We start from the raw sequence: 57671 nt of genomic DNA, 5'->3' as shown, positions 1-57671 counted from the left end.
CCCCACCACCAATCCAGACATTGTGACCAACTTTAATAGGCAGGCCAAACTCAATTCCCTGCTCTACTCTGCTCTTCACATCCAAAGGGTGACCCGCAGTTAATAGCTGAACATTAGGAGCAAGCAGAACGTTATCGCCAATTTCAATGGTATTCACATCCAAAAGAGTGCAGTTGAAGTTAGCATAAAAATTATCGCCTAACTTAATGTTTGTACCATAGTCACAACGAAACGGTGGCTCTAGGTAGACTTCACCTTTAGCGTGTGGAAACAACGACTGTATTGCTGATAACCACTCTTCACTATCGGGAATCGTCCCATTCAGTTTTTGAATTTTCTTACGGCACGCTATACGTTCAGCATAAAGTGTTTCATCCCAAGCAAGATAAGGTTCGCCTGCTAACATTTTCTGTTTTTCTGTTTTCATTTTTTTGCCTTTAGCCAAACAACATCATAACTATCAAGGGTAATTGGCTGTGATAGATCCACCCGCTGGTCAGATAATATATCCACCACATGACAGCTAGATAAAATATCGCATATTGAACTTGGTACTGTTTGTGGCTGCTCACTAAAATTGGTAATTGCTAATAGCTTATCGCCACTGATATGTTTGCGGACATAGGAGAATAGACTGCTCTGGTAAGTTTCTAAAATCTCCGTCTCTGCTTCACCAAAAATCTCTTCTTGCTGCCTCAGCTTAATCATTTTCGTCAGCTCAGCATGGACAATACCTTGTGGAGCGCTTTGATCATAAGCAGCATCTACCGCCTGCTGAGTGATCGCTGGTCGATTTACCCAGCGAGCATCCGCCTGTTTATGCGGATCCATTTCATAACTGTAATCATTAAGAATGGCCAACTCATCGCCTTGGTAAATTAGTGGAATGCCGCCAATGCTTAAGTTGATACTGTTTAACAAGCTTATACGTTTAATCGCTAAGTTTTGCTGGTGAACATTGTTGCTCTGTATCGCTTTCTCTAAGCCCGTCAGAGAAGCTAATGAACCACACACTCGGCAGTCGCCTGTTTGTGGGTTTTCTTGAAACGGAACTCCCTGCGCGAATGAGCCGGGGAATCGTCCGGTATAGAACTGATTAAGAAACTGGCGGTGATCATGCCCGTTTATACCGAGATTATCCGCAATATCATCATCAAAGGTCCAGCCAATATCGTCATGACAACGAATGTAATTGACCCAACTGCAACTTGGCTTAATGGTAAAACTCTTTTTTAACGATGCCGTTAAAAGCTTGGTTTCTCGAGTGGCTAAGCTCTCCCACATTAATGCCATCATCAATGGGTTATAAGAAAGCTGGCACTCATCCTTATCAATGTACTGTGCCACTTCATCAGGGTGTACAATCGCTTCTGATTTAAACTGCACAGAAGGAGCCACAATTTTAAGAGATAAATTGAATGCCTGAATAAGAGTATGAGCTTTCGGTAAACTCTCGCACTGCGTCCATTTCTCTTTCCAGATAAAGGCTAATGCATCCAGCCTCAACCCTTCGCAACCTATGTTAGCTAAAAACAGCATTTCTCTATTGATGGCATTAAAAACCGCAGGGTTAGAGAAATTTAGGTCCCACTGAAAGCTATTAAAGGTGGTCCATATCCATCGATTCACTTGGGCGTTATAGGTAAAACTGCCACGCCGTACTGAAGGAAAGATCTCTCGGCATGTTTGGTTGTACTGTTCAACTTCACGGATGTCATCGAGAAAGTAATAATAGTTTTGGTACTCAACATCCCCTGCTAATGCTTTTTGAGCCCAAATATGTTCATTTGATGTGTGGTTAAAGACGAAATCTAAGACAAGACTGATGCCTTCCTTTCTAAACGCTGCGGCTAAAGCAAGCAGGTCCGCTTCGGTTCCTAAGCGTTTATCGACTTTTCTATAATCTGAGACCGCATAGCCGCCATCACTTTCTCCTTCCGGCGACTTATACAACGGCATTAAGTGAACATAATTAATGCCGAGTGACTTAAGGTAGGGAATTTTCTTTGTCACTCCAGACAAATCACCAGCAAACAGATCCACATACAGAGCCATACCGAGCATCTTTTCATTTCGATACCACGTTGGTTGCTTTAGTCGTTGCTCATCTTGCTGTTTTAAATCGTTATCTCTTGCAGCAAAAGAGTCAGACAACTCCACAAGTAATTGTTGCAAATGCCAAAAGAAATCATATTGATCACCGTACAGGTGGTGCAATTTAATCACTAACTGGGGAAAATAGTGATCAAGACGCTGTAAAAAAATCTTCTCGTCTTTTTTACTTAACTTTGTTAACTGAACAGACTCTAGAGCTTGTCTTAATGCTCTTTTTCCTTGATCTTGCGACAACATAACCCACTCCGATAACCTATATGCTGCATGGAATATAGTAAACTTAAACGATTAAGTATTGTTTAAGATAAGCTTAAGAAGCAAACATGTGAAGTCGTACCATTTTATTCTCAAGTGACCTCAAGGTGTAGGATTCAGAGCCGCATCAACAGGTTCAGTTCAAGCAAGATAATCGAAGCAATAACATTCCCCTTTCAAAGTTATCTGACGCAGAAATGAGCATGTTGAGGTTACTTGAATGTACAAAATGGGATGGTCATGTAAGGCCTGTTGACCACCAATAATCAACAGACCCTACATTTAATCAAAAGAATTGAATTGATTTTCTTCCCTTAGAGGGCTTGTTCTCTTGTTCAGGATTATCTTGCTCTGACTGCTGTTCTTCAACAGAGTCACTCTGTATGTCTTCTGAAGTGTCGTATTGCTGGTTGATCGCTTCTGCTTCTTCTGCGGATACTTGAAACTCTTCTGCCGTTAAGTCATTTTCATCTATTTCAGGCAGTTCATCCATATCATATTGTTGTTCCATGCCTTCTACACAGATGACGACATAGTATTCCTGATTAAACTCTATCAAATCGCCATCGTACATTTTACGGCGTTTACGTGTCTCTATCTCACCATTTACTGCGACATAACCTTCTGCAATGATGTGTTTTGCTTCTCCACCACCATTCACTAAGTTGGCGATCTTAAACACCTTATACAGTTCAACAGGTTCATTAGAAATCTCTACTGCTATCGCTTCAATTTCAATCTCTTCTTGATCGCTGGAGTTAGATTGTTCGAAATTCATTTTCTTTCACTTATGTTCAGTATAGGCCGCAAGTTTATCACATAGATAGAACGACTTTCATACTAGTTGTTAATGCCAATTCTTGTTTCAAACTGCAAAAATCAACACCACCACCATGATTTGCACCCTTTAATCATTAAAAATTAGATTAATTACTCTACAATCAATCACTACGAATTTGATCCAAGTTTGTTTTTTATCAATAAACCGAAAGCAACGTCATTAAGAATTAATTGCTATCTTTCGCTTCCCTTATAGAAATGCTGACTTACATTACGGCATTTTTATGGCTAAATTTGTCGCAAAAGCCCACTATTAAAGCATTTATACGCAGTTCACCCTCTGTAATCCATAATTTTAGAATATGCTAAACTCTAAAGTAACTCTTATAATTACCGATAAACCATTATGAAAGCTCTATTTAAATAACATTTAACTTTCATAAAAGTAAAAACTGACATACAAAAATTACAAGTTAGTTTTACATTAAATCATCATACAAAAGTTGGCGCTTTTTAATCCTTATGTTCCATGGAAGTACTTGAAGGAATCAGATATGAAATTTAGCCATAAAATCGTTATCGCTTCAGCAGTTTTAATGCTAGTAACGGTAAGTCTACTATCAGTAAAACAAGTCATGACTATCCAGTCTGAGCTCGAAGCCACTATCGAAGTTAGCGTTAAAGACATTATGCAAAGTGTCAAAAATAACGTAGTCTCAGAGATGGAAGGGCGTAAAGACGTTGCTCGTTACACCACCAACATCGTTGAGCGTAACTTAGCTCCCGACGCAATCATGGCCGTTATCGATCAACCTGCCCTTAAAAAACCTTTTGTACTCGTAGGTGGGGGATTAGAAACGAACGGTCAAGCCATTAGTGGCGATCCAGGTTGGGATCCAGGTTCTTCATGGGATGCTCGCGCTCGTCCTTGGTACAAAGATGCAAAAGCTCAAAATCAGTTGATTGTTACCGACCCTTATGCCGATTCTGTAACCAAAGAGATTCTTATCTCCATTGCGACCCCATTAAGAGAAAACGGCCAGTTTAAAGGCGCACTCTTTTTTGATGTAAGCTTGGTCGGTCTGGCAGAAATCGTAAACAACGTGCAACTGTTTGATGCCGGTTACGTATTTATTGTCGATAGCAAAGGCTCAACCATTGCTCACCCTGATGCAGAGAAAAATGGCCAACCATTCTCTTCCTATCAAACTGGTGTGCAAATTAAGCAACAGATGCAACATATTGATGTTGATGGGCAAGAGTTTGTCTTTAACTTTGTAAAAGTACCGAATCAAGATTGGTTTATTGGTGTTGCCTTAGATCAGGATATTGCATTTGCTTCGGTTTATGAGATGCGCACATCATCCATCATTTTCACCGTTGTAGCTCTAATTATTAGTATCACACTCCTATTGCTACTTATTGCGAAATTGATGCGCCCTCTTGACTCTCTGAATGACGCTATTCAAGACGTAGCAACTGGCGATGGTGACTTAACACAACGTCTGTCTACCAAAACCGACAAAGAATTTGCCGAACTTGCTGGTGGGTTTAATACCTTTACAGAAAAACTACAAGGTCAAATTAAACAGCTTAAAGGCATTGGTGAAGAGATTATTCGCGGGGCAGAAAGTACCGCAGAAGGTTCATCACACGCTGCAAGTGCCATGCAAGAACAGTTGCAAGAGCTTGAGCAACTGGCTACCGCAATGAACGAAATGGCCACTACCTCTACTGATATGGCAGGCAATGCACAAGGTGCCGCGGGTGCCGCTCAAGAAGCCGATGATGCCACTCAGCAAGGTTCACTGGTTGTTAGCCATACCACAGAGTCCATCAATGAGTTGTCCAACCGTATTGATCAAGCCGTTAGCGAAGTGAAAGCGCTTGAGGATGCAACGGACAGCATTGAGACGGTACTGCAAGTTATCAATGATATCGCCGACCAAACTAACCTGTTAGCACTGAACGCCGCGATTGAGGCTGCACGTGCCGGTGAGCAAGGTCGAGGTTTTGCGGTGGTTGCCGATGAAGTACGAACCCTTGCACAGAGAACGCAAGAGTCAACGACTGAAATCCGCAACATGATTGAGCAACTTCAAGCGGGTGCAGGTTCTGTTGCCAAAGCGATGGGACTAAGTAAAGAAACCGCGAGTAATACAGTTGAACAAGCACAAGAAGCAAACATCGCTCTAGAACGTATTCGTGATGCAATTCAACGCATTTCTGACATGAACATGCAGATTGCTTCTGCAGCCGAAGAGCAAAGCTTGGTGGCTGAAGAGATCAACTCTAATACAGTGAAAATTAAGGACCTATCTGTTCAGGTATCTGAAGGGGCAAACGAAGCGAACATGGCAATGCAAGTACAAACAGAGAACGTTCGCGAACAGAGCAATATCTTGAATAAGTTTATTGTTTAAACCAAACAATAATTAAAGATAAAACGCCAGTGCAGTCATGCCTCTGGCGTTTTTTTTGGGCTCTTAGCTCTTAGCTCTTAGCTCTTAGCTCTTAGCTCTTAGCTCTTAGCATCATCAAACACGATTGTGCAGGCAGTGTGAATTCAAATTCTCCGTGCTGAGATAAAAACAGGCTGTCGCTAAGCAGATCGTACATATTCCATGGCCAATCGATGGATATCTGAATCGTTTTTTCCGATTTATTAATGGCGACTATGCCTTCTTCACCTCGGGAAAAGACTAAATAGTCTTCATCTCCAACGACTCTTGCCATCGTTTGACCATGCACTTTATTGTGGAAGCGAATCATAGATGCCATACGGTGCTCTTTCCATGCATCTTGCCAACGAGGTTTACCTGATTCGTCACGAATATTGCTGGTGTTTAAATCACTATATATCAGCGGAACACCACCATCCCGACCAAGTATATAGCAGTAAGCTAACCACTCGTATCGCTCCTCCATCACCAAATCGGAAAACACATCGTTATTGGGGATGTCATGAGTAATAGCAAAAGTGATCGCTCTGGATTTAGACAACGCTTGTCCAAAACAGTAAGGGTTTATCAGAGACTTCATGTCTCCCGTTTCACTGAATGCCTTAAAAATGCTATTAAAAAGGGGAAAGTCATAGGCAGCTAAAGTGGTAGATTGCAGATAAGGTTGCAAAAACAACTGGTACTCTTCCTTAGTTGCTCCTCCATCGGTAATTATCTCGCCAAAAATATGCACATCTTGGGTAATATCGCGGGTCCACACTTTATTTAAATGTTGTAGTGTCATGTGCTTTGCGGCATCAATACGGAACCCTTTTACACCTAACTTTTTCAGTGCTCTCAAATAGTGTTGCTGCTGCTCAACCACATGCTCGTTGTCAATCAACGTCGGTAACCCCGGGTCTTCTGGTCCTCCTGAAATTCGACCATTTTGAACCTGCCATTTATTCTTCCAATCTTCAATGCCAAACGCTTCAACAAAATCCTTCTCGGTAAATAGTGGCTGAGTAAGATCGCCAAACAGACGCCATTTTTGATATTGGTTATTGTCTCGTTGGTAACTTTCCATATCCCCGTGACTAGGGTATTGCAGATCCAACCTTTCACTGGATTCGTTAGCCATGTGATTGAACACCACATCCACATAAACCTGCACATCAACTTTTGTTAAGGCCGTAATCATTTCAATAAACTGTTCCGTATTACCGAGTTGATTATCTATAACCCGATAGTCTTGCGGTTGATAGCGCTGCCACCACTTAGTTGCTGGGTCGCTTTTTAATGACTTCATTGGAGGTGAAACAAGTACAGAGCGATAGCCGAGCTGGCTAATTTGCCCAGCTTTTTCTGCTACATCCTGATAAGACCAATCGAACGCATGCAAAATCACATCCGTTGTAAAAATTTCGTTTTGCTTAATGTTCATTTAAACATCCTGTGTTTACTTGCGCGTTAAAGAAACCCCGTTACCTTAGGGTCTGTTGACCTTTCCCGTATATTTTTGCAACTTTTTGTTGGTGCTTTATACAAGACAGCGTCTGTGCCGTATAGTCAACGACACAATCAGGCGATAACGCATTAACTTAAACCATTACCAGAATTATAAAGGCACTGTAACGGAATAAATCAGCCTTTAATAGATTGATTTGGGGGGAGAATAAGGGCGTAGAGAGACGGAACATGGTCAACTAACTTCATTAAGCTAAGCTATACGGCCGATTGAGTTCTGTGCAACCAAATATATCATGAATATAAATACTATCTTTAAAAAGATTAGATTATCAATTAACCTTAAGTTAATAATCACCTGTTATGAAAAATTATGTTAATCAACCCTTGGCTCTACACATTTAAAACTCTGGTCGAAGTGGGACATTTTACCAAAACCGCTGAAAAGCTTTTTATGACGCAACCGGGAGTGAGCCAACATATTAAGAAACTGGAGAACGAACTGGGGGTACAACTTCTACTTAAGTTTGGTAAAAAATTCGAGCTTACCGACGCTGGCAACCAAGTTTATCAGTTCTCTTGCCAACAGCTAAAACAAGAAGCGGCACTAAAACAGAGCATAATACAAGACTCAGAGCACAGCGGAGACTGTCGCTTTGCTATGTCTGGTTCACTCTGTATGCAGTTTCAAGCCACATTTTTAAGCAGACAAAAACAGTACCCGCAATTACGGGTTTCGTTAGAAGCCGCACCAAATTCGCGCATTGCAAACGACTTAATAGACAATACTATTGATATTGGTTTGATGACCAAAGTACTTCCATCTGATCAGTTACACTACCAAAAAATAGGCGAAGAGAAGTTGTTCTTGATTCTGCCGGACACAGCCAAATCCATCGCAATCACTGAACAAAACCTAGCGGAACTTGGGGTTATAGACCACCCTGATGGGAAACACTATTTAAGTGAAATTTTACGCAGTTATGGATTAGACAAATCGCAAACGAATATACCGATCAACGGTTACATTAATCAGTTAAGTCAAATTCTTTACCCTGTAGCGCAAGGACTCGGATTTGCTGTATTACCGTTAAGTGCAGTATCTCTATTTCCCCAGCAGAAAGATATTCACATTACTCACCCGCCTCTACAGTGCAAAGAAAGTGTTTACTTAGTCACCAAGCAAAACAGACCTATCGCCAAGCGCTATCAATGGTTTATCGACACGCTTTCTCAATCGTTTTGAACATCTCCCTTTAGGAAGTACCTATTTGGTGCAAGTTAATATCAACCTGCGCCACTCTAGTGCAAGCATCAAGAACCGAATAACTCAACTATTTAAATATCAACAGGTTAACTGTTGGCTCGATACTTGATTAATAAATGTATCGTCACTTGATTAGCTTGGGGATTAGATTATGCACGACACGCTTACAGTAGTACTTGCCGGAGGTATGGGGTCACGCCTATCCCCTTTAACCGATAACAGAGCAAAACCCGCCGTTCCTTTTGGCGGCAAATATCGCATCATTGATTTTACCTTAACCAACTGTCTGCATTCTGGTTTGCGACGCATTTTAGTGCTGACTCAATACAAGTCTCACTCGCTACAAAAACATTTGCGAGATGGTTGGTCGGTCTTTAATCCTGAGCTAGGTGAATACATTACGGTTGTGCCTCCTCAAATGCGCCACGGTGACAAATGGTACAGCGGCACCGCAGACGCCATTTATCAAAACTTATGGTTGCTGTCTCGTAGTGAAGCTAAGTATGTTGTTGTCTTATCGGGGGATCATATTTACCGCATGGACTATGATGCCATGCTTAAAAAACACAAAAAGACCAATGCCGACTTAACCGTTGGTTGTATGGAAGTGCCCTTAAATGAAGCAAGTGCCTTTGGGGTAATGTCTATTAATGAGCAGCAACAAATCGTGGCGTTTTCAGAAAAACCCGCCCGTCCAACATCTATCCCCGATAAGCCAGACAAAGCGCTTGCCTCTATGGGGATCTACATCTTTTCTACTGATGCGCTAAATCAAGTGCTTCAACAAGATGCCGCTAACCCTAGATCCAGTCATGATTTCGGCAAAGATATCATTCCCAAACTCATCGATGGCGAGAAGGTCTATTCTCATCAATTTGGTGGCGAGTCAGGTCGAGTATCTGCAGATACCTATTGGCGCGACGTAGGAACCATAGACAGTTTTTATCAGGCCAATATGGATTTACTACAACCTGTACCACCGATGGATTTATACCAGAAGAATTGGCCTATTCGTACCTATGAACCACAACTGCCACCAGCCAGAACCGTCTCATCCGCAACCGGAAATGAAGGTATATTTATCAATTCAATTATCTCAAGTGGCGTGGTGATTAGCGGAGGCTCAGTACAAGACTCGATTTTGTCACCAGAGGTTAAGGTGGAGAATGGAGCCACTGTATCTAGCTGCATACTATTTGACAATGTGTCCGTTGGTGAGAACTGCCAACTAAAAAATTGCATCATAGATAAACATGTCCAGATCCCAGCAGGAACCAAAATTGGTATAAACCCAGCTAAAGACAGAGAGCGCTTTACCATCTCAGAACAGGGAGTGGTCGTGGTTCCGGAGTCTTATTGCTTTGATTCATGACTTTAAAGCGACCGCTAAATCTCGGAACCGAGCTGCTTTAAATATTCCAACATAAAAGCAGTTCGCCTCTCCGCTTCTGCTTTGGCAGAAGATGTGTTCATGCTCTTTTTAAGGTTAAGCAACTTCACATAGAAGTGATCGATACTATGCTGTTTATCATCTAGATCGCGAGACTGAGCAAATGGATCTGAAGGGTGGTAGAGATCGACACCTAAGCTGGTACTGACTTGTAAACACCTTGCAATACCAATGGCACCTAGAGCATCTAACCGGTCGGCATCTTGTACTATCTGCGCTTCCAATGTTTCTGGCTTGATGTTAGCGCTGAAACTGTGCGCTATGATCGCGTGGCTGATTTCAGGAAACAAGGCTGGGGGGTAACCGATATTATCAAGGTAAGCTAGCGCTTTTTCCGATGCTATCTTAGAGCTGCTAGCTCTTTCTGGATGATTCTTTGCAAATGAGAAACAGTCATGAAGATAGGCCGCTGGAAGTACGATTTCCAACTTTGCGCCTTCACTTTCGCATAAAGATTTTGCCGTTTTGACCACTCTTAAGACATGGTTTAAGTCGTGAGCAAGATCTTGCTGCATTTCCAACTCGATAAATTTACAAAACTGCTTCTCGAAAGAGTCTAACATTTGACGTTTCATAGCTATTTTATACACCCTACACCGCAAAACTCACTCAATAAGCAACAACAACGTGCCCTATCACGGCCATTAACCAGACACTTGTTCAAAGGTAGCGACTCACCCTTGCTACTTCTGCCAACGCAATATTATCAGCTTCTATAGCAAGCTGTACGGAAGCCAACTTAAACCATTGCACATCTTCAGCTTCTTGGGCTGTAATTTCCCCTTGCCACTGATTAACAATATAGTAATGAATCAACTGTAGTTCACTGGTGGGATGGTATAGCGAACATAAGTACTGGTACTGAGTTGGAATAACATTGAGCTCTTCCTTCACCTCGCGGCATAAGGTTTGCCGTTGAGTTTCACCTTCATCCATGTGCCCACCAGGAATATTAATCAAACCTGGATCTGTTCTCTTATACTCGCTGCGTTTTTCAAGCAAAACGTTGTCATCCTTAAGCAAAATAAAAGAGACGCACTCATGCACTTCCATCTGATTGTTCCTTACTCTATTTTATAACCAAGTGATGCCAAAGAGCTTGTTTAGCGATAGTACCGGTTTTTATCAAAACGCTGACTTGCGTTGGCACTTCAATACAGGCCCATTATTAAGGCCTTTCATTTCCATTCTTTCTGCGCTTTCAAATGAGAGTTCATACGCACTAACTAAAACCTCGGGCATATCACTATTAATTTTGTCCACAACACTTCTTGAAAACATATTGTTTGCAATCGCATCGCTCTCTGCTGCTGTTTCTATCAATACGTTGCCATCTAACTGCCATGTTCCTTTCGCCTCAATTTTAATGGACACTAAGTTACTAAAACTACCCATGCGTTCTTCCATCTTTCCTGTGGTATTAAAGGTTTTATTTTCCGCATAGTTGTTTTCTGTTTTAAACTCAGGTCCCCTACCGTTAGCAAATGCACTGGCATCGCATTTCCATACACCTATAATCTGATCAGAACTTACATTTTGAACACTAGAATTTTCTTCTACTGGTAACTCTTTACTGGCACAAGCACCAAGAAGGGTGCAAACAACTAACACTGCTATTTTTTTCATTTTATTCCTTTGTACCAACTGTTCATTTCGAGAGGTTTCTCCCTATTATGTAATCTGGTTTTACAAGCAACTAATTACAGCACTTACCTTGCTCTTGAATTGGAGGGCAAGGAACACTGCCATAAGAGCAAAATACACAGCAATCGCCAGTGTTAGGTTTGAGTAACTCTCCACACCCTTTGCATTCGTAAAAATAGAGACACGAATTTGTAGGCATGACTTCTCGGCTTTTATGTCCGCACGTCGGGCAAACCAACTCTGACTCCAATACCGTTTTCATGGCTACTCTCCTTTATTCTGAACTCATTCAAAGCATAGAGCCTCAGTGGCGACATAACACTAAAGGCAAATATAAAACATAAAGATACACACGAGTCTTAACTGGCGACACTGTTCAAGACTGCATTTTTGCGTGAGCTCGTAGCTTCTTTAACGCCCAATCATAATGACTTGGCATCGCGGATACACAATAACTTCCTAGCGTTGTTGTGCCTGTCCAGTCGAAGTACTGTTTAGTGTACAGCTCTTCATTGGTGAAGTTTTTAGCGACTTCGAGCGCGGCTTTATGGCTCTCTTGCAGCAGAGCCTTTGCAGTTAACAATTCGGTTTGTTGATGTTTTTGCCAAAACTCAATATTCATCTGGCCATACGTTTTCCAATTGTATGGTGGAGGAAGAAAAGCCGCTTTCTGACCCGACATGTTTGAATTGACCCAATTTAGTAACAACTGATGCCACTCATACAGATGTATCAAAACATCCCGTAGGTTTCTGTCTCGGCTCCAATGCGATTCTTTTTTGCTTTTGTCATCGGAAAAATCAAATTCGGTATTTAATGCTTGTTCGGACATAGAATCGATATACCGAAACAGCTTTATAAAATTATCATCCGCTTGAGAAATTAACTCTTCTTTTGTCTTAGCTCTCGCCATAACAGACTCCATTCTTCGTCGACAGGTAAACACCAACACTTAACCTAAACATTATACCGATAACACTCAAGCTGCTTAGAACAAAAATGCCAAGTGTTGTGAATCACGATTAGATGCGTAATATGTTCATAGTTTATTGATTAAATAGCCTATCTAACGTTTTCATAGGTAAAAACAGACGCATACGTCCGTTATATTCGCACAAAATTTCAAAGCCGAACTTTGTATAGAATGCTTGCGCTGAATCCGTAAGGCAGTCCACCACAATCGCATAAGCTCGCATATGATGATTCACTTCCCAAAGATATTTCAGAGCGCGGATTAAGCTAATTTTTCCAAGCCCTGAACCATGAAATTCTTTATGCACAGCTAGCTGAGCTAGGAGAAATACTGGTATTGGGTATCTAGGAAGTTTTTTTGCTAGTTGCGTTGGTAGGGTCTCTCGACGGATTGAGCTAGGAGCAACGCTATAAAATGCACATATAGCATATTTTTGATTAAACAATGGTTGAGCACTAGGCAAAATCATCGTTCGGCTAATGCCTGCTTGCATATGTTTTGCCGCTTGAGTGCGAATAAACGTATTCAGCTCTTTCTCACCACAATCGAATGAGTTGCGGTCGTGCTTTGATTTACTAAGTTCTACGAACTCTTTGCTCCAACTCACTTAATACCGCTCTCATTTGCAAGTTTGGCCGCTTCTAACAAAGCTTTATTTGGTGCTTTTGCTTTGTCACATGCCACCATAAATTCATCAAAGACACTGTCTTTAACCACTATGCCTTCGTGCTCTGCAATTACGTTTGTTGCATCTTCATCCATAAGCCTAACTACATACTCAGTAAGACTTTTTAGCCCAAGCAAAGCCGATGCTTTTTCAGCTTTTGCCTTGATCTCTTCATCAAGACGAATATCTAAACGTGCTGTTGCCATAACTCCCTCCATGTACGGAATATTTCCGTAACAGAACAGATTATAGAGCAAACATTGAGCACGTTCAATTTGTACTGAAGGTATGACATTTGTGTAGTAACCAGTATACATTGTTGTTAAGAATATTAAGGTGCCACTCCCAATTATAATTATTATTTGGGATGATGAATTATTGTAGGCTTGCTATGACATGAGCCCTTACTGAAGAAATCTACACCACCATCGTTAGGAAGCTGTTTCATTACAAGTGACAAATATGAACGTTTATCTTCGCGCTCGGATTTTGGATCGTTAAAACCCCATACCTCAACAAATAGAGGGGCATCAACAGATACTAGCCTAGTTTCCACTAGTTGATCTTCTGTGAAACTGCACAACTTTTGGAAATAGGAAAAAATATCTTTAGCCAGCACCTGGCTATTAAAAACGATACTTTGGGATACTTCTCCAGCAGCTTCAGCACTATAAGTCGCAAATTCGTCATTTTCAGAATTCAACTTGTAAATGAAAGGATTATAATCTTGCATCAGATTTTTATTAACTTTCGAGAAAACAGTTTGGTGAGAAACGCCTGAGCAACCGGTGGTGAGTATTATGAAAAGTGCAATGATCAAGTATCGGAATTTTATTATTGCATATGAAGTCATATAGTCGTTTCCTAATAAATTTCAAATATTAAGGCGCCTATCCCAATTAATTATATTAAATATTAAAGTGCCTATCCCAATTAAATATACACAAATTAAATTACAGTCTCGATGAGTGGCGTTTATTAGTTATACCAACCAATTTTTTACTGCTTAGTATCTTCAGCACGCCAAATAAAAGAATCTTCCGGGTCTAAATCAAACGGCTTGTCATAGAACATTAATCCTTCCTCTTCCATACGCTCTACGTCGAGGTTTTTTATTTTGATGCTCTCCGCAATCTGCTTCACAGCCTCTTTTAGGTAGCGTTCGTTTTCGATTTTTTGTTCATCAGCAGTACTCGCATAAAAGTTGATTGTATACCTGATAGATATCATTCGCATTCCATCATTCTCGCTAATAGTCCTATCATAATAACCACAGTCTATATGGGTCGTTTTACTTCCAGTAGGTGCATAGCTACCTCCGATACCTTGTAAATAAGAGTTCGCCATGCAATGTATCCCGTTAATATGAGTGGTCCATTTTTCAAAGAACGTAATACCCTGAATTTTGCTCCTCTTCAAAAAATCAGGCTTAGTAAAACGACGCCCATAATTTTCATCAAAATCACTATTTAAATAGTAATTATCTTCTGAAGAGATATAGTTATCAGTACTAATTCTCAGGGTCATAATGCTTGGGTTAGCATTTGATAACCCTATCCATTGTACTGCTCTGTTTTCGCTGCTCGTCCCACCATACAAAACTCTCCAGTCTCTAGTTTTATATAAGTACCAGTCTTGTTTTGGCGGATTAAAGACGATATAAGGGTTTTCGATAACATCAGCATCGGTTAAATAAAAATACTTCCCTCCGGAGCAACCTGAAGCAAAGATAACTGTCAAAAGAAAAGCCGTTACATTTATTAGTTTTTTCATGGTTGTTTTGGTCCGCATACCGCTGTGGATAAATCTCCGCAATTATAATTGCTATGTGGTGATTCATCAGAAAATAACTCCGATGCATTTTTATAGGTATCTATGTTTACTGCATCTTTTATGGTCGTTAACACCGTATTTCCTCTGTTTCCATCATCTCCGGTGTTCTTTCCAAGCACTTCACCAACAAAGTCACCGTCATTGGTAAAATTCCCCCTAAAATCAAACCCTGCATCTTCGACCACTTGCTTCATGTCCTCGGTATTTACAGGTGAACCATAACCGGCAAAGGTCGGGATTCCACTCTTTTCTTCACTCTTAAAGTAATCCTGTCCTTTAAATCCTCCCTGCTCATAGCTACCTTTGTCTGTAATATACTCAAGACCACTCTTGTTAAGCTGATTACCCTGCGAATGGTTGGCGAAATTGGAACCATCACTACCTTGCGCTGTTGTTGTATCACGAATAAATTCACCAGTCTGTTTGGCTATCCCTGTTGTCCCACCCATTTTATCCACGGCAGATTCTATACCGTCCCCTAAGAAGCCGTGAGTTGGATTGTAATTAACGTTGAGCAACACACTACCATATCCGGTACTATTCTCATCGTAATTGTGGGTCTGGCTAAGAACGTTTTTAATCGCATCTCCCTCGCTATTCATCATACCATTGGTACCATTTTGGAAGGTTGATGTGCCTTCAGTCACTTTGACCGGAGTTTTACTTATCAACAAATTCATTCCCTTCAGTTTACTCTGAGTTTCTTCCGACGCTTTTACGTAAAAGTCACTCTCTTCGGAACAACGACAGAACAACGAGGACATGCATCTTAAAAAAGATTCAAACCAACCCGTTCTCATCTGCTCAGTTATAAATAGGTTAATATACTTTTTCTATCATTTAGTTGAAACATATTGAAAAACAACAATTTTATGCGAATTTATTGTATAGACGTGCTCAGCAGATGCTGTGACCGGAGTTTCTATGAGAGTAAGAAGGTGTCGTTTAGATTAATTTAACTGATAACCGCACATTCGTCGTCGATGTAGCCTTGATAAATTACACTGAATGCTCTCTTTCATTCCTATACAGAGCGCTCTTTGCTTTTCTAGTTGAGTGCACGCTTTTAACCACGCCTTTTGGTTGATATTTAAACGTTTTAATAAAGGAGGCTGGCGGCTTGAAATGCTCGCTTTTCCTTCTCTAAATTCACGCCCAGTCCAATCAACCAGTTCTATATAATCCATTAATCTAAACGGAATGCCTGACAGCATTTCATTACTTGCGTTTCCAATAAAGGGATGCAAACAGGAAGCTGTTGTTTGTTGATGAGCAAGTGCACTTAAACGCTCTTTGACGGAGGTATAGTCTGAGTGTTCTGGTGTATCAGCCATTCCGGCTCTGATAGGATTTAGATCAGTGTAAGCCATGGCCGCTAACAGCGCTTTTTCGTCTAATAGTGCCTGACTTTTATAGCGACTTTCCCAAAAATGGCCTTTACAGTTTTCTTCTTGGTTGGCTTTCAGAGCAATATCAAAATTAAGCTCGCGCATAAACCAACTTAGGCTATACAAGCGCTCTCGCCAAGTTTGGATAATCTCTTGAACTACGGTGTGCTCTGCCTCTCCTTTAAGCTCTTGCTTTAACCATCGTTGAATCAACACAGGTAGCGAGTGCATCTTACTCCATAGCTCGACAACCTCGAGCTCGTTTAGTTTTAGGGCTTGCGATTTATTGATATGCACCACCAAATGATAATGATTGCTCATCACAGCATACGCACAAATATCAATGCAATAGATTTGGCTAAGCATCTTGATACGCGACTCTATCCAGCCACGACGATGCTCAAAATCTCGCTTCGAATAGTCATCATAGCCGCATAAAAATGTTCGACGAACACAGCGAGATACACAATGATAATAAGATGTTGCGTCTAAACAAACTTGTTGGTTTCTAGCTCTGGTCATTTCCACCTCCTACCTGAAATGAGTTTTTGCCAACATAGTCGATTTAGCTTTGTTGTTACCCAAGAAAATTATGCAGTTACGGGACATTTCTGATTTTTATGCAACTGACACAGTAACGGTCTCATAAAGTTGTTTATTAAGATGGCTGTCCTCGTTAGATCAACTCTGATCAACTCTGGTGTAGCTAAAAACACTATTCTATAAAACCGTTCTACAGTCTTATTTCTCCACGTGGAATTACTACAAAACTGCTCATACTTGCTAACTGGAAGAAATAATTCGCACTCCCCTCCCATGTGCCCACCATATTGAAAACCGATACACAAGTGCGTGGAACTTCTATTTTTTACCCAATACCCCAATGCTATCTCACTTTCCATTAAACAGCTCCTCAGCACTTTTCGTTACAACTTCATCTACCTTTGGCACAGCGAGGACATAGATCTTAAAAACGATTCAAACCAGCCAATTCTCATCTGCTCAGTTATAAATAGGTAAGTATATTTTTGTTATCATTTAGTTGAAAAATATTGAAAAAAACAATTTTATTCAAATTTATTGTATAGAAGTGTTCAGCTAATATTAAGGTTCCTGTGCCTTATTAGTGGCTAAATATTAATAAGACCTCAATGATATTTTTTTTCCATTTAAATGAATTCCTATAACCTCGGTAAACCATCCGTCGATTGAACGGTAATCAATCAATACTTTATAGTTTGGGCGAAATAGCTTAACTGCATCTTTACATAGATGATCTTTTACTCCAAACGAGAACCTCCTTCTCGTTTCTTCGTTAGACACTATCAGTTCGACAGAAATTGTTGATTTAGCGGTTTCAACGCATCTAGAAGAAACTACATTACCATAAAAAACATCTTGTTCTTTTAGCATAGCTGCTATTGAGAAAACTAGAAAAACTAAAAAACATAAAACTATATAAGCCCTGTTACTCATTATTTTTATCATCCCATATTTCTTTTATGTTGCTATGCATTGTTTCCATATAAACCTCTAAGCTACCAATCTCAGATGCTTTATTTAAACTATTTACAATCGCATCTATTTTCTTTTCTGCTTGCGGTACTTGATGTATATCTTTAATTCCATACCCTCCCAATAGTAAATCTGTCATCGATTTTTTTAATTTATCATCAAGATAGTTAGGCATTAAATCCATCATTGCACTCTGAATAGGATCATTAGCCACATTATTCTCTAAACCTTCAGTTAGTACTTCACCCAAATCACTAGTTGCAATACCTGCTCCTGCGCATCCAGCAAGATTTCCACCTACACAGCTAACTCCACCTAAAGCAATGGAGAAATAGTTGACAACCGCTTCTTTTGATTTAGCGTTGTCGTTAATAATTCCATCTACATTATTGTAATCTTTTAACGCCTCTTCTTTTAATCCGCTGGCCACAATATTCTCAACATGTGGAATATTCATGTAATCTATTTCCCCAGGTTTAAGTTCCGCTTCTTTCTTATTGAAATCATCACTATTACCTGTAACTAACGCTGAGTCATTCCCCATATATGAATTAGTATTGCCCTTCTTAACATCACCAAGACCACTGTTTTCTAGCGCAAATTCATAGTTTCCTTCGGCATATTCACCGACCAATTCAGCGTAATTTTCGCTCTGATTCCCTTTATCACCAATAATACCTTGCTTCTCTAACCCATGAGTAACTTCATGCGCTAAAATATTCATATAGTCTTGAGCATTCTTCATTGCCTTATCATTCAGAACAATGTTACTGCCCTTGTCGCCTGTATAGTGTGCACCACCAATCGACTTATTAACCGCGATAACCAAGGCACTCTCGATAGAGATATCGAATACTTCAGAGTAGGCTTCAGCGTAATCATTGATCGCATCTTGCTTCTGTTTGGCGGTAGCATTTTCAAGGTTATTGATGTTAACCGCTGCATCGCCTTTCTTCTGAGCAATCAGCAGTTGTACATCCAACTCCTTCTGCACCACATCCATATGCTCAAAGGTATCAGCCAACTTAACGGAATCTTCTAACGCTACGTCAGCTAATGACTGACCAGCTAAGTGTGTCCGCTTAACATCCTCTTTTATCTGCGCCCTACCCTCTTCACTCAACAACCGGTGATCAACAGTAACATCAAAATCCCCTTGCTTACGGTCAACTGTGAACAGGTCCTTTTCTGTATGTTCGGTGTCGCGATTTAGGCGTGAGGTGTCGTCGGAGTTTTCTGCGTCCGTGATGGTAAGGTTACCCTGACCAACCGTCGCTAGGGTTTTAGACTTGCTATATCCTGATGTGTTTTTGTATTGCAGATTGGTACTATTATTTGTTGCGTCCAATTCACCTTTGTTTATTCCTACACTGGTGCTTACCCCCATACTCTGGCTTTGATTGTATTCGGTGTTAGTTAAATCGGCGTAAGTTAGCGTATCTGTAGTGAGAGTTAGATTACCTAGGTCATTACCTTGCTCGTCAACGGTGGCGATTAGCGCCCCTTTTACATCGGTGTTATTACCCACATTTATATTGGCTTCGTTGCCAGAGGTTAAACTGGTTAATAGTGTTTGCTTGTTACTGCTGCGGCCATTTGAACTATTAATGCCGCCACTAGCACCAGTTGTACCACCACCAGATAAACTCAAACCACCACTCACGCCCATACCTTTATTGCTGCTGCTTTGCCTGTCCTGAACAGAGGCTATGTTTAAGTCCCTTCCGACATCCATATTTAGCACGTCATTTGCATGGACATTAGCACCAACGATATTGGTATCTTGGTTGGAAGTGATGGTTATTGTATTGGCATTAACACTGCTGTTGGTATGGGTGGTCGACTTGGAATCACTTTCATTACTATTAAGGCTGGCACTTAAATTGATCCCCGTAGACGCGCCATACACTGTCATAGATGCGCTTAGGCTACCCGAGTCCGTTTTGCTCTTGCGGCTTTGAGACTCTTGAGAAGCGAGAAGATTAACCTCATTGGCATCAATACTAATCTCCTCTATTGCCTGCAAGTTTGCACCTTGAATAGTGGCGTGATTGCCTTCTTGATTACCTGCATTAATAATGATGTTTTGTCCAGCAAGGTTAGAGGCGACTGAGCTAGTCTGAGCACTGTCTGATTGGGTTTTACTGCCCTCTATATCCAAATGCAATCCTGCATTGAAGCCATAAGTACCAGAGCTTTGGGCAGCAGCAGCGGTTTGCTGCACCAGCAAAGTAACTTTAGATGCTACATCAGCACTAGCAAGAGCGATACCTGTTACGTACCATGCTTCGTCGCTCTCTACATCATCAATTAAGCTTTGCAGCTCTTCGACATCATCATAGCTAACACCAGGCTGCTTCTCTTTGAGTTGTTGTTGCAATGACGCCAGTGTATTTTTGAGTTGTTGTTTTTGCTTTTTATACTGTTTGTAGTCCTTTTCTGCCTGTTTCAGTTTATTTTTTGACGCATCCACCGCCTTAGCAGCTTTGGCCACTTCCACCGCTTGATGTTGCACCACTAAGCTTGCTTTTGCCGAACCTTGAACCTGCTCAGTTTGGCTCTGCTCTTGTTCCTTCGCTTCAGAAATAGTGACGTTATCAGCAGTAAGAAGAACGTCACCTTGTTGATTGCTATCGGTATCGGAAATTAAGTTTGAACCTGAAATGGTAATATCACTTTCAGCCGTTAGAGCAATATCTCCCCCTGCTGCTAACTGCGATTGAGTCTGTTGACGAGTTTGTGATTGATGGTCATTCTTTTTGTAACTCGCCTCGCCAAGATTAATGCGCAGTTGCCCATCTTCTATGCTAATAATGTCGCTAGTGGCCCCTAGACCAATAGAAAGTGATTCACTATCTTGATACCGTTCGCTTTGATTTTGTGCAGGGATAATGTCGATATCACCCGTGTCTGCTGTCATACGAATATCTTTATCTGCTGTGACTTGTGAGCCAACTACCCCAATACTGCCGCTATGTATATTGACGTTGCCTTTAGTAGAAAGAGAACTGCTTTTTGATTTAGCGCTCTGCTCCCCTTCACGTTCAGTGTTCATTTCAAAGAGATTGCCACCACCAAATAATTTATAAGACTCACTCCATGATTTGCTTTGACGAGTTTCATCTGCGTCACTTATTACAGTGTTATTTGCCGCAACAAGATTAATGTCACTTCCGCTCACTATATCACTGGCAATAACGCCAATATTGTTGCCCGAATTAAGGTTAATGGTGTTACCAGCCCGAACTAAGCTACCTTCTAATTGTGTACTGCTATCAACTTGACCTGATTGATTACCACTAAGCCCTGCAAAGCCTTTTTTAATGGTTTCATTATGCTCAAATTCTTCGAAAGTCTGAGCAGCCACTACAATATCGCCATCAGCGTTCATATTAATGTTGCCTGAAGCTTGCAGTTCAGAGCCAATGATATTGATGTCACTTTCTCCCCCCGCTATCAAAGCAGACGCCAGTTTTTGAGCTTCTAAATCAATATCACCACCAGCACTAATTTGGCTCCCTATAACCTTCTCTTTATTGCTTTTATGTATCTTGGTTTCTTTACTGCCCAGCATGCCCTCTTTTGTGCGTTTGCTGTATTGGTAGAGACTGTCATTCACCGCAACGATATTAATGTCACCTTTGGTTTTAATATCCACGTTTTGTTCGGCATGAATATCACTGCCTGATAGCGTGACATCCTCACCGCTATTGAGCATCACATTGCTGCCCGATAGCTCTGAGCCTTGATGCGTTTTACTATGGCGAGTCTGTTGGTTGCCGCTGTAGTTATTGAGGTATTTCTGCTCATTTAATGCGGTATCTATGGTGATGCCTTTTTCCGCTTGCAAAGCAATATCGCCACCACTTTTTACCTCCGTATTGGTCAGGCGTATCTCTTCTCCTGCTTCGGCTTGGACACCCCCTTTTGCACTTAGGGTAGAACCATAGTGTTGCCTTTCCAGCAACTCAGTCTGCCCACCGCCATTGTTCACTCGGTAGTCTTGGCTTTTTTCTGCCGTATTGAACACAATATCTTTACCGGCATTCAGTGTCGCATCACCACCCACATGAATAGTCGACCCTTGGTTTTCTATATTGTTGCCAGCACCCATGGTTAAGTTGCCTCTTGCTACGATTTCACCTGCATCGCCTAGTTCGCTATAGCGCGCCGTCGCATTGTTGCCATGGTTTATGATGGTCTCTTTGGATTGGCGGCGATTAATCACGCTACCATTGGTACTGGTTAACGTGACGTCATCACCACTGAGCGTGCCACTTTCATTGAGTAGGTCACCTTGCGCATGCAAAGTTAGGTTGTCTTCGGCAGTTATGTCACCACCAAGGTTGTTGAGTGTGGTGTCACTCTCTATGTTTAACGCCTTACCCGATTGAATTCTTCCTTGGTTGGTCACCTCTCCCGCTCGAAGGGTCTGATTACCTCTCGCCACAATCTGTGCGCCGGTGCCAACGTTCTCTTCGTTTACTGATGCTAAATAGAGATTTGGGGCAAGCACTATTTGGCCATTTACCGTGGTTTCTTCATACCAAATTATATCTTGAGTAAGTTTGCTCACTTGATCAGCAGTCAAAGAAATACCGGCGGAGAGGTGAAGTTCAGTTTTCTGCTTCGCCGCCGCATCAATGAGTTGCTGCATCTGAGTGAAATCATTACCAACAGACGAGTTAAGATATCGCCGTCCTGTCTGTTCAAAAATCGCTTGGTTGATGATGCGAGTATCATAGTAAGCATCACCTAGAAACTTGATGTCTGTATTAGGGTTAAAACCGAGTTTACTTTGGAAATAGTCCGAGCCTAAATAGTCTCCCAAATTGACCAACGCAGGGTTGGTTTCTATCAAGTAATGGCTCTTAGGCCCGTCACTGTAGACAAACAAACCATTTGGACTGGTCGGCTTAGGAAATGTTGGCATGGGTACCGCAAAACTGTTGCTCTCAACCTTTTCGGTGACTCGGGTTGGTATGTTAGAGGGGGTGATAGCATCATGCTGTCGAACCTCGCCATTACCTAACTCTTTATCTGCCTCAATATTTATGTCACCGGATGCGGTAATACTCGAGTGATAGGTATCATTAATTTCGTGGCTATCTGCGCTATCAATCAGATTTAAATTAATGTAAACACTTCGGTGCCCAGAGCTGCTGCCTTTTATACTGCCACCGGGTGCAAAGTAGCGGCCTGTTGTGGTGATGGTGTCATCTACATAGGCGTTATTAGAGACTTGGTTAGCATTAATAACAATGTTGCCATGACTAGTGATTTGACTAACGGTGTTGGTTACCGTATCTGCGTTCAATACCAGATTTCCGGCCGATTCCAGTATTGCGGGTTTCCCTTCTACTATGACGCTATTGTGTATTTGTTTTACGGTTTTATACTCGTTTTGAGCACTGTAGTTGCCTTTGCAACGTATTTTCCAACTGTGTATTTTACAATTGCCCAGTTTCACACGAATGTTTTTGCCAATGCTATTACCATTGATGATATCGGTCTTACTGGCGGTAGTTACTTGTTTCACTGAATTGATAATATGCTCGGCGTTAAGCAGCATATTGCCCTGTGATTTTATATATCCAGATATATTGTCAATCGTCTGGCTTTTCTCACCATTGGTATTTTTCCCCACTGTTAAATTGCGACCTGTTATGATATCGCCACCGTCATTACGTAGGGTGTTGCTAATCTGTAACTGAGCGTCTTGGCCTGCGTATATCAACGCCTTATTGGTTAGATTATCCGCTGTCACCGTCATATCGGATTGAGCAATAAGTGTTCCTTCGTTTGTCACCTCTCCAGATTGAATATCCAACTCTTGCGTGGCCCGTACAACGCCGTTATTGACGATATTTTCTGCCACAAGGTCAATGCTATTGCCTGAATGCAATTTACCTTGCTGAGTCACCTTATTGGCTTTTATCTGAATATCCGACTGAGTGGTTACGTTGCCTTTATCCGTGACAGCTAACGTATTATCCAATTGCCAATTAAGACCACCTCCCTCTACATTCGTATCAATAGATGCAGAGTTAGCCTGCATATTATGCTGTTTAGCTTGTATTTTTCCTTTACCCGTTAATTTAATCTGCTCACCTTGTAGGGTAAGCTGCTCTGAAATAGAAACGGTGCCATGATTGTCAATCTCTTTAAGCGCCTTTAACTGGGCGGTGCGACCAATGAGCTTGCTTTCTTTATCAAGCTGCAATTGATTAACGGCAGTGGTTATCTCTTCTTTGGCAGAAAGAGTGGCGTTTTGTACATCAAGTACCTTGCTATTTAACTGCAGATCTCCCTCACTCGCCACATTAGCATCTACTGCGGTTATAGAAGCCGCACTCACCACATAATCACGGTCTGTTTGTTGATTGCCCGTTAATTTAACGTCATCGCGACTGTTCACAATCAAATCATTATGACTACTCACATCTGCCAAAACTATGTGACCATCGGAGGTTAACCGAATATCCCCTTGAGACGCAGCCAAATTACCAACATTAACACCAACGCCATCTTCAGTGGCAATAAGGGTAATACGTCCGGCATACATGCCCCCTAAGCTTGATGAGTCGATAGCTAAAGTGGGCTTTTCCCCAGCGACCGCAGCATGCTTAGTCGCTTGATTCGTCAGGTAATCAACACGATTTTTTCCGGTTACTACTGCTAAATCCTGAGCATGTATCGCCGCGTTTATCTTGGCGGTGCGGCTGACAATGTCAAAATAGTTTTGCTGACTGGCATCCAGTCCTAAGCCTTCTATCGTCACCGCTCCCTGACTCACATCAAAGCCTGTGACCTCTCCTGCATGAATCACGGGAGCACCGGTAGAAAGAGTTACTCTGGGAGTATTAATAAACCCGCAACCATCACACGTAATGCCATAGGCATTGCTTAAAATAACGTTGGCATTTTGGCCAAAGACTTCTGTATAACCTTGCAACTGGCTTGCTGTTGCTCCAGTCACTTCATTTAGAATGACGTTAGCCGCTTGCCCTCTTAAATTAGCATTCCCTTCAACTATTCCCCCTAACTGTGACCTTGCTAACGCCTCGGTGGAGTTGTTCAAAATGAGTCCTGATTTATCCACATTAAACTGCTGATACTGGTTATGAGAAAGGCCTTTGCTGTTTGGGGTGGCAATATTGACGACCTCAACACCGTTACGTGCCTGCGTTACCGTGGTATTTCCTCCACTCGCGACAACACTGGCAAGCGCAGGTTGAACATTGATAACGAAACAGACCAAATAAGCGAAAGAACGTTGCAAACATGACGTGTTAATAACTGAAGGCACATGATGTTTGCGTGTTGAAGGGAGCTTTTTCATAATTAAAACGCCATGGTGAGTTGGTAATTAACAACGTAATCATCACCTTTCAAGCGACTAGGTGTTTCAATAGGTAAACCTATAGAAAATTGACTACTTAAGAGGGTAGAACGAGTGTTGATGGCAACATATGCCCCCATTAAGGAGCCTTTTTCTAGTGCATCGCGACTGTCTTTAACGATCGAACCTGTGTCTATTGCCCACTGTGTACTAACATTGCCAATATAAGGAAGTTGACCTAGTCGGTGAGTAATCTCGTTGCGCCAGTAATAACCTTGATCTCCAGAAATGGAAGTATCTTTAAAACCTCGAACAGAATAGAGACCGCCGATACTCAACCTTTGGCTGCCATACAATGTGTCATCACTCCACTGTCCAAATAGCGTACTGTTTAAGGTGACGACTTGGGAGAGTGGGTAGGTATAGCTGGTGGCTAACGTTAGTTTCTCAAACAGAGCTTTAGGCATCATTGATGTTTTCTGGCTATCATCTTCCCCACCAAACCAGTCTGTTCCAGTGACATAACGAGGAGAAAGGGTAATGAACCCCCCAATAAACCGGCTGCTGTAATCAACAGACAATGAAGCGGAAGAAAGATTGCGCGAGCCCGTTTTAAGTAAGGTATCCATTATGTAGTTTTTCTCTCTACGGTGATGAACACCTAGCTTAAATAATGTTTTACTGTCGCTGTCTCGAGAGTAGAGCCAACTGATATCGGCATCGTGGCTGTTTGTTCTACCAGTGCTTTGAAAAGTAAAAGAGTTGTTATCTATACTCTGCTTATAATCGCTATAACTCGTTCGATAACTTGCATTCCAATAGCCTCTTGGTATATCGATACTAAATGCAACATTTTGTGAGTCTTGACTGGTTCGAAATTCGCTGCTCTTTTTGGCAGAGAGTGTCCATTGTTCAAGCCCATTGAGTAGATTGTCTGCCTTAAGAGTCATTGATAACTGGGTTTCGCCAGTATTCTCTTGACCACCGTTATCGACACCTATGGAACCAGAAACGATGCCTGCTGATGTTGCCTGAACATTGATGATGGAGTAGCCTTGCTTAGTCCCTGGCGGCAATTGAATTTTTGCGTTGTAACGCGACAGTCGATTTATTTGGTCTAAACCTTGCTCAATATCTCGGAGGTTAAGTATTTCTCCAACAATTGACGGCAAAGCATTATCGAGAAAACGGGCTGGCTTATTATTAAATAACAACGCTTCAACCCTACCTTCCAAAATAAAAATCTCTAAAACCCCTGACGTTAAATCTTGAGGAGTTAAAAAAGCGCGAGAAGTAACATAACCATTTTTTATATATAGATTAGAAATAACACTCAAATATTGGTTAATTTCATCAATACCGATACAACGAGCTTCAAATTTAATTTCTTGTTGCAACTGTTCAGATGTAAAAAGGGTATTACCAGAGAACAAGATACGTTTTATTTCGAAACAATTTGAACTTGATGGAAGGGTCGGTTGTTCAATCGTTGGGAGAGGTTGAAGAGATTCTACTGCCTGTTTTGCCTCTTCAAGTTGTTGCAATCGACGTTGTTGTTCTAACTCTATACTCTGTTTTGCAGAAGGAGACAACGCATAGGATTGCTTGGCAAAGCACAAAAACAAAAGCAACAATGATAGTTGCACTATATTGAGAAGCCTTTGCCAGCTTTGACCTACTAGATAATTACCCACCAAATTTGAGTTCATAACTTCGTCATCTGTTCAAATAATAGACAACTGTATGACGGTAGGGACACTATGAATATAGCATCTAATTAAATTTAGATTTATAAATATGTATATATTTCAAATAATCTGAAATTTGAAGTTACACAATAAATTTCATTAATATAATAATCACGCCGTTTTATAAAACAGCATACTGTGAGTAATTAGATCCTTTCATTTATAACTATAATTTAAGATTACTGCTTCGAAATATTTTGGCTGGTCAAATTCTTTACCAAACTTAGCTGCCATATTTTTTCTGCCTTGGTTCCGAGATACCAAAAACTTAAAGCCAGTATCGCAAAGAAAATGGCTTTATGGGTACTGTCCCAAAAGTATTCAAAAAAACGAGTATAAAGATTTATAAAGATAAACGTGAGGCCAAAGCCCCGTGTCATTCCATCATCATACTTTACGCCGTGGTATATAGCGCCAATGGCCGCAGCCGCGAACAGTATTGACCAATGAAACAGCTCTATCTGTTTTGCGCTTTGCCACACTTCCGGATCGCCATAGTTACCAAAAATAGACATGATCCAGAGTGCGATAAACAGGTAAAGCAGCCCGACAGCTTTCGTTGGTTTTAAAAATGCTGTTCTCATTTGCCATTGATTAAATACGTATGAGCCAACCGTTAATAACACCAGACCAAAAAGAACGAATCTTAGCGGGTAGTTCATGCCGAGATAATACGCTCCCCAACCAGACGCGTAGCCTGTCTCTGCTCCAAACCAACTGCCCAGTGACAATAACGAAAATAGCCATACCAATGTGGAGGGAAACCACAACCCTAACACCCCATAAACGATAGCTGCCAGCAGCAATAACAGTGAAAAATGTCCAGAGCCGGTATCTATTGCCTGCCCCAAAAAGGCGATAGATACGGCTGTTGCTACTACCGCCAAAAAGAAGATGGCTTCGTTGCTATACACTTTGTTGGGATGACGAGATTTTCTGCTCGCACCAAAAAAATACAACCCACCTGATAGCACTGCAAAGCCGGCGCATTTCACTGAGTCCGCTGCATCAAATAGCTTTTTGAATAACTCAATAAGCCATTGATCAAATAAGGCGGTAGAGACGGAAATGACGATACATGCGATGGCTAACCAAAAAGAGTATTTTGCTACACGCTTCCAATCAAAAAACGTTACCTCATAAGAAGCCTTAAGTGCCTGACCCTCAGATTCCGAGATAACCTCCGTTTCGGTCCAATGTTTAATAGCCTTATCAATTATTTTCCCTTCTTTTTTTGATACCTGCATTACTCTCTGATCCTTCGAAAATTAATTAACAGTGCTACCATCTCAACAGAGTTAAAAAGAAGAGTTTGGTTGTTTAAGAAATGCTATCTCTTCTTCTGTGGAACGACGCCCTAGGATGATGTTTCTATGGGGATAGCGGCCAAATTTATCGATAATTGCTTTGTGCTTATGTTCAAAATCAAGATTGCTTTCAACTCCGACAGATTCAAACAGTTTAACGGCTTCAACATGAATAAGCTTTGATTCGCTATGCATAAATGGCATATATAGAAATACACGTTGAGTATTGGACAACTGTGTATCTAAGCCATTAGCAATAGCAAACTGCGCTAAAGCAACAGCCAGTGGGTCACAAGAAAATGAGTCCGGTTTGTCTCGATAAATATTACGTGAAAACTGATCTAAAATGATAACTTCAGCTAACGCGCCAAGAGCGGTGTTCCGCCAATGGAACAATTCTCCCGCTTTGGCTTGATTATGGAGTTCGCCAAAACGAGTTTGAATCATTCGGTCTAACTGTTGGTCTTTTTGCCACCACTGCTTTGGCTCTAGTTCATTGAACCAAAAATCGATAATATCCTTATACATCTAATCCACCTTGTTGACTAAAAACTGTCGTGCAATGTACCTCTTCTTATAGGACAAAATGTCTTTATACTCAAGTGAGTTAGGCTTGCGATAAGCTTTCTTAACCGAGACGGGATAAACATTTAAGGTTTGTTGGCACTTCGCCACTGCTCAGAGGTAATTTTATACAAGCAGTGCCTTTGCAGAGGGTGACCATCTTCAAGCATAGGATGGTCAAAATCCTGCTCGGTATTGGTCATGCCAATTCGCGACATAACATGACGAGACGGCGCGTTATCTAAAACGGTAAATGAGTAGACATCAGACAAACTAAGAGTCTCAAAAGCATACTTTAGCGATGCTTGCGCCGCTTCCGTAGCATAACCTTTACCCCAATGGGATTTCGCTAATCTCCAGCCTATTTCAACCAGTGGTGAATTAGGGATAGCGCTTTTTTGTTGTGCCAGCAAGCCAACAAAACCGATAAACTCTCCGGTCTGTTTTATCTCTACCGCCCAAAACCCCCAGCCTTTCTCATCAATCATTTCAGACAATCTGGCAACAACGGCATCACTGCGCGATTTTGATAATACATCAGGAAAGTAACGCATCACCTCTTCATCACTGTTTAACTGATAAAAAGGCTCTAAATCGCTCGCCTTCCACTGCCTTAGCTGCAAGCGGGAGGTATCGAGATATACGGTCATGAACTTGTTTCCTTTTTCCAGCGAGCAATCGCCTCCACGGCAGCCTCTTTACCTAAGTGGTAACCCTCAAGCAAAGGTTTGGGGTCACGAGTAAGTCGCTTAAGTTGAAATGACTCTGGAGGGCAAACCTCTACGATATTCACCCCTTCAGGAGGGTTTCTTATTAACTCTAAAGTGTGATTATAGTTATCCGAACGTTGTAACATTGGCTCGATAAGTTGAGGCGTTTTTGCCAACATTTTTTTCATCATGTAGGGCATTTTACTGGCCGATTTTTGATAGCTTAACGGACGACTTCTTAGCACCATGATATTGGTGGCACCACGCCGAATAGCCTCAGCAACAGGTATTGCGTCTGCTACGCCTCCATCAACATAATGATGACCATTGGCCAGTTTAACTCCGCGCTTATACAGTATAGGGAGAGCACTGCTGGCTTTCATCGTTTCGATAACGGTTTCGGGTTCGGCCAATAAATACTCCGCCAAACCTGTCTGTTGATTGGTCACGGCGAGATAAAAAGGCCGACCATCTTTTTCCATAGTGGTTGTATCTAAGCCCAGCTCTTTAACTGTGATATCCCACAACCAATCTAGATTCATAATATCTTGATTAGAAAAGAGACTACTCAGCCTTATGAACTCTTTTCGACAGCTATAATCGGTATAGATTTTAAGATTTCGTCCCGGCATGTTGGCTAAAAAGGCCGCCACGTTAGATGCTCCAGCTGAGACCCCCCAAAAGCTATCAAATGGCGAAAAATCTGCCGATAAAAAGTGATCGAGAATACCGCAAGAAAAAACGGCGCGCATAGCACCGCCTTCTACAATTAACGCGTTTGTTGCAACTCTATCCATGAGTACCTCTAAAAAATGGAACTAAGCGACAATAAAATAGATCCCTACAGCGGCGATGGCCGTTCCTGCCATACGCATTAACTTAATACCATACTGATGTTTTTTAGCTGCTGTTCCAATAACAACACCCGCGATATGAATCGCAGCGGTTCCGCTAACAAAACCAAGTGCATATAAAACAGGATTTGCTAGGTTTGGCATTTCTTCACCATGAGCATGCCCGTGGAAAACCGCAAACACTGCGACAAACAGCATCGCCCATTGAGCGGCTATACGTTTATCTGCAGCAATCACGATACCAAGCGCCAGTACCGATATAGCAATACCTAATTCAACAGAAATCAATGGGATGCTTTGCATACCCATAACACCACCCACCAGCATGACAGCAACAAAAGTTGCAGGTACTGACCAAATTGCTCTACCGCCAATTTGTGCACTGACAATGCCCACGCTCACCATAGCAAGTAGATGGTCCAACCCTAATACTGGATGGTTTAAGCCTGACCAAAATCCTCCAGAAGAACCGTCAACATGAGCAAAAGCGAGGTTTGGAAGCAGAATGTTAGATAACAGTAAAACAAGTACAACGAGTATTTTTTTCATATGGTTACTACTGTGTTGATTAAACAAATACCGCCATACCTATAACTGGTCTTATTGGCGATAAAGGAAAAGTAAATCTTACAAATTTATCATGGGCGATACACTGGGAAAAAAGCCGCTTATTAGACATTACTTAGCGGAGTACTCGTCAAACATCAATATCAGCAGGCTTCTTTAAAAGAACGAAACGTATCATCAATTAAGAAAATTTGAGCTCGGGATAATGCATCTCCATTGGCGCTTCTAAATTTATCTAACGCCGCTTCATAGGATGATTCCAACTCCGTATCTAGACCTAGCAGACCTTGTAAAGTCATATAATGATGCAAGGTTCTCAACGACATTTCGCTAACTTGTTGTCCTAGCTTCTCTATGCTAGTGACCACTTCCTTAGTATAGCCTTCTAAATAGCGCTTATGGGCATGCAATAACTCTAGCTTCCATTTATCATTTTGCGACAATTTTTTGTACTTAAATAGTTTAATTTGATAATCAAACTTGTTTAAATATAAGTGTCTTCCCTGTTCATCTTTTTGTGCCATATATAAAATAGACTTTAAATAATCGAGTAAATTTAATGGCTTATCTCGGTAGCTATCTTTGTTGATGAGATAACTGTCGTTATAGAGTCTCATCGCTTTTTCATACTGACCTTGAATGAGATAGAGAGTCGACAAAATCTCTTTACGATCATAATTACACGGTATCAATGCACAAATAGACTCTGCTTTACTCTGGGCACTTTCAATACTACCCAAACAGATATCGAGATCTATCATGGTGTCATACAACTCTGGCGACATTCTTACTTTGTTGGCAAGAATATGCTTGCGAATTGAATCTGCTTTTTTGATCTTTTTCGCCTGAATTAATGAGTTTAGATAGCGCGCATACAACCATGGGTGATTCGCTTTGTCGTCGATTCGTTTAATCATCGACTCATACAGATTTAAAGCGACTTCTTGTTCCCCCATCTCTTCATATACTTTTCCTCGCTTCTCCATTATCGAGTAGTAGAATTTGGGATAGAAGATCTCCAATAAATTGCAGCTAGACAACATTTTGTTTTTGCAGTCGCCATTGAGGTTTTCAAGAAGGGTTTTTAATTTGCTTTTTTCATCATAAATGGCGGTGATTTTGGTCTTCATCTTCGAAGCAGAGTAAGGTCGAAGAAGGTAACCGTCTGGTTCAAGATCCAAAATACCATAAATGGATTTCTTATCAGAAGTGACAAAAAGTTTAATAGAAAGATCCGACAGAAATCCTTCCGCCATTGCAGTGTGATAGAACTCTTCTCGCTGCTCTTCTATATCGTAATCCATAATATAAATATCAAAGGCAGGCTGCTTAACCCGACGAAGGGCTAATTTATAATTGTGAACCGACTGAATATTGTGCTCTGCGACTCCGACAGATTGTAAAGCGATAGAGATAGTGCTGATGTCTTTTATCGTACTACTAATGACCAACACCTGTGCTTCGTTCATTTTTTTCATATCACTAAACTTTATCTATTTCTGTGCAGTCATCAATTGACTAGATAGACTAATGGCTTTAGCGAAAAATTGTTAGCTTTATTGAACAGAAAAGTGAGGATTTTGCGTACAGTGTGAGATTGATTCACTCGTTTTAAAGTATGTATAAAAATGCTCTTGCAAGCAGAGGGGAATTTAAATGGATTAATAGTAATTATTACTATTTTTAAATGGATTACTGTTTTTTATTACCATTTCTTAATCAACCTCCCCATCAGATTAGGGTGATAAGACCAGCAGTGATCAAACATCGCCATCAGCTGCGGATTGCCATATTTGGATAAACTGATTGCATGGAATCGGTTGTGTTCCGACTGCAACGCCTTAACACTCTCAACAATGACATCAGGCTGCTTGGGCGCGATAAAATCGGACAACACCACCATGTCAGCATTTCTGTATTTACCACTGCTCATTAACTCTACCGATTTGATCAGGACAGGGTCCAAATCGGTACCACCATGAAACTGGTAAGACAAAAAGTCACTCGCTTCTCGCAAACCATCTTGTCGGGTTAGCTCATACGTTATCTGTTCAGTAGAAAATAGAATAACGTAGCAGTCACGCTCTTCTGCAAGCGCTATTTGCATCAACGCGTAAGCCATCGCCTTTGCGCTCTGCTCTGGGAATCCGCTCATCGATCCCGACGCATCGACACAAATAATAAACGGCCCTTTTTCAACATCAGCTTGCTTGTTATCTGGTTTCTGAGACTTTACCCGACGAAGCTTGCGGGATTTCCCTTGTACCTGATAGTTCATCAGGCGCTTGTCGATAAGGTGTTTGTAGAACACAACTTCCAGCTCAGGATAAGCGAGAAACATCGCCTCATTTGGCAGCATCTTATTTAGGTCATCACTTTCATGAACACCTATAATATCATCCGTTGCCTCGTCACTTTTTTCTTCGACCATTCTTACGTCATCAGCGGGGTTTAAACGTAAACTAGGATCCGACACTTCGCTGGCCATTCGGCCAAGCTGCTCAGCTATTTTTTGTAACTCACGGTTCTTTTTCAAAAACTCGGCATAACGCTTAATTGTGGTCATGTCGCCTTTTGACAACTTAGCGGCTGCCATATCCCACAATCGGCCAATGCTGCCAACTTCACCCTCTTCGGTCACTTTATCCATGGTTTTCATGGTTTCTACACGCTGGTAAAGGTCCGCCAAGAACGTCTCTTTATCTGACTCTAGCGCCACCAATTCCGCCTGTTTGATGGCGTTAGATAAACTCTGATACCACTGCTCACAAAAATAGTGAGGGAACACCGGATTGTCTCGACCTTTGTTTTTAGAAAGCAGTTTATTCGCTTTGCTATAAAACGGAGAGTGTTTGTCTAACCGCTCTATCACCTCCGAAATCTGTTCAAAAAAGGTCGCTTCATCCCACTGAATAACTTCTTGATAAAGCATTAGCTCTTGCTGAAACCTATCGGTTTCACACACTTTAGTTATTCGTCTTTTTACGTTGCTTCGCCACTTGCTAATATGGGTTTTTACTGAGGCTTTAAGGGCACGGTTTTCTGGAATCATCAACACTTGCGAACGACCAATGAGATCGTTTACGGCAGAATCAATAATACCTGATTCTGCTATCATCATCGCTAAGTTGAGTCCATCTGCGCCTAACATTGCTTGCCCTTATGCAAAAAACTGATCAAGGTTTTTAATTCTTTGGATCGTTTTCTCACTGCTCTGTTTTATCTCATCGACCTCATCCGCGAGAGATTGCAAGCTGCTCTCCATTTTGGTTGGAATGGCAATATCGATGAAGCTGTGAGGCAAAGCACCATGGAAGTCGGAGCGAACTTGCCTTAAATGATAATCAGCTTGAGTGAGTAACTTAGACGCCTGTTCGGTTTTCTCTAACCATTGTTGATACTGCTCGTCACTCAGTCCTTCTCGGTCAACAATCCCAGCCAAAACTGAACGATTAGCAATGTCTTTTACTACTAGGCTATTAGTTGCGTCTAAATCAAAGCGGATACGACACATATTACTGTTTTGGTTGACGTAACCATACGCATCACCGCCACCTTCTCGAATCACTTTTTCAAGCTCATCCTTGGCAACATATATCCAGCGACTATCGCCTTTTTCTGATTCGTTCACCGACATATTGCTTTGTAGCAATACCATTTTAATCAGTCCTCTAGCGTTCCCTACTGAGTAGGTTTTCGCTGCAGACAAATCGTACTGATAGCCAGCGGTTTTTCGCAATAATTTATTAGACGCTTCTTCTTCTAAATGGATACTAAACTGCTCTTGCAGCTCATATTGAATCTCTTGCAGCAACTCTTTGCACTGTTCAATTTGTTGATGGATAACATGTTGGTCAAATGCATGATTAATGGCGAAGTCGCTAATCACTTCGTTAACCATCTCTCTTGACTCTGGGCTGTGCCACAAACAATCTTTTAGCAGTAATAGATCGATAGAATTTACTTTCTCTCGACCATTAAAGTAAGCGCTCGCTTTTAATAATTTAACGGCTTTTTTCCAACGTCGGTCAGAAACATACAGCTCGTTTGAGCTTCCGCTACGGTCAGCCGCATCGGCCTTCTGTTCCAGCATACTTTTCAGCTGGTATAACTTTTCAAAGCAGTCGTCGTTAAGCGGTAGCTGCTCTAACTCTTTCTTCCAAAGGTGATACTCTTCATCGGTAATCGCTAACCCCTCTGGTATTTGAGCTTCCTGTTCAGTACCTACGGTCAACATCGACTTAAAATTCTGCTTATTTTGAATGCGATCAACAAACACCCGAACCAACATACGATCGTACAAGGCCTCTAAACCGCTATCTTCATCAGGAAGTTCATTAGAAGCGGAAACCAATAACCGCATAGGGACTTGCTCTATGTCGCTGCCATTTTTAAAGGTTTTTTCATTCACGACCGTTAGCAGTGTATTAAGAATAGCTGGGCCGGCCTTCCATATTTCATCGAGGAAAACCACTTGAGCTTTAGGCAGATAACCCTCGGTTAAACGGACATATTTACCGTTATCCTTCAACTCTTGAATGCTTAACGGACCAAAAACTTCTTCTGGTGTTGAAAAGCGAGTCATTAGATATTCAAAATAGCTGCTGTTATCGAACGCCTGGATTAACCTTTTAGCGATCATGCTCTTTGCAATACCTGGAGGCCCAAGTAAGAACACGCTTTCCCCGGCTAACGCAGCCAGCAGACATAATTTAATGGTGTTCTCTCTTTCATAAACCCCATCAGAAAGTGCATGAGCCAGTTTATTAATTCGTTCAGATAAAAGTGCTTTTTGTGCGTGAGAAGCGTGGCGAGCGAGCATACAAATTCCGTCAATCTTGTCATTGGTTAGCAAACTAACGTTGCTTATGTTATGGGTTTGTTATCAATATAATAGCAGTATCAACGAATTGAATTTAATGTCCATCTTTCATTGACACATATTGTTACAATAAACCGTTTGGATGCGACATTTGAGTGGTATGTCACCCTACTATTCGCCAGATCATAACAAGTTTATTTAGCGATTAATGCGCGAATCTTTTTTTTAACTGCAATCTTATATTACCTTTTTCCATACGCATTAAATGCCATACCCCCCCTAATCTCACAGCCAACGCACCGCCGGATCCTTCACTCTTCTTGCGAGTTCAACGTAGCAGTCACTTCATCTACGTGGAAATGGGAGGGCAAGTACAACTCGTTATACCTTGAGGTAATTCAGCGATAGTGATAAAACGTTTAGTTGACCAGTAGCATAATCTCAGAATTGATTGACTCTCTGCCTGCCAAATTTAGCTAAGATGCGTAGGCAAAAGTTGAATGTCTCAGTTCGAATAGAACAATAATCAGATTTAACAATGAAAGGACGAAAAATGGATTTCCGCTCAGATACCGTAACTAAACCTACCCAAACTATGCGTGACGCAATGGCAAATGCCGATGTTGGCGACGACGTATATGGCGATGACCCGACAGTCAATGAACTAGAACAGTGGGCAGCGGAGAGACATGGCTTTGAAGCGGCTATTTTCACCAGTTCAGGCACACAAGCTAATTTACTTGGCTTGATGTCACACTGCGAACGAGGTGATGAGTATCTATGTGGCCAACTGGCGCACAACTATAAATATGAAGCTGGCGGCGCTGCTGTTCTCGGCTCCATTCAGCCTCAACCAGTAGAGAACAACCCCGATGGCACACTCTGTTTCGACAAGTTAGCCGCCGCCATAAAGCCAGACGACATTCATTTTGCCAGAACTAAGCTACTCAGCTTAGAAAACACCATTAATGGTAAAGTACTCCCTCTCTCTTACCTACAACAAGCGCGAGAGTTTTCCAATAAGCATGGTCTACAACTGCATTTAGATGGCGCTCGTGTGTATAACGCGGCGGTTGCTTTGGATGTCGATGTTCGTGAAATCGCCCAGCATTTTGACTCGATGACTATCTGTCTATCAAAAGGGCTGGCCGCTCCCGTTGGTTCGTTGCTACTAGGCAGCAAAGCTTTTATCAGCAAAGCGAGAAGGATTCGAAAGATGTTAGGGGGAGGCATGCGTCAAGCGGGCATTCTTGCAGCAGCAGGTAAACTCGCGATGACGGAGCAAGTGTCACAATTGGCAACCGATCACGCTAATGCCAAACAACTTGCCTACGGGTTAAGCAATATCAATGGTTTTAACGTAAACCCTGATCATGTCGCTACCAACCTAGTGTTTGCCAAGTTAGATGCCTCTGTAGACATTAAAGCCATTGCGGAAGCCCTAGCAAAGCAGCAGATCATCATTTCGCCATCAAATCCAGTTCGTTTTGCAACACACAAAGATATAACTAAGCAAGATATCGACACCTTCCTGGCAGCACTGAACGACCTAGTGTAAAGCAAGTATAACGTCGCTTATAAAAAAAAGCCCTGCTGGCAGTGTTAGCAGGGCTTTTTGGTGGTTGTGCTTATCTAGTTAAAGAAAGCCTGTCTAGTCAAAGACGGTGTGGTTTTTAACTCTATTGTTTTACACAATACATCTGTTCTCTGTTCAGCTTATGCCGCCTTCTTTGGGCTTCTTATTCTGAACATAATGGCGAACATAACTGGAACGACAATTAACGTTAATACGGTTGCAAAACCTAAACCGGCCATAATGGTTACTGCCATTGAACCAAAGAAAGCATCAAACATCAGCGGTATCATACCTAGTATGGTGGTCAATGCTGCCATACTTACCGGGCGAACACGGCTTATCGCACTATGTACTACCGCATCATATGGTTCTCGTCCTTCCTTCAATTCAATATTGATCTGATCAAGCAGTACGATGCCATTTTTCAAAATCATTCCGCTCAAGCTTAATAAACCAAGGAAAGCTGTGAAGCTGAAAGGCATATTAAAGCCAAGCAAACCAACTGATACACCGATGATTGACAGCGGCACTGTAAACCAGATAACCAACGATTTTTTGACCGAGTTAAACAAGAAAACGGTGATAACGAACATAAACAGATAGCCCATTGGAAGCGACTTAAACAGCATATTCTGAGCATCCGAAGATGACTCATATTCACCGCCCCATGACAGTTCATATCCTTCAGGTAGGCTTAGCGCCTCTATTTTTGGTTGTACACGAGCAAATAGGCTTGCTGGTGTTTCGTCTCCTAAAATATCGTGGTCTGCCAATACCGTTAATGTACGTTTACGGTCTCTACGCAAAATCAGTGGCTCTGACCATTGCAGATCAACCCCATCCATTACCTGTTCAATTGGTACATAAGTTTGTTGACTCGGGCTCCAAATACCTAGGTTTTGCACGGTATCAAAGTTAACGCGTTCTTCTTCAGGAAGACGTACTAAGATTGGCAACGACTGAGTACCGTCACGGAACAAGCCGATGGTTGACCCACCAAACGCTGTTTGCAAGGTGTTGGACAGATCTTCTTTTGATACACCCATTCGACGAGATTTTGACTCATTAAATAGCGGCACCAGTTCTTTGGTTCGTTCTCTCCAATCGTGACGAATATTTCTTGCACCCGGATCTTGGTGCAGAATATCTTCTATCTGAACGGCTATATCCCGTAGTACTTGCGGATCGGCACCTGATATTCTCGCTTCTATCTTAGAGGCCGGCGATGGTCCAAACTCAATCAGCTTCAACTGGAATGTAGGGGCATTAAATTCGCTGGTAAGAGAGCTATCAAGTTTATGCAGCAAGGCAAACATCTGCTCGCGGTCCTTAGCACGAACTTGAAGTTGCGCGTACGCTTCGTAACTTTTCTCTGGTGCATAAGTTAACGCAAAACGTTGTAACCCTTGACCAACAGAGGTCGTCACAAACTCCACTTCTTCTTGTGATCGAATATATTTTTCTACTCTTTCCGTCTGTTTGACGGTTTCTCTTATATCTGTCCCTTCTGGCATCCACATATCAACGTAGAACATGGGTGTGTTTGATGCTGGGAAGAACTGCTGTTTTACCCCACCAAAACCAATAATAGCGACCACTAACAGGCCAATCATCCCTGTGACGGTCAACCAACGGAAACGGATAGCAAACTTCAGTAACGAACCAAACAGAACATACATCGCCCCTTTATATGGGTCGGTATTTTCCCCTTCTTCACTCTCACCATCTTTTAATAACAGATCAGCCAGCAATGGCGTCAATGTAAGAGCTGTAATCCAGCTAAGGAATAGTGAATAACACAGTACCCAAAATAGAGAACCCATAAATTCGCCGGTGGCGTCTTGCGACAAGCCAATCGGAGCAAAAGCGGTAATAGCAATCACCGTTGCACCAAGTAGAGGCCACTGGGTCTGTTTTACGATGTCTACCGCGGATTGAAGTTTGGTTCGGCCTTTTTTCAAGCCCACTAATATGCCTTCTACCACCACAATGGCGTTGTCCACCAACATACCCAATGCGATGATTAGTGCCCCTAGCGATATCCGGTGAAGCTCAATGTTATTTAGCTTCATCATAATAAATGTGCCAAGCACGGTAAGAAGAAGCACAGAGCCAATAATTAAACCACTTCTAAAACCCATGGTGAAAAGCAGCACAACGATAACAATACCCACTGCTTGACCTAGGCTAACGATAAAGTCCTTAACGGATTTATCTACCTCTTGGGACTGGTTGTAGAAATAGTTAAGGTCAAGCCCCGCTGGCTTAATGTTTTCAATCTCCGTCAGTTTTGCTTCTATCTGCTGACCTACTTCCACAACATTAACGCCAGACGCGAAAGAAATACCTAAATTAATGGCGGGTTTACCATTGTATGTAACAATATTGCTCGGCTTCTCTTTAATACCACGACTAATGGTAGCAACGTCTTTTAGTCGAATAAGTTTGCCGGTATCTCGACCATGAATGATCAGGTTTTCTAACGATTCTACCGAGTCTAAAGTACCACTTGGACGGATTGATAAACGCTGCCCGCTGATCATCATTTCCCCAGCTGAAACTACGCTGTTTTGCTGAGTTAATAGATTGACCACTGTGGTGAAATCAAGACTTAAAGAAGCTAAGCGATCAATCGACATTTCTACGAACAGTTGCTCTTGCTGATCGCCGGAAATACTGACTTTACCAACACCATCAACCAACTCTAATTCACGACTCAATAGATCGGCGTATCGCTTCAGTTCAATATAGTCGTAACCGTCTCCCGTTAACATGATCATCACGCCAAACACATCACCAAAATCATCAATGATTTGTACTGAGTTCACCGCTGAAGGGAGAGTCGGTTTTAAGTCGTTTACTTTACGACGCATCTCATCCCAAATTTGAGGAAGCTGATCAGGACCATACTCCATCTTCATACTTACCATTATCTGCGACATTCCAGATGACGAAGTAGAGGTAATATTATCTACATAAGGAAGTTGACGAATTTCCTTTTCAATAGGGTAAGTGAGTTCTTCTTCTACTTCTGTGGTGGTCGCGCCGGGATACGTGGCTATAACCATCGCATCTTTGATGGTAAAGGCAGGGTCTTCCAGCCTTCCTAAACCAAAGAATGATTGAGTTCCACCAATTGCAAGGATGACTAAAAACATCCAGCTAATTACTTTATTTTTGATTGAATATTCTGCAATGCTCACTGCTAGTTACCCTCTTTCGCTATTACAACCACAGCGTTGTCACGCAGCTTTCTTAAATGAGTATTCACCACTTGATCACCAACTTTTATGCCTTTACTTACAACAGCACCTTGGCTATTAATTTGCACGATCTCTACTGGCATTTTGTTCACCATATTGTTGGTGACTTTCCAAACGTAAAATTCGCCTTGGTTTTTACCGGCATCAAGTGCTGTCATCGGCACTTGGTATCCTTGCAGAGTCCCTAATCCAGCTTCCAATAAATCAACATCTAGGCTGGCACTGGTTCCTGGTAAGATAGCAGGAGATACTTGTGGCATTTCTAACCAGAACTCAAAAGCATTACTTCCTTCCGCAGGTTCGCTAGAGTGTTCGTAATAGCTCAAAATGTACTGGTTATCATCACCAGAATAGGTGGTTTTAACTTCGTAATTTCTTACTTCGCGATCAGGATTAATCATTGAAAGAACCGTGTCAGAAATAGCAATTCTTACTCGAACAACATCGCCACGGAAGATGCTTAAAATCATTTCACCCGGGCTAACACTTTCAAAGGATTTTTTTGGCACATCAGAAATATAACCATCAAATGGTGCTAATAACTTGGTGTAATTAACGTTGTTTTTTGCAGTTTGGAACGTCACTTCAGCAAGACGCAAATTAGCGGTAAGCTCATCATATTCTGATTGAGAAACCATCTTGCGTTTCAACAAATCACTACCACGGCGAAACTGTTTTAACGCTAACTCATATTGAACCCGTGCATCGGTTAACTTTTGACGCAATTTATCGTCATCTAACTGAGCCAGTATTTGGCCTTTTTTCACTTGTTGTCCAGCACGAACAGCGATAGATTGCAGCTCCCCTTCGATACGAAAAGAGAGAGGAGTTAGATCAGCAGGCATCACTTGCCCTTTGAAGTTTCTAAACTGGTTCTCTATTGGCTTTTCTATCGCGAAAGTAGATACCGTTAAAGGTGCGTCGTCTGTTATAACAGCCTGATCTTTGCACCCTTGCAGTAATACTAAACCTACAGTTAGGATCGCCAGTTTCGACATGGCCTGTTTCATTACGGTCTGCTTAAACATTAAATACCTCCCTCACGAGTCCAAGCTCGTACAACTTGCCCTTCATGAAGGTTTTTTGCACCCGCAATCACCACCATATCTCCTGCATTCAAGCCACCAACAACGGCGCCAAACTCGTCGGTGTTCACTTTCACACGCTCTACAGAATTAGTTTGTGGTTCAAAGCGCCAAATTTCACCGCTGCTTCCTTCTCTAGAAACCCATGCACCATTTGGCAATATCAACTGATCTCGTTGCTGTTCATTACGAATCAACACTTGCCCTGTCATTCCTGTCAGAATGTTCAGTACATCCGGTCTAACAATGGTAACTGTGGCACTGTAGCTATTGGTATCGGAATTTGGTTGAGTAGACATCTCTTTGAAACTGGCAGGAATAACAATGCTGTTATGAACGTCAAACACCACGGCATATTCACGCTTCGGTAAGGTACGAATGCCTGTTTTATCCACATATGGAACCGGCAAAGCAATGTTTATATCCAGTAAATCATTATTGATGATATTGAGAACGGGTTGCTTAGCACCAATGAACTGAAATGATTTAACAAAGCTGAGTGAAACTACGCCATCAAACGGTGCTTTAATTTGGGTGTAGCTTAAATCGGTTCGAGCTTGTTCCAGTTTAGCGTCAGCTGCCTTAAAAGCTGTTTCTGACTGGTCAAAAGCATCGGTACTGATCAGCTTTTTGCTGACTAATTGTATGTCTCTATCGTAACGGGTTTTAGCTAAGTCAAATTGAGCTTGAGCGGCGTCTACTGCTAACTGATAATCTTTTGGGTCTAATGTCGCAAGCGTCGCACCCTTAGTAACTTTTTCACCTTCGCGAAAACTTAAAGTCTCTATCATGCCTGGAACTTGAAAGGATAACTGAGAGCGCTTTCCTGCATCCACTTCAGCCAAAAATGAGTCAAATTCAGACGCCGATAAATTAGGAACCTGCAACAATTTTACTGGCTTTACAACTTCTGGCTGCACCTCAGAATTCGCTTGATTGCATCCTGCTAGGAACAACCCGCTGGCGGCCACTAACGCCAATTTATATGCAACAAAGGCTTTTCTTTTCACCTTGTTTTCTCCCATTCTTCTATAGTCATCACAAATCATTTACTACACAGTTGTGCAGTATATTAATAAATGAGATAAAATCAACGCTTATTTTACACTTGGACAATAAAATTTAATGACGACTAGAATGAAATCTGGTAAAACGTGTGGGTCGTAGATGAGAAGTTAACAATGGCAGAGAGAAAACAAGGGCGTCGTAGCGCTCAAACATCAGAAGAAACAAAAATGCATATCCTCTGTGTAGCAGGCAATATGTTCTGTAAAAGTGGATATGAAAAAGTGTCTTTACGAAATATTAGTGAAGCGGCAGGTGTATCGCACAGTTTGATCCGACACCACTTTGGTAGCAAAGAGCAGATCTGGTATGCCATTAGTGACGCCCTCCACGATTATATGGAAGAGTACATTTCCGCGTTGATTGCTGAGTTACCTAAAAATAATCCAGCCAATTTATCTCTCTATCAATTTGCCGTTAAGCTACTCGCGCACACTTTAATAGTGCCTTACCCAATACAATTTGCCGCTGATGCAGTAAGGCAAGAGGGTGAGTTTTTTGACTATTTTATTGATCAACACGGCAATTTCGAACAAACCATGCTTGATCTGACAGACTTACACAATAGTGAAAATCCTGACTTTCCGGTCAATATGTTTGAGGTAAAGTGGCAATTAATTTTGTTCGCACACGGAGCACATAGCCTTAATCCTATGATGAAACAGATTTGGCTTGATCAAACTAATGATGCCGATGAAGCACTTTACCATCACTGGAACCTGTTTAACCGACAACTTGCACGTTACTTGAATATAGCGAAACAAGATTACCTTCAACCAGAGACATTACGAGAGTTGATGTTGCCACTTGCTTGTAAGTTTGAAGAACAGTGTCAGGAATATGATAGCGAGTAACAGATAAGCCGCAGGATACAGGTTCAAAATAAAGCACAATTATTTGCATACCCAACTCTCACAATTAAAAAAAACGCTGACCTAGTACGTCAGCGTTTTTTTCATTTAGGGAAAAAGTAATCAAGAATCAACAATAGCGCTTAACGTCTTTTCCCTCGGTTTTTATGAATATTCAGCTTCGCTTTCATTTTTCGTTTTTCAGCAGAACGACTCAGTCTTTTAGTCGGTTGTTCTGTCTCCAGATCGGCAATTAAGCTTGGTTCAAAACCTTGCAACCACTCTTGAGGCAACCTTTGATCTAATAAAGACTCAACCGCTTTCAATAAATACTCTTCGTCACGGCTCATAAATGATACCGCCAGCCCTTGATGGCCTGCTCGTCCTGTTCGACCAATACGGTGAATATAGTCTTCCGCTTTATACGGCAAATCATAGTTAACAACCGCTTGAAGCTCTTGAATATCGATCCCTCTTGCGGCTACATCGGTAGCAATAAGGGCACGAATTTTACCCGCTTTAAAATCATCCAAGGCTTTCTGTCTTGCTCCTTGGCTCTTATCACCATTAATAGATGCCGCTTTAATACCATCCAGTTTGAGCTCTTTTACTAACGCATCAGAACCTTGCTTAGTTTTGGTAAACACCAAGGTTTGTTGCCAGTTACGCGATCCAATCAGGTACGCAAGAAGTTCACTTTTACGTCTCTTATCTACCGGATAAATAATCTGCTCAACTGTTTCTACTGTGCTGTTACTCGGTGTCACTTGCTCTTCGACTGGGTTATTAAGAATTTTGTAAGCCAGCTTTTTGATTCGATTGTCAAACGTGGCCGAGAACAACATGGTTTGACGCTGAGCAGGCAACTTACGAATGACTCGTTGAATATCCGGCAAAAAGCCCATATCAAGCATTCGATCCGCTTCGTCCAGTACTAACATTTCGGTACGATTCAACACAATCGTTTTGGTATAGGCATGATCAAGCAAGCGGCCCGGTGTCGCCACTAAAATATCGGCACCTTTGCGTAACAGATCACGCTGAACATTTAAACTGGTTCCACCATAGGCGACCACAATGTGTAACCCCATATCTTGGCTGTAATCACACAGGCTAGTATAAACTTGTTGGGCTAACTCTCGTGTCGGTACCAACACCAAAGCACGGATACTTTTGTCGTCAGGCTTAGGTTCGGCATTCAGCAATTTTTCGATGATTGGCAGACCAAATGCGGCGGTTTTTCCCGTTCCTGTTTGCGCTCCAGCTAAAATATCTTCTCCTGCCAATACATGTGGGATCGCTTTTTCTTGAATAGCGGTAGGATGCTTAAAACCAAGTTCTGTCACGCGTGAAATCAGTGCTGATTGCAATGGTAGATCAGAAAAAGTAATGCTCTCAGAAGAGAGTTCATGAGCAGCTATAGAGTTAGAAGAACGAGTATTAGATGACATTACGAGCACCAGAAAAAATGGGGTCAAGATTGTATCAGAACCGAACGTTATTTGACACCAGCGAGAAGAATGCGCGCTCTGCTGAAAGTAAAACGATAATAGAGAGATTTGAACAATAAAGAGGTGGTATTAGGTGTGTAACAGAAGTGCTATCTTTCTTTATTAAAAAATAGCACTTGTTGGCTATCAACAGTTGAGGCAGCTAAAAGCGCAGAGATCATAAAGAGCCTTCTTCGCTTGAATCTACTTCGGGTTGGTAGTCGGTAAGATCAAAGCCAATTTCAAGCGCATCAAGCAACTCTAGGCCATCTATATCAGTAAAGTTTTCCATTATTTCATCCTTAATAGAAGTAATATCCTGTTTTATCCTAAACAGTAAAACAATGTTATATGACAATTCGAAGTAAATTTATATATTTATTTATTCTGAGATATCTCTTTTTTTGTGATTTTCTGCGATAAATTCACTTAACAAATGCTTTTTTAAAAATGCATTAGTACATTAACTCTAATAACTGTTTCTATTGGTAAATCGGTTGTCATCTCATCTTTACATTAAAAGTAACAACAAATTGCAATTAAGTGAGACATGTTTGGCAGTTTGTCATCTAAAATGTGTAGTGTACTTGTTACAAAACATGAATACGTTGGAGCCTTCATGAAAGAGACTAACTTTAGACTGATAGATCGTCTTTTTATTAAGATGTCAATCAATGACAAATTTTGGGTATTATTTATCCTATTTATAATTGCCCTTAGCGCAACTGCCATTGGCCGTTATAGTGATTCAATTGATCGTATTGAAAACCAATCAGTAATTGCTACAGAAGCGAAGCTACAAGGACTTGTTGCCAGCTCTTCGCAATTTGGCTCCGTAGACAAACTTTCGCAGCTTGGGGTAACGCTTTCTCGTTCATCGGGAAAAACCATTCGTAATGAAAATAGTGTCACTGCCGTGGTTAAAACGCCAGATGGGCAGTACGCATCATTAACAGAGTCGGTACTAGCGTCAGAAGATAGCGCCAAAGACCAAGCATTTACCTCACTACTATTAACCTATTTGTGGGCGATTCCATTTATCCTATTTTGTTACTGGCTAACAACCTTTTTAGGTGGCGCACTTTGGGTTTTATGGCAAACCACACTTAAAATTGCCGATGGTGATTTAACGTCTCGACTCGGCTTTCATGCAGGACGAGATGAGTTTGGTACCATAGGTTGTGCCCTTGATGACTCCATGGATACCTTAACCAAGTTAGTGGTTACGGTTAAAGACAGTTCAACAACTTTAGAGACGACCGCTGACTCATTTGCACAAGAGACAAAACAGAGTGAACAGCAGATCAATTATCAGCACTCCTCTCTAGACTCTGTCGCAACTGCTATGGAAGAGATGACGGCGTCTGCGCAAGAAGTATCAAATGTTGCTAAACAAGCAGCGGAACATTCTGAAAACGATGCAAAATATGTCCATGCGAGTCAGCAACGTGTTCATAATGCGATTGCTGAAATTGAACAGTTATCTAGCTACATATCTCAAGCATCAGACTCGGTAGAAACATTGACTGAGAACACCACTCAAATCAATGACGTTATTACAACCATCAATGCCATATCTGAACAGACTAACCTTCTGGCACTTAATGCTGCGATTGAAGCTGCTCGTGCTGGTGAGCAGGGCCGTGGCTTTGCCGTGGTTGCTGATGAAGTACGAACTCTGGCTAGCCGAACTCAAGATGCGACTGTTGAGATCCAAGCGATGATTGAGAAACTGCAAAACGAAACCAAAGTTATCGCAGCAAAAACTCAAGATACAGTGAAACAAGCGCAAACAAGTAGTGATTTAGTATCTGAAATTGGTCAGGATGTTGAGTCTATTGCTGAGTCCGCTAAATCGGTTATGGATATGAGTTTACAAATCTCCACATCCGCCGATGAACAAAGCGCAGTGGCCAACGACATTGCGACTGAGTTAAGCGATATTCGCAGCCAATCAGATGTGATTCGAAGCGTTGCTGAAAGCTCAGCAAGTGGCGTTACAGAATTAAGCCACGCATCACGAAACCTTAATGAAGTGTTAAAAGAGTATCGCACGACCTAACGTGCTCTCTCTCAATATTGAAGGCTTACCATAATCTGGTAAGCCTTTTTACTATCCGCCATTCGCCAAAACCGAACAGAAATAATATAATCATTCGTTATTTATATACGTTTTGAATTACTTCTATCTATGAACAATCGCCATATTATCGCTATCATTGCTGTGCTTTTCTTCTCTGGTTGTGCGACTTATGCTGGCTTTAACTACGATAGCCTTTTTGGCGATGAAGTTGTTAGAGAGCGAGAAGTCCCCTATCAATCACCCATAGCCCAGCACTATATTAACCACGTTAAGCCTGTAATTGATAACCGATGTGTGGTTTGTCACGCGTGCTATGACGCACCTTGCCAATACAAAATGTCCTCCCCACAAGGTATAGATAGAGGTGGCAGCAAAAATACCGTTTATCAAGGAACTCGATTAATTGCTTCCTCCCCTACTCGACTGTTTGAAGATGCAGAAACCACGCAAGAGTGGCGGGAAGCGGATTTTCATCCGGTATTAAACGAACGCAGCCAGTACAGTCAGCCAAATATTGAAGCTGGCCTTATGGCAAAAATGCTGATGCAAAAAGAGCGTTATCCACAGCCAGAGCAGAAGCAGCTAGAAGATTTTGATTTCTCCATTTATCGCGAAGAGCAGTGCCCAACGGTAGAAGAACACGCACAGTATGAATCGGACTACCCAACTTGGGGAATGCCATTTGGTATGCCTAATCTCGCCACAGAAGATCTCAATATCCTGATCGATTGGTTAAGTGCAGGTGCAAAAATGGCCGCGCACAAGCCTATGTCAGTAGATGAGCAGAAACAGATAGCAAAATGGGAAGTGTTTTTAAATAACAACGATATTAAATCTCAGCTTAGCGCCCGATATATTTATGAACACGTCTATCTATTCCATCTCTATTTTTCTGAGTTAAATGGTGAAAAACGTTTCTTTACTATGGTTCGCTCTGCTACTCCTCCGGGCAAACCAATCAAGCGTATATCCACCCGACGCCCTTATGACGACCCCGGTGTAGAAAGAGTGTATTATCGTTTAATACCTGAGTTAGCCACTATTGTCGACAAAACTCATATGCCTTACGCCTTAAACGAGCAAAGGATGACAAAATGGCAACAATGGTTCCTCCAAGCCGATTATCAGGTGAGCCAGTTACCAAGCTACTCTCCGCAGGTCGCCGCCAACCCATTAACCGCATTTAAAGATATACCGGTGAAGACCCGTTTTAGCTTTTTAGTTGATGGGGCACACAACACCATTATGGCGTTTATAAAAGGTCCAGTATGCCGAGGCCAGCTAGCACTCAATGTTATTAATGATCGATTTTGGGTGTTCTTCTTAAACCCAGAACATATGGCGAATGAAGAGATCAATCAATTCTATATCGATCAAGCGAGAAACCTCGCTCTACCGGGCGAAAAAGAGAGCAATATCGAACCTGTTATCAACTGGATTAACTACTCAAACCAACAAACCCGTTATTTACAAGCAAAATCCGATTTTACCAATAAGTGGTTTAACCAACACCAAAAACTGAACACAGACGTTCTTTGGCATGGCGATAGCTTAAACGACAATGCGGTATTAACAGTATTTCGTCATTTCGACAGTGCCTCGGTAGTAAAAGGCTTAGTAGGACAAAAGCCTAAAACCGCTTGGATTATAGATTACGCCATGCTCGAACGTATCCATTACCTATTGGTTGCGGGCTTTGATGTATACGGCAACTTCGGTCACCAATTGGTAACTCGTATGTACATGGACTTTTTACGCTTAGAAGGAGAAAGCCACTTCTTGACGTTAATTCCAAATGAAGTTCGCCACAAAGAACACAGCTCTTGGTATCAAGATCAAAGTGCTTCATTGAGCCAGTTTTTCCAACGTAATATTAAACCGTTCAGCCAGCCCACGGCGATTAACTATCATTCAGACGATCCTAAGTCGGAGCTGTTTGATATGTTAAAAGAGAAGTACCAATCGGTACTTAGCGATCGCTACCAAATTGTTGATACTGGTTTAACCGCAGAGAATAATAAAATTCTGTCGAAAATAGATCACTTAATCGGCTTTCCTTCCGCCACCATTCCACAAATCTCGATGATTATGGTGACTTCACACAAAGGCGAACAACAGCTATTTACCTTATTAAGAAACAATGCGCATAAAAATATCTCTAGTCTATTTAGTGAAGACGCAAATCGTTTACCTGAAAAAGACAGCTTAACGCTGGTTCGCGGAGTGTTAGGAAGTTACCCCGCCGCTTTCTTTAAATTGCATGAGCGTGATATTGGTGAGTTCTACACATTATTAAGCGCCATTGATAGTGAAGAAGATTATATCAAGTTATTGGATCGCTTCGGAATTAGAAGAACGTCACCAGAATTTTGGCAATTTAGCGACCAACTTTCTGCTTGGTATAAACAAGATCAACCTATCGAATTTGGATTGTTGGACTACAATAGATTTGAGAACCGTTAATTTCTCGACAACGGATGGATACTGAATTGAGTGCAATATTAGCGTTGCTGTAAATAGTCTCAATCTGTATCACTCTCGTTATGTCTTCAGCTTATTCGACATAAGGAGGTAGCTATGAACATGCGAGAAAAAATCAAAGATTTGGAACAACAAATCTATATAGCGTGCTCGGAAGGTGATATTGAAACCATGAATATGCTGGAATATCATTTAGAGCAGTTAAGAGGACGAATGGAACATGTTTTAGATGATGACCCGTACGCCCTTGAAGACTACTACGACGAATAATATCGATACCCAAGTTCGCTTGAGTATCAAGCCCTGATGAACATCATTGGGGCCGCTATCTTAGTCCGTGTAAAAACTCATGTCGTGTTGCAGAGTTGGACTTAAAAATGCCACCTAAGGCTGTCGTGGTGGTTTCGCTTGTTGCGTCCATCACTCCACGAGACTTAACACAATAGTGTGTTGCATCTATGGTCACCGCGACATCTTCTGACTCTAACAACGTTTGCAACGCCACTAAGATCTGTTGTGTCATTCGCTCTTGTACTTGAGGACGTTGAGCAAAAAAGCGCACAATGCGATTAATCTTAGATAAGCCAATGATTTTTCCACGTGGAATATACGCCACCGCCGCTTTGCCGTCGATAGTCACTAGATGATGCTCACAGGTGCTGGTCACGGTAATATCCTTCACCCGTACCATTTCACTCACATTCATCTTGTTTTCAATGACGGTGATTTTAGGAAAATTTTTGTAATCCAATCCAGAAAACAGTTCATCAACGTACATTTTCGCAATACGATTTGGTGTCTCTTCTAAACTGTCATCGGATAAGTCCAAATCCAGAATTTGCAGGACTTCACGCATGTGATATTCAATGCGCTCTTTTTTCTCTTCACGAGTCATATCGTTAGACTGCATCGGTGTCTCTAAACCACGCATCTCTAGCGCATCTTTAACCAACTTCGCTGATTCGCTAATAGTCGACATAATCTCTCCTAAAATAGTATGCTTTACCCCTTTTGGATGGCTGACAAGCATACTCGGAATCAGCGATAATTACATCTTAAAAACGAGATTTATAATCTGTGAATCCTGCGACGTGGGAAGAAGGCAGATATATGTTATTGTTCCACCGTTAATTAAGAACAACAAAGGATACCTTATGGGCTGTTGTGATACTCCAGGTCTGATGCCAATTAGTGAAGCGTTAGAGAAAATGTTATCTAGCGTCACTGTTAATGTAGCAAAAAGCACCCTCGCGCTCGAAGAGTCAATCGGGTTTGTGTTAGCCGAAGACCTACGCTCGCCAATCTTTGTTCCTCCATTTGATAATTCAGCAATGGATGGCTACGCCGTTAGACGAGAAGATCTCATTAAATCCAATACCTTACCTCAAGCGGGTAAGTCGTTTGCAGGGCAACCATTTGATGGTGAATGGCCAAAAGGAACCTGTATTCGCATCATGACGGGAGCAAAAATTCCTCAAGAGTGTGATGCGGTAATAATGCAAGAAGAGACTCAGGTAACTGAAGAAGGCATTAAGTTCAACAATCAAGAAGTTAAGCCTCGCAATAACATTCGTGATTTAGGCAACGATATTTCCAAAGGTGATTTGGTCCTTAGCAAAGGCACCCGTTTAACACCAAGAGATATCCCAATGATCGCCTCACTCGGCTTTAGCCATGTTTCAGTATTTAATAAGCCCAAAGTTGCCTTTTTCTCTACAGGTGATGAGTTGAAACCATTAGGGGAAAGTTTACAAGAAGGGCAAATTTACGACAGCAATCGCTATGGTATTAAAGCCATGCTAGAGAAATTTGGCTGTGAAGGTATCGATCTAGGCATTATACCGGACGAACCAAAGCTTCTTAGCGACACATTTGAGCAAGCGCAACAACTGGCCGATGTGGTTATGACGTCTGGCGGAGTGAGTGTTGGCGAAGCAGACTACACCAAAGATATCTTAGAAGAGCTGGGTGAGATTGGTTTTTGGAAACTGGCTATTAAGCCGGGTAAACCTTTTGCCTACGGTAAACTGGACAACGCCATTTTTTGTGGTTTGCCGGGTAACCCTGTCTCTGCTGCGATTACCTGTTATGTCCTTGTGCAACCGTTGCTGGCAAAACTGGCAGGCGAAACCAACTGGAAAGCACCGGAATCCATTCCTGCTACCACTAAGTCAGCATTTAAAAAGAAACCGGGAAGAACCGACTACCAGCGTGGAGTTTACACTGTAAAAGACGGAAAATTTGAAGTAGAAAGCACAGGTAACCAAAGTTCTGGAGCATTCCGCTCGATGAGCTTAAGTAACTGTTTTGTTGTTATCGAATCAGACAGAGGCAATGTCGAGGTGGGCGACACAGTACAAATCCAGATGTTTAACCACACCATGTACTAATTAGCATCAAGTTAAAGTAGCAGGTCAATCATCTGCTACTTTTATTTTTACTGTCAACTTTAATCACTTATTACTGGTTTTTTATGGACATTCTTTCAGACCAAGAGATGCTTCGCTACAACCGTCAAATCATTCTCAAAAACTTCGACTTCGATGGCCAAGAAGCTTTAAAGCAGAGCTCGATTCTTATCATAGGCGCGGGTGGTTTAGGTTGTGCAAGCAGCCAATACCTAGCGACTGCGGGTGTTGGAACGATCACAATGGTAGACTTTGACTCGGTAGAAGTCTCCAATCTACAAAGACAAGTTCTGCATACTGATGCGGATATAGGGAAGTTAAAAGTCGTGTCCGCGGCAGAAACCCTGACCACACTTAACCCATATATAAACGTAAATACCATTGCAGAAAAGCTCACGGATCAACAGTTAAAAGCTGAAATCGTAAAACATACCCTAGTTATTGATGCTACGGATAACGTAGAAACCAGAAATCAGCTCAATAAACTTTGCTTTAATAATAAAACACCCTTGGTCTCAGGTGCCGCTATACGTATGGAAGGACAAGTTTCTGTCTTTACCTATCAAGATGAGCAGCCGTGTTACCAGTGTTTAAGTGCACTATTTGGAGAGAATGCCTTAACTTGTGTTGAAGCGGGTGTCATGTCTCCTGTGGTCGGTATTATTGGTGCAACTCAAGCATTGGAAGCGATTAAAGTCATCTCTGGCTATGGGACAAGCGTAACGGGAAAATTACTTATTTTAGATGCACTAACCATGAGCTGGAGGGAAATGAAATTAGCGAAGAATGCTAACTGTTCAGTTTGTAGGTGATTTATTTTGAGCTTTTAATAAAACTTTAGACATTTCGTTAAAATTCCTAACAAAAGTGTGATCTCTGCCATTTGATCACACTTTTTTATTGATTGATCCTTTTTAAATGGCATCATATTACAACAACTTACATGTTTATTATTTATTGAGTGCTGTAATCATGGAATCGACCATTTCTCAGTTGAGAAAAGACTTTCAGGCGAAGGTCCAAATCAAGCATACTGCTAACAACCATCTATCTAGTGCTTCGCTATTAACCGAAGAAGAGTTAAGCGAACTAGAAAATGCATGGATTCAACTGATTACTTGGAAGCAAGCCAACCCTGTTACTTAGTAAGCGTACCCTCTTATGTACGCTTACTAATTGTTTCTGTTACTTCATTTGTTCATCTAGGTTTAATACCGTTAAAGCATTGCTTACGCTAGTTGCAATAACATCTATTACCCCTGTTCTTAACGCCCCTAATAATGCCAGTGGCTTACTGTTCTCCGCAGCAATAGCGATAACCTCTGAAATAGGTCTAAACTCCTCTATCCCCAAACCGATAATTCGATCACTCATCACCGTAATTGCCGTATTGCCGTGAATATCAAAAAAGTCATAACCAGCGAAGTCCCCGACAACACCTTGTTTTAATCTCGACTGAACCACCTCATCAGGCGTAAACCAACCTAAGTCGACCATGTAGCTATTTTCACTCATGTCACCAATACCAACCAGAGCAACATCTGCTTTACGAGCCAGATCAAGAGTCTGTTTTACTGTTTCATTCTGCATCAGTACATTTTTCTGTTCACGATTCTCAGCATACGCTGGAGCGTATAATGTTTCTGATGTTCCACCATATTTTTTAGCTAACTGACGACAAATATGATCGGCATTGAACATCCCTCCCCTTGGGTGAATACCTCCAATGCCACAAACGAACTTACATGATCGAGGCGAGATAACCCCAACATGATGGGCGACCGCTGACACGTTACGTCCCTGACCAACCGTCACTACCATGCCATCCTTTAACGTACTAGACAGATAATTAGATACTAACCCTGACACTTGTGTTCGCTGCGACTGCTCACTAGGCTGGTCAAGAGCAATAAGCGCCCTCTTTACTCCAAATTGATCAATCAGTCTCTGCTCAATCTTTGCACTAAACACGGGATGGTACTTAACGGTAATCTCCACGATTCCTTCATCTCGTGCCTGCTTTAACATCCGGCCAACTTTAGCGCGGGAAATCGCAAATTTTTTAGAAATCTCTTCCTGAGTAGCACCATCCTGATAATAAGCGACGGACACTTCGGTTAATAAGTCGGTACTTTGAGCTGAAATATCGCTTTGTGATCGAGTCATATCTTCCTCTATAGCTCTCTTTCATGAACATTATTAGTCTGTCACGAGCATAACTAGTCTGTCTCGAGTATAACTATGGCTAGTTAATCTATGAATTCAGCAAATATAACATAAGCCATTAGCCATTGCATATGCTACGCACCATTACATATGCTCACCCAATAAAAAGCGCTAATTATAGCCATTGAGGATAGGAAAAAAGCCAGCCAAACGTTTGGTTATTATTAATCCTAGTAAAGGTTGACCAAAATCACTTTTCGCAGGCTTCAATGATTGACTTATCGTGCAGATCCGCTAATTTGAACACATCAATTCTTCAACAGTGTTCCATATGTTCACGCATTTTTGAACAGGGTTGAAAACTCTCGACCATTTGCTTTATTTGAGCGAATGGCAAGTACATAAATGACCATATTAAGCCTTAACAGGATAGGACGACGGATATGAGCAATAAACTAGAGCAACTTCGTAAAGTAACGACAGTAGTAGCAGATACAGGCGAAATCGAAGCCATTCGTAAGTATCAACCAGAAGACGCCACTACTAACCCATCTTTGATTCTTAAAGCCGCTCAAATTGCAGAATACGCACCTCTAATTGACCAAGCAATTGCTTACGCGAAAACACAAAGCGATGATAAAGCACAACAAGTTCAAGATACTTGCGACATGCTTGCGGTAAACATTGGTAAAGAAATCCTAACCACTATTCCTGGTCGTATCTCTACTGAAGTTGATGCTCGTCTTTCTTACGATACTGAAGGCAGCATCGCGAAAGCTCGTCAACTAGTTAAGATGTATAACGATGCTGGTATCAGCAACGATCGTATTCTTATCAAACTTGCTTCTACGTGGGAAGGTATCCGTGCTGCAGAAGTACTAGAAAAAGAAGGCATCAACTGTAACCTAACCTTGTTATTCTCATTTGCACAGGCTCGTGCATGTGCTGAAGCAGGTGCCTACCTTATCTCTCCTTTTGTTGGTCGTATTATGGACTGGTACAAAGCGAAAGAAGGTCGTGACTTTGCCGCTAGCGAAGATCCAGGTGTACTTTCTGTAACTGCTATTTACAACTACTACAAAGAACATGGCTACAACACAGTAGTTATGGGTGCAAGCTTCCGTAACATCGGTGAGATTCTTGAAATTGCAGGTTGTGACCGTCTAACTATCGCTCCGCAATTACTAAAAGAGCTGGAAGAAGCTGAAGGTGACGTTGTTGAGAAACTCGTTGCGGCGACTGAACTAAAAGATCGCCCAGCTCCACTGACTCACTCAGAGTTCTTGTGGGAGCACAACCAAGATCCTATGGCAGTAGAGAAACTAGCAGAAGGCATCCGTAACTTCGCCGTTGACCAAGGCAAACTTGAGACAATGATCGCTGCAAAACTTTAATTAAGTAAGCAGCTTAGCACTACAGTCACCTCCATAGCTGTAGTGTTTTCTTTCGTCGAAAAATAGAAATTCTATAAAAGTGTCTGCGACATTTTTTAAACAAATTATCTTAAATTTGGAAATATTTATGGAACGTAAACAACTCGCTAATGCAATCCGCGCGTTAAGCATGGATGGTGTACAACAAGCCAACTCTGGTCACCCGGGTGCTCCTATGGGTATGGCGGACATCGCTGAAGTCCTTTGGCGTGGCCACATGAACCACAACCCACAAAACCCTGAGTGGGCTGACCGCGACCGCTTTATCCTGTCTAACGGTCACGGCTCAATGCTGATTTACTCTTTGCTTCACCTGACTGGTTACGGGCTGTCAATTGATGACCTAAAAAACTTCCGTCAACTTCATTCTAAAACACCGGGTCACCCAGAATATGGTTACGCTCCGGGTGTTGAAACCACAACGGGTCCTCTAGGCCAAGGCATCACAAACGCTGTGGGTATGGCACTGGCTGAGAAAACACTGTCTGAGCAGTTCAACAAAGAAGGCCACGACATTGTTGACCATAACACTTATGTGTTTATGGGAGACGGCTGTCTAATGGAAGGTATCTCTCATGAGGCGTGTTCTCTGGCAGGTACTCTAGGTCTTGGCAAGCTAATCGCGTTCTGGGATGACAACGGCATCTCTATCGACGGTGAAGTGGAAGGCTGGTTCTCTGACGACACACCTAAGCGTTTTGAAGCGTACGGCTGGCACGTAATTCCGGCAGTAGATGGTCACGACGCAGCAGCAATCAATGCCGCCATTGAAGCTGCGAAGGCAGAAACAGGCAAGCCAACGCTTATCTGTACTAAGACCATCATCGGTTTTGGTTCACCAAATAAATCAGGTTCACACGATTGTCACGGTGCACCTCTAGGCGCTGAAGAAATTGCAGCAACACGTAAAGAACTTGGTTGGGAGCACGGTCCTTTTGAAATTCCGTCGGAAATCTATGCAGAGTGGGATGCGAAAGAAGCAGGCGCAACTAAGGAAGCAGCGTGGGATGAGAAATTTGCAGCTTATGAAGCAGCATACCCAGAGCTTGCAGCAGAATTCAAACGCCGCGTAAACGGTGAGCTACCAGCAGAGTGGGAAGCAAAGACCTCTCAAATCATTGCTGACCTACAAGCGAACCCTGCCAACATCGCATCTCGTAAAGCGTCACAAAACGCACTAGAAGCGTTTGGTGCTATGCTACCAGAATTTATGGGCGGCTCTGCTGACCTTGCACCATCGAACCTGACAATGTGGTCTGGCTCTAAATCTATCACACCAGAAGATGCATCAGGCAACTACATCCACTACGGTGTGCGTGAGTTTGGTATGACGGCGATTATGAACGGTCTTGCGCTTCATGGTGGCTTTGTTCCTTACGGTGCAACTTTCCTAATGTTTATGGAATACGCACGTAACGCACTGCGTATGGCGGCACTGATGAAAGTGCAAAACATTCAAGTGTACACTCATGACTCCATTGGTCTGGGTGAAGATGGTCCGACTCACCAACCGGTAGAGCAGGTATCTTCTCTTCGTCTGACTCCGAACATGAGCACATGGCGTCCATGTGACCAGGTAGAATCTGCGGTAGCGTGGAAGTTTGCTATTGAGCGTAAAGATGGCCCTACATCGCTTATCTTCTCTCGTCAGAACCTAGCTCAACAACCTCGCAGCGAAGCACAAGTTGCGGACATTGCCAAAGGTGGTTATGTACTAAAAGATTGTGATGGCAAACCTGAGCTAATTCTGATTGCAACAGGCTCAGAAGTAGAACTTGCAACAGAAGCGGCGGCTCAGCTAACAGCAGAAGGCAAGAAAGTACGCGTCGTATCCATGCCTGCAACTGACGTGTTTGACAAGCAAGATGCAGCTTACCGTGAAGCGGTACTGCCTTCAGACGTAACCGCTCGTGTTGCTGTTGAAGCAGGAATTGCTGACTTCTGGTACAAGTATGTTGGTTTTGACGGCCGCATCATCGGTATGACAACCTTTGGTGAGTCAGCTCCGGCAGGCGAACTCTTTAAGATGTTCGGCTTTACCGTAGAAAACGTTGTCGATAC

General features: G+C 41.9%; 44 protein-coding genes (1 of these 44 running past the window's edge). 13 read left to right on the top strand and 31 right to left on the bottom strand.

Annotated features, from left to right (window positions below; all coding sequences use genetic code 11):
* From F0227_RS02930 to F0227_RS22070, 3 genes are all read right to left on the bottom strand, one after another.
* Window positions 1–427, bottom strand: the 5' portion of a protein-coding gene (locus F0227_RS02930) for a sugar O-acetyltransferase (protein WP_171751673.1). Its footprint begins 137 nt before the window's first position; the window shows 427 of its 564 coding nt (coding positions 1–427); its start codon is at window positions 425–427; the stop codon falls past the left edge of the window.
* Window positions 424–2352, bottom strand: coding sequence for an amylosucrase (locus F0227_RS02925; RefSeq protein ID WP_171751672.1), 1929 nt, complete (start codon window positions 2350–2352; stop codon window positions 424–426). Before F0227_RS02925 ends, F0227_RS02930 begins: the two co-directional genes overlap by 4 nt.
* A 304-nt stretch (window positions 2353–2656) precedes the next feature.
* Window positions 2657–3148: an RNA-binding S4 domain-containing protein gene (locus tag F0227_RS22070; protein WP_171751671.1), complete on the bottom strand. Its 492-nt coding sequence runs from the start codon at window positions 3146–3148 to the stop codon at window positions 2657–2659.
* Between the two features lie 556 nt (window positions 3149–3704).
* Here F0227_RS22070 and F0227_RS02915 point away from each other — a divergent pair.
* The gene (locus tag F0227_RS02915) at window positions 3705–5573 is read left to right on the top strand and encodes a methyl-accepting chemotaxis protein (RefSeq protein WP_171751670.1); all 1869 of its coding nucleotides are present in this window, start codon (window positions 3705–3707) and stop codon (window positions 5571–5573) included.
* Window positions 5574–5664: 91 nt separating this feature from the next.
* On the opposite strand, the gene F0227_RS02910 is transcribed toward F0227_RS02915, so the two are convergent.
* Entirely contained in the window at window positions 5665–7035 is a 1371-nt protein-coding gene (locus F0227_RS02910; RefSeq protein ID WP_171751669.1) for an alpha-amylase family glycosyl hydrolase, read from the bottom strand.
* A gap of 396 nt (window positions 7036–7431) precedes the next feature.
* Here F0227_RS02910 and F0227_RS02905 point away from each other — a divergent pair, with 396 nt between their 5' ends.
* Window positions 7432–8304 (top strand): LysR family transcriptional regulator, encoded by an 873-nt coding sequence (locus tag F0227_RS02905; protein WP_171751668.1) that lies wholly within the window; start codon window positions 7432–7434, stop codon window positions 8302–8304.
* Window positions 8305–8476: 172 nt separating this feature from the next.
* On the top strand, window positions 8477–9697 hold the full coding sequence (glgC, locus tag F0227_RS02900; protein WP_171751667.1) for a glucose-1-phosphate adenylyltransferase: 1221 nt from the start codon (window positions 8477–8479) through the stop codon (window positions 9695–9697).
* A gap of 14 nt (window positions 9698–9711) precedes the next feature.
* On the opposite strand, the gene F0227_RS02895 is transcribed toward glgC, so the two are convergent.
* The 21 genes from F0227_RS02895 to F0227_RS02795 form a co-directional block, all read right to left on the bottom strand.
* Window positions 9712–10338 carry an HD domain-containing protein gene (locus tag F0227_RS02895; protein ID WP_171751779.1) on the bottom strand — a complete coding sequence of 209 codons (627 nt, stop codon included), beginning with the start codon at window positions 10336–10338 and terminating at the stop codon, window positions 9712–9714.
* 97 nt (window positions 10339–10435) lie between these two features.
* On the bottom strand, window positions 10436–10828 hold the full coding sequence (locus tag F0227_RS02890) for an NUDIX domain-containing protein (protein ID WP_171751666.1): 393 nt from the start codon (window positions 10826–10828) through the stop codon (window positions 10436–10438).
* A 72-nt stretch (window positions 10829–10900) separates the two neighbouring features.
* Window positions 10901–11401, bottom strand: coding sequence for a hypothetical protein (locus F0227_RS02885; RefSeq protein ID WP_171751665.1), 501 nt, complete (start codon window positions 11399–11401; stop codon window positions 10901–10903).
* 70 nt (window positions 11402–11471) lie between these two features.
* Complete coding sequence (locus F0227_RS02880) at window positions 11472–11681, bottom strand: GDCCVxC domain-containing (seleno)protein (RefSeq protein ID WP_171751664.1); 210 nt, start codon at window positions 11679–11681, stop codon at window positions 11472–11474.
* A gap of 114 nt (window positions 11682–11795) precedes the next feature.
* Window positions 11796–12332 carry a ClbS/DfsB family four-helix bundle protein gene (locus tag F0227_RS02875; RefSeq protein ID WP_171751663.1) on the bottom strand — a complete coding sequence of 179 codons (537 nt, stop codon included), beginning with the start codon at window positions 12330–12332 and terminating at the stop codon, window positions 11796–11798.
* Window positions 12333–12465: 133 nt separating this feature from the next.
* Window positions 12466–12999, bottom strand: a complete 534-nt coding sequence (locus tag F0227_RS02870) for a GNAT family N-acetyltransferase (RefSeq protein WP_171751662.1) — start codon at window positions 12997–12999, stop codon at window positions 12466–12468.
* A complete protein-coding gene (locus tag F0227_RS02865) occupies window positions 12996–13265 on the bottom strand; it encodes a DUF1778 domain-containing protein (RefSeq protein ID WP_171751661.1) in 270 nt (89 codons plus the stop codon). Before F0227_RS02865 ends, F0227_RS02870 begins: the two co-directional genes overlap by 4 nt.
* Window positions 13266–13417: 152 nt before the next feature.
* Window positions 13418–13912 (bottom strand): hypothetical protein, encoded by a 495-nt coding sequence (locus F0227_RS02860; protein WP_171751660.1) that lies wholly within the window; start codon window positions 13910–13912, stop codon window positions 13418–13420.
* Window positions 13913–14058: 146 nt separating this feature from the next.
* On the bottom strand, window positions 14059–14832 hold the full coding sequence (locus F0227_RS02855; RefSeq protein WP_171751659.1) for a hypothetical protein: 774 nt from the start codon (window positions 14830–14832) through the stop codon (window positions 14059–14061).
* A complete protein-coding gene (locus tag F0227_RS02850; RefSeq protein ID WP_171751658.1) occupies window positions 14829–15566 on the bottom strand; it encodes a hypothetical protein in 738 nt (245 codons plus the stop codon). The genes F0227_RS02855 and F0227_RS02850 overlap by 4 nt, the downstream gene beginning before the upstream one ends.
* A 276-nt stretch (window positions 15567–15842) precedes the next feature.
* Window positions 15843–16802 carry a transposase gene (locus tag F0227_RS02845; RefSeq protein ID WP_171751657.1) on the bottom strand — a complete coding sequence of 320 codons (960 nt, stop codon included), beginning with the start codon at window positions 16800–16802 and terminating at the stop codon, window positions 15843–15845.
* Window positions 16803–17748: 946 nt separating this feature from the next.
* Entirely contained in the window at window positions 17749–25137 is a 7389-nt protein-coding gene (locus F0227_RS02840) for a hemagglutinin repeat-containing protein (RefSeq protein ID WP_171751656.1), read from the bottom strand.
* A 2-nt stretch (window positions 25138–25139) separates the two neighbouring features.
* On the bottom strand, window positions 25140–26846 hold the full coding sequence (locus tag F0227_RS02835) for a ShlB/FhaC/HecB family hemolysin secretion/activation protein (RefSeq protein ID WP_171751655.1): 1707 nt from the start codon (window positions 26844–26846) through the stop codon (window positions 25140–25142).
* Between the two features lie 218 nt (window positions 26847–27064).
* Window positions 27065–28132 carry a DUF2157 domain-containing protein gene (locus tag F0227_RS02830; RefSeq protein ID WP_171751654.1) on the bottom strand — a complete coding sequence of 356 codons (1068 nt, stop codon included), beginning with the start codon at window positions 28130–28132 and terminating at the stop codon, window positions 27065–27067.
* A 51-nt stretch (window positions 28133–28183) separates the two neighbouring features.
* The gene (locus F0227_RS02825) at window positions 28184–28720 is read right to left on the bottom strand and encodes a DUF924 family protein (RefSeq protein WP_171751653.1); all 537 of its coding nucleotides are present in this window, start codon (window positions 28718–28720) and stop codon (window positions 28184–28186) included.
* Between the two features lie 122 nt (window positions 28721–28842).
* The gene (locus tag F0227_RS02820; protein WP_171751652.1) at window positions 28843–29406 is read right to left on the bottom strand and encodes a GNAT family N-acetyltransferase; all 564 of its coding nucleotides are present in this window, start codon (window positions 29404–29406) and stop codon (window positions 28843–28845) included.
* Complete coding sequence (locus F0227_RS02815) at window positions 29403–30263, bottom strand: patatin family protein (RefSeq protein ID WP_171751651.1); 861 nt, start codon at window positions 30261–30263, stop codon at window positions 29403–29405. The genes F0227_RS02820 and F0227_RS02815 overlap by 4 nt, the downstream gene beginning before the upstream one ends.
* Window positions 30264–30284: 21 nt before the next feature.
* Complete coding sequence (locus F0227_RS02810; RefSeq protein ID WP_171751650.1) at window positions 30285–30869, bottom strand: HupE/UreJ family protein; 585 nt, start codon at window positions 30867–30869, stop codon at window positions 30285–30287.
* 161 nt (window positions 30870–31030) lie between these two features.
* Window positions 31031–32365 carry a hypothetical protein gene (locus F0227_RS02805; RefSeq protein WP_171751649.1) on the bottom strand — a complete coding sequence of 445 codons (1335 nt, stop codon included), beginning with the start codon at window positions 32363–32365 and terminating at the stop codon, window positions 31031–31033.
* Window positions 32366–32592: 227 nt separating this feature from the next.
* Entirely contained in the window at window positions 32593–34038 is a 1446-nt protein-coding gene (viaA, locus tag F0227_RS02800) for an ATPase RavA stimulator ViaA (RefSeq protein WP_171751648.1), read from the bottom strand.
* A 9-nt stretch (window positions 34039–34047) separates the two neighbouring features.
* Entirely contained in the window at window positions 34048–35709 is a 1662-nt protein-coding gene (locus F0227_RS02795) for an ATPase RavA domain-containing protein (RefSeq protein WP_171751647.1), read from the bottom strand.
* A 538-nt stretch (window positions 35710–36247) separates the two neighbouring features.
* On the opposite strand from F0227_RS02795, the gene ltaE reads away from it, so the two are divergent.
* Complete coding sequence (ltaE, locus tag F0227_RS02790; RefSeq protein WP_301338343.1) at window positions 36248–37267, top strand: low-specificity L-threonine aldolase; 1020 nt, start codon at window positions 36248–36250, stop codon at window positions 37265–37267.
* Between the two features lie 158 nt (window positions 37268–37425).
* Here the strand turns inward: ltaE and F0227_RS02785 are convergent, their stop codons facing one another.
* The 3 genes from F0227_RS02785 to F0227_RS02775 are packed head-to-tail and all read right to left on the bottom strand — an operon-like array spanning window position 37426 to window position 42658.
* Window positions 37426–40488: an efflux RND transporter permease subunit gene (locus tag F0227_RS02785; RefSeq protein WP_171751645.1), complete on the bottom strand. Its 3063-nt coding sequence runs from the start codon at window positions 40486–40488 to the stop codon at window positions 37426–37428.
* A 2-nt stretch (window positions 40489–40490) separates the two neighbouring features.
* On the bottom strand, window positions 40491–41576 hold the full coding sequence (locus F0227_RS02780) for an efflux RND transporter periplasmic adaptor subunit (RefSeq protein WP_171751644.1): 1086 nt from the start codon (window positions 41574–41576) through the stop codon (window positions 40491–40493).
* Window positions 41576–42658, bottom strand: coding sequence for an efflux RND transporter periplasmic adaptor subunit (locus tag F0227_RS02775; protein ID WP_171751778.1), 1083 nt, complete (start codon window positions 42656–42658; stop codon window positions 41576–41578). The genes F0227_RS02780 and F0227_RS02775 overlap by 1 nt, the downstream gene beginning before the upstream one ends.
* A gap of 156 nt (window positions 42659–42814) precedes the next feature.
* Between F0227_RS02775 and F0227_RS22010 the strand changes: the two genes are divergently transcribed.
* On the top strand, window positions 42815–43552 hold the full coding sequence (locus F0227_RS22010) for a TetR/AcrR family transcriptional regulator (RefSeq protein ID WP_171751643.1): 738 nt from the start codon (window positions 42815–42817) through the stop codon (window positions 43550–43552).
* A gap of 140 nt (window positions 43553–43692) precedes the next feature.
* Here the strand turns inward: F0227_RS22010 and F0227_RS02765 are convergent, their stop codons facing one another.
* A complete protein-coding gene (locus tag F0227_RS02765) occupies window positions 43693–45000 on the bottom strand; it encodes a DEAD/DEAH box helicase (protein WP_171751642.1) in 1308 nt (435 codons plus the stop codon).
* A 658-nt stretch (window positions 45001–45658) separates the two neighbouring features.
* Here F0227_RS02765 and F0227_RS02760 point away from each other — a divergent pair.
* The 3 genes from F0227_RS02760 (at window position 45659) to F0227_RS02750 (ending at window position 49873) form a co-directional block, all read left to right on the top strand.
* Window positions 45659–47101, top strand: a complete 1443-nt coding sequence (locus F0227_RS02760; RefSeq protein ID WP_171751641.1) for a methyl-accepting chemotaxis protein — start codon at window positions 45659–45661, stop codon at window positions 47099–47101.
* Window positions 47102–47230: 129 nt separating this feature from the next.
* Complete coding sequence (locus F0227_RS02755) at window positions 47231–49585, top strand: fatty acid cis/trans isomerase (RefSeq protein ID WP_171751640.1); 2355 nt, start codon at window positions 47231–47233, stop codon at window positions 49583–49585.
* Between the two features lie 114 nt (window positions 49586–49699).
* Window positions 49700–49873: a hypothetical protein gene (locus tag F0227_RS02750; protein WP_171751639.1), complete on the top strand. Its 174-nt coding sequence runs from the start codon at window positions 49700–49702 to the stop codon at window positions 49871–49873.
* Window positions 49874–49928: 55 nt separating this feature from the next.
* Here the strand turns inward: F0227_RS02750 and folE are convergent, their stop codons facing one another.
* Window positions 49929–50582: a GTP cyclohydrolase I FolE gene (folE, locus tag F0227_RS02745; RefSeq protein ID WP_171751638.1), complete on the bottom strand. Its 654-nt coding sequence runs from the start codon at window positions 50580–50582 to the stop codon at window positions 49929–49931.
* Window positions 50583–50757: 175 nt separating this feature from the next.
* Here folE and moeA point away from each other — a divergent pair, with 175 nt between their 5' ends.
* The 3 genes from moeA to F0227_RS02730 all read left to right on the top strand — a co-directional run bounded on the left by moeA (window position 50758) and on the right by F0227_RS02730 (window position 53157).
* A complete protein-coding gene (gene moeA / locus F0227_RS02740) occupies window positions 50758–51993 on the top strand; it encodes a molybdopterin molybdotransferase MoeA (protein WP_171751637.1) in 1236 nt (411 codons plus the stop codon).
* Window positions 51994–52076: 83 nt separating this feature from the next.
* Window positions 52077–52823, top strand: coding sequence for a molybdopterin-synthase adenylyltransferase MoeB (gene moeB, locus F0227_RS02735; RefSeq protein ID WP_171751636.1), 747 nt, complete (start codon window positions 52077–52079; stop codon window positions 52821–52823).
* A gap of 160 nt (window positions 52824–52983) precedes the next feature.
* Entirely contained in the window at window positions 52984–53157 is a 174-nt protein-coding gene (locus tag F0227_RS02730; protein WP_171751635.1) for a hypothetical protein, read from the top strand.
* Window positions 53158–53196: 39 nt separating this feature from the next.
* Here the strand turns inward: F0227_RS02730 and F0227_RS02725 are convergent, their stop codons facing one another.
* Window positions 53197–54177, bottom strand: a complete 981-nt coding sequence (locus tag F0227_RS02725) for a sugar-binding transcriptional regulator (protein ID WP_171751634.1) — start codon at window positions 54175–54177, stop codon at window positions 53197–53199.
* Window positions 54178–54620: 443 nt separating this feature from the next.
* Between F0227_RS02725 and tal the strand changes: the two genes are divergently transcribed.
* Window positions 54621–55571 (top strand): transaldolase, encoded by a 951-nt coding sequence (gene tal / locus F0227_RS02720; protein WP_171751633.1) that lies wholly within the window; start codon window positions 54621–54623, stop codon window positions 55569–55571.
* A gap of 127 nt (window positions 55572–55698) precedes the next feature.
* Window positions 55699–57671, top strand: a 1973-nt coding sequence (tkt, locus tag F0227_RS02715) for a transketolase (protein WP_171751632.1), incomplete at its 3' end; no start/stop codon positions are given.

The sequence above is a fragment of the Vibrio sp. 99-8-1 genome (assembly GCF_013114595.1).
Classification (GTDB): domain Bacteria; phylum Pseudomonadota; class Gammaproteobacteria; order Enterobacterales; family Vibrionaceae; genus Vibrio.
This window is presented reverse-complemented; position numbering and strand designations above follow the sequence as displayed.

Coding starts and splice junctions, on each gene's coding strand:
- F0227_RS02890 (WP_171751666.1), bottom strand. CDS start 10,828: ATGGAAGTGCATGAGTGCGTCTCTTTTATTTTGCTTAAGGATGACAAC.
- F0227_RS02795 (WP_171751647.1), bottom strand. CDS start 35,709: ATGCTCGCTCGCCACGCTTCTCACGCACAAAAAGCACTTTTATCTGAA.
- viaA (WP_171751648.1), bottom strand. CDS start 34,038: ATGTTAGGCGCAGATGGACTCAACTTAGCGATGATGATAGCAGAATCA.
- F0227_RS02810 (WP_171751650.1), bottom strand. CDS start 30,869: ATGAAAAAAATACTCGTTGTACTTGTTTTACTGTTATCTAACATTCTG.
- F0227_RS02725 (WP_171751634.1), bottom strand. CDS start 54,177: ATGACTCGATCACAAAGCGATATTTCAGCTCAAAGTACCGACTTATTA.
- F0227_RS02775 (WP_171751778.1), bottom strand. CDS start 42,658: ATGGGAGAAAACAAGGTGAAAAGAAAAGCCTTTGTTGCATATAAATTG.
- F0227_RS02760 (WP_171751641.1), top strand. CDS start 45,659: ATGAAAGAGACTAACTTTAGACTGATAGATCGTCTTTTTATTAAGATG.
- F0227_RS02905 (WP_171751668.1), top strand. CDS start 7,432: ATGTTAATCAACCCTTGGCTCTACACATTTAAAACTCTGGTCGAAGTG.
- F0227_RS02820 (WP_171751652.1), bottom strand. CDS start 29,406: ATGACCGTATATCTCGATACCTCCCGCTTGCAGCTAAGGCAGTGGAAG.
- F0227_RS02880 (WP_171751664.1), bottom strand. CDS start 11,681: ATGAAAACGGTATTGGAGTCAGAGTTGGTTTGCCCGACGTGCGGACAT.
- folE (WP_171751638.1), bottom strand. CDS start 50,582: ATGTCGACTATTAGCGAATCAGCGAAGTTGGTTAAAGATGCGCTAGAG.
- F0227_RS02925 (WP_171751672.1), bottom strand. CDS start 2,352: ATGTTGTCGCAAGATCAAGGAAAAAGAGCATTAAGACAAGCTCTAGAG.
- F0227_RS02875 (WP_171751663.1), bottom strand. CDS start 12,332: ATGGCGAGAGCTAAGACAAAAGAAGAGTTAATTTCTCAAGCGGATGAT.
- glgC (WP_171751667.1), top strand. CDS start 8,477: ATGCACGACACGCTTACAGTAGTACTTGCCGGAGGTATGGGGTCACGC.
- F0227_RS02825 (WP_171751653.1), bottom strand. CDS start 28,720: ATGTATAAGGATATTATCGATTTTTGGTTCAATGAACTAGAGCCAAAG.
- F0227_RS02915 (WP_171751670.1), top strand. CDS start 3,705: ATGAAATTTAGCCATAAAATCGTTATCGCTTCAGCAGTTTTAATGCTA.
- F0227_RS02765 (WP_171751642.1), bottom strand. CDS start 45,000: ATGTCATCTAATACTCGTTCTTCTAACTCTATAGCTGCTCATGAACTC.
- F0227_RS02855 (WP_171751659.1), bottom strand. CDS start 14,832: ATGAAAAAACTAATAAATGTAACGGCTTTTCTTTTGACAGTTATCTTT.
- F0227_RS02830 (WP_171751654.1), bottom strand. CDS start 28,132: ATGCAGGTATCAAAAAAAGAAGGGAAAATAATTGATAAGGCTATTAAA.
- moeB (WP_171751636.1), top strand. CDS start 52,077: ATGGACATTCTTTCAGACCAAGAGATGCTTCGCTACAACCGTCAAATC.
- F0227_RS02755 (WP_171751640.1), top strand. CDS start 47,231: ATGAACAATCGCCATATTATCGCTATCATTGCTGTGCTTTTCTTCTCT.
- F0227_RS02805 (WP_171751649.1), bottom strand. CDS start 32,365: ATGAAAAAAATGAACGAAGCACAGGTGTTGGTCATTAGTAGTACGATA.
- F0227_RS02845 (WP_171751657.1), bottom strand. CDS start 16,802: ATGACCAGAGCTAGAAACCAACAAGTTTGTTTAGACGCAACATCTTAT.
- F0227_RS22070 (WP_171751671.1), bottom strand. CDS start 3,148: ATGAATTTCGAACAATCTAACTCCAGCGATCAAGAAGAGATTGAAATT.
- F0227_RS02730 (WP_171751635.1), top strand. CDS start 52,984: ATGGAATCGACCATTTCTCAGTTGAGAAAAGACTTTCAGGCGAAGGTC.
- F0227_RS02780 (WP_171751644.1), bottom strand. CDS start 41,576: ATGTTTAAGCAGACCGTAATGAAACAGGCCATGTCGAAACTGGCGATC.
- F0227_RS02895 (WP_171751779.1), bottom strand. CDS start 10,338: ATGTTAGACTCTTTCGAGAAGCAGTTTTGTAAATTTATCGAGTTGGAA.
- moeA (WP_171751637.1), top strand. CDS start 50,758: ATGGGCTGTTGTGATACTCCAGGTCTGATGCCAATTAGTGAAGCGTTA.
- F0227_RS02835 (WP_171751655.1), bottom strand. CDS start 26,846: ATGAACTCAAATTTGGTGGGTAATTATCTAGTAGGTCAAAGCTGGCAA.
- F0227_RS02860 (WP_171751660.1), bottom strand. CDS start 13,912: ATGACTTCATATGCAATAATAAAATTCCGATACTTGATCATTGCACTT.
- F0227_RS02815 (WP_171751651.1), bottom strand. CDS start 30,263: ATGGATAGAGTTGCAACAAACGCGTTAATTGTAGAAGGCGGTGCTATG.
- F0227_RS02885 (WP_171751665.1), bottom strand. CDS start 11,401: ATGAAAAAAATAGCAGTGTTAGTTGTTTGCACCCTTCTTGGTGCTTGT.
- tal (WP_171751633.1), top strand. CDS start 54,621: ATGAGCAATAAACTAGAGCAACTTCGTAAAGTAACGACAGTAGTAGCA.
- F0227_RS02865 (WP_171751661.1), bottom strand. CDS start 13,265: ATGGCAACAGCACGTTTAGATATTCGTCTTGATGAAGAGATCAAGGCA.
- F0227_RS22010 (WP_171751643.1), top strand. CDS start 42,815: ATGGCAGAGAGAAAACAAGGGCGTCGTAGCGCTCAAACATCAGAAGAA.
- F0227_RS02840 (WP_171751656.1), bottom strand. CDS start 25,137: ATGAAAAAGCTCCCTTCAACACGCAAACATCATGTGCCTTCAGTTATT.
- F0227_RS02910 (WP_171751669.1), bottom strand. CDS start 7,035: ATGAACATTAAGCAAAACGAAATTTTTACAACGGATGTGATTTTGCAT.
- F0227_RS02750 (WP_171751639.1), top strand. CDS start 49,700: ATGAACATGCGAGAAAAAATCAAAGATTTGGAACAACAAATCTATATA.
- ltaE (WP_301338343.1), top strand. CDS start 36,248: ATGAAAGGACGAAAAATGGATTTCCGCTCAGATACCGTAACTAAACCT.